This window comes from Pseudomonas sp. G3-19 (genome assembly GCF_054855875.1).
On sequence record NZ_JBMPIQ010000003.1, the window covers coordinates 6,062,739 to 6,118,903 of the forward strand.

Below are 56,165 nucleotides of genomic sequence, written 5' to 3' on the forward strand. Positions count from 1 at the left end.
ACCCTTTATTGCCAGCCATTCACGGCGGGGTGATCGCCGGGTTCATGGAGCTGGCGGCCGCGTTGCATCTGCTGATCTTCACCGGGGCGCCCGGGGTGCCGAAGATCATCGACTTCTCTCTGGATTACCTGCGCGCCGGGCAGTTTCGCGACACCTGGGCCAAGTGTCAGGTCTGTCGCCAGGGCCGGCGCGTGGCCAACGTCGCCATCACGGCCTGGCAAAGCACCGAGAGCGAACCGATTGCCACCGCCCGTGCACATTTCAAAATTGATGAGCCCTTGAAATCCTGAACGCTGCCCCCAACTCAGTGAACAACCCGCCGCCGACCCCTCTGGATCGCGGCCACTGCCATCTGATTGGAGTTTGATGACCATGAGTGTGGAAACTCAAAAGGAAACCCTGGGCTTCCAGACCGAGGTAAAGCAGCTGCTGCACCTCATGATCCATTCGCTGTATTCCAACAAGGAAATCTTCCTTCGCGAATTGATCTCGAACGCCTCTGACGCTGTCGACAAGCTGCGCTTCGAAGCCCTGGCCAAGCCTGAGTTGCTCGAAGGTGGCGCTGAACTGAAAATCCGTGTGAGCTTCGACAAGGACGCCAAGACCGTCACCCTCGAAGACAACGGTATCGGCATGAACCGTGACGATGTGATCACCCACCTGGGGACCATCGCCAAGTCGGGCACCGCCGATTTCATGAAGAATCTCTCGGGCGATCAGAAAAAAGATTCGCACCTGATCGGCCAGTTCGGTGTCGGCTTCTACTCGGCCTTCATCGTGGCTGACAAAGTCGACGTGTACAGCCGTCGCGCCGGCACTCCTGCCAGCGAAGGCGTGCACTGGTCGTCGAAAGGCGAGGGCGAGTTTGAAGTCGCCACCATCGACAAGCCAGAGCGCGGCACCCGCATCGTCCTGCACCTGAAGTCCGCTGAAGACGAGTTCGCCGACGGCTGGCGTCTGCGCAACATCATCAAGAAATACTCCGACCACATCGCGCTGCCGATCGAACTGCCGAAAGAAGTCACTGCCGCTGAAGGCGAAGAGAAGCCTGCCGTTGAATGGGAAACCGTCAACCGCGCCAGCGCCCTGTGGACCCGTCCGCGCACTGAAGTGAAGGACGAGGAATACCAGGAGTTCTACAAGCACATCGCTCACGACTTCGAAAATCCGCTGGCCTGGAGCCACAACAAAGTCGAAGGCAAGCTCGAGTACAGCTCGCTGCTGTACGTGCCGGCCCGTGCGCCGTTCGATCTGTACCAGCGTGAAGCGCCAAAAGGCCTGAAGCTGTACGTGCAGCGCGTGTTCGTGATGGATCAGGCCGAGTCGTTCCTGCCGCTGTACCTGCGCTTCATCAAGGGCGTGGTCGATTCCAACGACCTGTCGCTGAACGTGTCGCGGGAAATCCTGCAGAAAGATCCGATCATCGACTCGATGAAGTCGGCGCTGACCAAGCGCGTGCTGGACATGCTGGAAAAACTGGCGAAGAACGAGCCTGAGCAATACAAGGGCTTCTGGAAAAACTTCGGTCAGGTCATGAAAGAAGGCCCGGCAGAAGATTTCGCCAACAAGGAAAAAATTGCCGGTCTGCTGCGTTTCGCATCGACCCAAGGTGACGACGGCGAGCAAGTTGTCGGTCTGGCTGACTACCTGGCGCGCGCCAAGGAAGGTCAGGACAAGATCTACTACCTCACCGGCGAAACCTACGCGCAGGTCAAGAACAGCCCGCACCTGGAAGTCTTCCGCAAAAAAGGCATCGAAGTGCTGCTGCTGACCGACCGTATCGACGAGTGGCTGATGAGCTACCTCAGCGAATTCGACGGCAAGACCTTTGTCGACGTGGCACGCGGTGACCTTGATCTGGGCAACCTGGACTCGGAAGAGGACAAGAAAGCTGCAGAAGAAGTCGCCAAGTCCAAAGAAGGTCTGGTCGAGCGCCTGAAAACCGCGCTGGGCGATTCCGTGGCGGAAGTCCGGGTTTCCCATCGTCTGACCGATTCGCCAGCCATTCTGGCCATCGGCGAACAGGACCTGGGCCTGCAAATGCGCCAGATCCTCGAAGCCAGCGGACAGAAAGTGCCGGAGTCGAAGCCGATTTTCGAATTCAACCCGAGTCACCCGCTGATCGAGAAACTCGACGGCGAGCAGAACGAAGGGCGTTTTGGCGACCTGTCGCACATCCTCTTCGATCAGGCCGCCCTGGCGGCTGGCGAAAGCTTGAAAGACCCGGCCGCTTACGTGACCCGTCTGAACAAGCTGCTGGTTGAACTGTCAGCTTGATCACGTTGTAGAAAAACCCGCTTCGGCGGGTTTTTTCATTCTGGTGTTTAACTAATCAGGAGTCAGAAATGAGCCAAGTTACTGTACGTTCCGTGGTCTATCAGCTGGATGGCCAGCCCTATGAAGGTCGTCTGGCGTTCGACGCCGAGCACAAGGGCGCGCGCCCGGGCCTGCTGATGGCGCCGAACTGGATGGGTGTCAGCGCCGGTGCGGAGGAGATCGCCAAGTCGGTCGCGGCCAAGGGCTACGTGGTGTTGATTGCTGACGTGTATGGCCAGGCAGTACGTCCGCAGAACGCTGACGAGGCCGGCGCGGCGATGATGCCGCTGAAGAACGATCGTGCACTGCTGCGCAAGCGCATGCAGGCAGCGTTCGAGCAGTTGCAGAAGCAGGGCGAGGCAGCGGTCGATACCTCGAAGCTTGCGGTGTTCGGTTTCTGCTTTGGTGGTTGCTGTGCGCTGGATCTGGCCCGTACCGGTGCGCCGGTGAAGGCTGTGGTGTCGTTCCATGGCACGCTCGATTCGCCGAACCCGGCGGACGCAAAGAACATCAAGGGCTCGGTGCTGGTGCTGCACGGTGCCTCCGACCCGCTGGTGCCGAAGGAGCAATTGCCGGCGTTCGAAGATGAAATGAACGCGGCGAAGGTCGATTGGCAGTTGCTCAGCTATGGCGGTGCGGTGCACTCGTTCACCGATCCACATGCCAATGTGCCGGGCAAGATGATGTACGACGCGAAGACCGCCAAGCGTGCGTTCAAGTCGATGCATGATTTGCTGGATGAAGTGTTCAAAGCCTGAAGCCTGGAAAGCTAAAAGCCCCTCACCCTAACCCTCTCCCTAAGGGAGAGGGGACCGATCGGGGGATGCTCAAGGATTACGCCGACCTGAAAGTGCCTTAGTGAATCCATAATCGCCAGGATTTTTCAGGTCGATGTATGACGCCAGATACCTCGGTCGGCTCCCTCTCCCACCGGGAGAGGGCTGGGGTGAGGGTAAAGACTTAACGCGGCAATTCAATCCGCTCCACTTCCCCCGGCACCGTCGGCCAATCCCCGGCCGCCCACTTGTGCCGTGCCTCATCGATCGCCGCCGGATCGCTCGCGACAAAATTCCAGTTGATCCGCCGAGGCCCGTCCAGCGGCGCGCCGCCAAACACCACCGCGTGTACATCACCCTCGGCAAACAGGCTCATCTGTTCCCCGGCCGGCAACACCGCCAGCGCATGGGGTTCGAGGGGCTCGCCATTCAACTGCGCATCGCCACTCAGCACATAAATCGCGCGTTCTTCGTGCTCGGTCGGGATCAGCAAAGTGGTTGCGGTCTGCATCTTTACTTCGGCGTACAGCGTAGGAGAAAGCACCGGCACCGGCGATTCCAGGCAAAAGCCTGACCCGGCGATCATCCGGATCTGCACACCAAGGTTATCGCTGACCGGCAAGGTTGCCGCCGGGTGATGGCTGTAATGTCCCGGACCTTGCTCGTGATCCTTGGGCGAGGCCAGCCAGATCTGCAAGCCGTGCATGGTGAAGCTTTGCTCCCACAGCGGCTCGGGCGTGCGCTCGACGTGGGCAATCGCACTGCCCGCGGTCATCCAGCTGACATCGCCAGCACTGACCACCTGATCGGAGCCGAGGCTGTCCTTGTGCTGGATTTGCCCTTCGAACAGGTAGGTCAGGGTCGACAGACCAATGTGCGGATGCTGTCGGATGTTCATGCCTTTGCCCGTCGGATAAACCGTTTCGAGCATGTGGTCGAAAAACACGAAAGGCCCGATGCCGCGGCATTTGGCTGACGGCAGCGGGCGCAGGATCGGCTGGCCTTCGACGTCTTCGGCGCGCGGGCGGATGATCAGTGGTTGCGTATCCATGGTGCATTCCAGGCTGAGCGGGTGATGCCAGAAGCATAACCCGCCGCTGGCAAGAGGGTGATTACTGGCTGTCGAAGCCTTGTGGGGCGTGGGTTTCGATGCTGACGTCGGTGGTAGTCATCAGTTTGTGGATCGGGCAGCGATCAGCCACGCGCAGTAACTCTTCACGCTGGGCATCGTTGAGGACGCCCTTGAGGGTAAGCGTCACGTGCAGGGCGTATTTGCCTTTCTGCTCTTCGCTGTTGTCGCGTTTGACCTCGACACCCACGCCGGTCAGCGGGATGTCTTTCTTCTTTGCGTACATCTTCAGGGTCAGTGCCTTGCAGGCACCGAGCGCGGCGTCGAAGTAGTCGTGTGGCTCGGGGGCCGAGCCCTCGCCGCCAGCAGACTTCGGCACGTCGGCAAACAATTCGTGGTCATCGATCTGTACGGTGTGACGAAAACCTTCGGCGGAGACGGTATTGACGGTAACAGTCATGGCAACCTCACTGGCAGTAGGAAAAAGTCGTGCGATCAAAAAAGGACCTTGCAGTTATAGAGCATTCCTACAGAGCCGCGTTCCACTTTCCTGCAGGATGAACCCTTGTCATCGGCTCAGGGTCTAGGCTATGCCTACCTGCCGGAGATTACTTGTGTCCTTGTTTCGTTTGAGTCTTGCCTGCCTGCTGGCATTCGCCGGTAGCGCCAGCGCCCGCGATTACACCTACAGCGATGCGCACTTGCACTACGTGGACTTCTTCCAGGAAACCGCCGGCATGGCGAAATTGCTCACGGCCATGCAGGACAATTCCATCGACCATGTGATGATTTCCGGTATTCCCGTGGCGAAGAAATGGCACGAGGACGAACCCAAGCGTCCGCGCTATTACGCCGGCGATGATGCCGATGCCTACTGGTACAGCGCCACCGATGTGATCGTTGCCGATGCCGTGCAAAAGCTGACTCCGGAGCAGCGTCAGCACTTTCATCCGTTCCTTTCAGGCTTCAACCCCAACGACAAGAACTCCGCCGCACACATTCAGCGCATGCTCGATCTGTATCCGGGGCTGTGGCAGGGCATTGGTGAAGTGTTCACCCGCCATGATGACTTGACGGCGTTGACCGCCGGCGACACGCCACGGGCCAATAACGAGGCGATGAAGCGGATTTATCACCTGGCTGCCGAAAACGATCTGCCAGTGATGCTGCATTCCAACATCACCTCCAAGCGTGAGAAAAATCCGCTGTACTTGAAGGAAATCGAAGAACCCCTGCGTAATCACCCGCACACCCGGTTCATCTGGGCGCACGCCGGCACCAGCGCGGAAATTCATCGGCACCAGACGCAACTGAAATTCCTCCTACCGACGGTGAGTCGGATGCTTGAGGCTTATCCGAATCTGTACATCGATCTGTCGTGGAGCATGCTCACACCGTACCTGCTGGACGAGCAGGGCAAGCCGCGTGCGGAATGGCTGGCCTTGGTCGAGAAATACCCTGATCGATTCATGATCGGCTCGGATGTTGTAGGCCGTTTCACCAAGCTCGGTCAGGAAATGCGCAGCTTCACGCCGTTCCTTGATGCCTTGCCTGAAGAAATTGCGCGTAAGGTCGCCCGGGATAACTTCCTGGCGATATTGCCGCGAACAGCGGCAAAGTCCGGGAAACCGCGCTGAATCGTTAATGCCGAGGGTTCGAAGTATCGAGGCGTTTTGATATCACCTTTTGGTCTTACGCAAATTTTCGCCGGGCCGATACCTTCTAAAGCAACCAGCTGCAGGGTTGATGCAGCGCTTTTGGAAGGAACCAGAGTCATGAGCATCCGTAGTCTCAATATCGCGCCGCGAGCCGGCCTGGGTTTTGGTGTGTTGGCGCTGATGGTGTTTGCCCTCGGGGCGTTCGCCCTGCTGCAAATGGCGAACATGCGCGCCCAGTCTGATGAGGTCGACAACAACTGGCTGCCGAGCGTGATGGCGGTCGGCGAGATGAGTCAGGACATGTTGCGCCTGCGTGCGCTGACCATGCGCCTGCTGCTCAATCGTGACCCGCAGGCGCTGGCGCAGAATGTCGCCAAGCTCAATGACCTGCGCGGTGTCTTGAGCGAAGCCCAACAACGCTATGACGTGTTGATCGTGCTGCCCGAGGAGCGCAAGTTGTTCGACCGCTTCAAGGTTGCCGAGCACCAGTACCTGGAGTTTCAGGCGCAGGTCATGCAGTTGTCCGCACAGAATCGGGTGGAGGAGGCGGCGGCGATTCTCAACGGTGAAATGAGCCCGTTGGCCGACGACATGGCGGTCACCCTGAAGGAGCTGGTCGAGCTGAACAAGCACAACGCCAACCTTGCCACCGAAGCCGCGCGCCTGGTTTTCATCAATTCGCGGGTGTGGGTCGGGGTGATGATTGGCATTACCGCATTGATCACCATCGGTCTGGCGTTGTTGCTGACCCGCAGCATCGTCCTGCCGCTGGCGCAATCACTGGGCGTGGCGGAAGTGGTGGCCGGCGGTGATCTGACGGGCGATATCAACATCTCCGGCAAGGACGAACCGGCGCGGCTGCTGCAGGCGCTGAAAAGCATGCAGCACAACCTGCGCGACACCATTCGGCAGATTTCCGAATCGTCCAGCCAGTTGGCGTCGGCCTCGGAGGAACTGAGTTGCGTCACCGAGGACGCCACGCGCGGGCTGCACCAGCAAAGCCTGGAGATCGAGCAGGCCGCCACGGCGGTCAATCAGATGACCGCTGCCGTGGAAGAGGTCGCGAGCAACGCCGTGGCGACTTCCGAGGCGTCGCGCGAGTCTGACCGGATTGCCCAGCATGGGCGCGAGCAGGTCAACCAGACGGTGACTTCGATCCAGTCCCTGGCTGACGACGTCACGTCCAATGCAACGCAGGTCGAGGATCTGGCGCAGAAGGTTCACGGCATCAGCAAAGTGCTCGACGTGATCCGCTCGATTGCCGAGCAGACCAATCTGCTGGCACTGAACGCAGCGATTGAGGCGGCGCGGGCCGGGGATGCCGGGCGTGGCTTCGCGGTGGTGGCCGATGAGGTGCGGGCGCTGGCCCATCGCACCCAGCAATCGACCCAGGAAATCGAGCAGATGATCGGTGGCATCCAGCAGGGCACCGATTCGGCGGTCAGTTCGATGCAACAGAGCAGCGTCCGCGCCAATTCGACTCTGGAACTGGCCAAGGCTGCGGGTTTGGCGCTGGAGGAAATTGCCTCGGCGTTCACCTTGATCAACGAGCGCAACCTGGTGATCGCCAGCGCCTCGGAGGAGCAGGCAGCGGTGGCGCGGGAGGTGGACCGCAACCTGATGAACATCCGCGATCTGGCGATGCAGACGTCGGCGGGGGCAAATCAGACCAGTGCGGCAAGCCAGGAGTTGTCGCGGCTGGCGGTGGATTTGAACAATATGGTGGCCAGATTTTCGGTCTGAGCTGACCCTTGACGATTGCACTCACCCCCTGTGGGAGCGGGCTTGCTCGCGAAGGTGTTGTATCAGATACATCTTCGTTAGCTGGCAGGCCGCCTTCGCGAGCAAGCCCGCTCCCACAGTATTTGTGTGTCGCCTGGGAATCGCAGGCACAAAAAAGCCCCGCATCTGCGGGGCTTTCCGTTGTAGCGGCAGATCAGCTGCCTTTAACGGTTTTGCCGTTGACCGTGCCGTCCTGGAGCATGATGTTGTACTCCTTGCCGTCGGTTTCAACCTGTTGCAGGCGGACCAGCAGGTAATCCCAGTCCTTGGCGAACCACAGCACAGTGATGCGCTTGCTTTGTGTCGGGTCACGCACGCGCTCGACCTTGATTGCATCGATCTTGCCGGCCTTGGTGTCGACTTTCTCGGCACCCAATACACGGAAGTCATAGGTGTCGACTTCACCGTCGTCGACCACCTGATAGCTCATGGTCTTTTTGCCGGAGGCGACGTCGTGCTGCAGCGCCAGTTGATAGGTCGACTTGTCGACCATGCCACGGTTCAGCGGGATCTTCACCGCGTCGCCCCGGTCAGTGCCGGTGACCATCTTGCTGTTCCAGTCGAAGTCCAGATCAGCCTTTTTTGCTTTGCCCAGACCACCACGTTCGAAGTGGTAGGACTGTGGCAGCAGGGTGTCCTTGTCCAGGGTCAGCGTGCTTTCTTCGGTCAGGCTGGCGATCATCATCGACGCTTTGAAGCTGAGTTTCCAGACGCCGTTGGCTTCCTTGGTCAGGCTGCGTTCGGCGGTGCCGCTCATGGGCAACTGTTTCCAGTCGGCGGTGTAGCTGGCGGAGAACGGTTGAAGGTCTGCCGCCTGCGCGAAAGGCAGGGCGAGCAGAGCGCAAGCGAAGAGCAGGGCGCGACGCATAAAATCTCCTAGTGTCGAATCAAGTGGCCGCTGGCCGCGAGTAACTGGCCATCCAGTAAAGCACCTTGCTCACCGAGTGCCAGTCGGCCTTCGGCAAACCAGCGTACAGCCATCGGATAGATCAGGTGTTCCTGGACATGCACTCGCTGCGCAAGTGTCTGCGGCGTGTCGTGCAACTCTACCGGTATTACTGCCTGTACGACCAGTGGTCCACCATCGAGTTCCTCGGTGACGAAGTGCACGGAGCAGCCGTGCTCCGCATCGCCGGCCTCGAGCGCGCGCTGATGAGTGTGTAACCCTTTGTATTTGGGCAGCAGCGACGGGTGGATATTGAGCAGACGACCCTGATAGTGGCGCACGAAATCAGCGCTGAGAATACGCATGAAGCCGGCCAGTACCACGAGTTTTGGTTTGAATTCGTCGATCAGTTCGATCAGGGCAGCATCGAAGGCCTCGCGACCTTCGAAAGCCTTGTGATCCAGCGAGCGGGTGGCGATACCCGCGTCACTGGCGCGTTGCAGGCCATAGGCGTCGGCGCGGTTGGAAATCACCGCAGCGATGCGGACCGGGCTGTCGCCGGTCCGCGTGCTGTCGATCAGAGCCTGCAAGTTACTGCCGGTGCCGGACAACAGCACCACGACATCACAGGTTGCGGACATTAATGAGCCTTAAGGTTCTGCAGATCAACCTGGGCAGCGCCTTCGGCAGCGGCAGCGATCTGGCCGATGACCCAAGGCTGTTCGCCGGCGTCACGCAGGGTGTTCAGGGCCACTTCAACGTGCTCCTGAGCCACGCAGATCACCATGCCCACGCCGCAGTTCAGTACGCGGTGCATTTCGGTCTCGTCGACGTTGCCTTTCTCTTGCAGCCAGTCGAAGACCGCCGGGCGAGTCCAGCTGGCCACGTCAACCACGGCCTGAGCGCCTTTTGGCAGAACGCGCGGAATGTTGTCCAGCAGGCCGCCACCGGTGATGTGGGCCATGGCTTTGACCGCGCCGGTGTCTTTGATCAGCTTGAGCAGCGGCTTCACGTAGATGCGGGTCGGGGCCATCAGCAGTTCGGTCAGTGGCTTGCCGTCGAGCTGAACGGTTTCAATGTCGGCACCCGACACTTCGATGATCTTGCGGATCAGCGAGTAGCCGTTGGAGTGCGGGCCGGACGATGGCAGGGCGATCAGCGCATCACCGGTGGCGACTTTCGAGCCGTCGATGATTTCGGCTTTTTCCACGACGCCGACGCAGAAGCCGGCCAGATCGTAGTCTTCGCCTTCGTACATGCCAGGCATTTCAGCGGTTTCGCCGCCGACCAGGGAGCAGCCAGCCAGTTCGCAGCCTGCACCGATACCGGTGACCACGGTGGCAGCTACGTCGACGTTCAGCTTGCCCGTGGCGTAGTAGTCGAGGAAGAACAGCGGTTCTGCGCCGCACACCACCAGATCGTTGACGCACATGGCGACCAGGTCCTGGCCGATGCTGTCATGCTTGTTCAGGTTCAGCGCCAGGCGCAGCTTGGTGCCGACGCCATCAGTACCGGAAACCAGCACCGGCTGTTTGTAACCGGCCGGGATCTCGCAGAGGGCGCCGAAACCGCCCAGGCCGCCCATGACTTCCGGGCGCGCAGTGCGCTTGGCGACGCTCTTGATGCGTTCGACCAATGCTTCACCGGCGTCGATGTCTACACCGGCGTCCTTGTAGCTCAGGGAGGGTTGCTTGCTCATGATCCAGGCCTTTAGGGGAGGGGATTCAGGGGTAACGACCGAGTTCAGCGGGAACATCGAAATCGAGAGGGCGATGGCCTTACGCGAATTTCGGGGTGCCCGGCTGTTGCCGGTCTGCGAAGGCGCGCGATTTTATCAGGCTTGAGGGGCAGCGGCCATCCTCGCGCCGACGGGCAGGGGCATAATCGACTGAAATTTTTTGCAATTGTGCCGGGCGGCTGCCTGTATAAGGTGTGCCGATTAACCGTCTATCGTTATCACTGTGCAAAAACTTACCGCTAGCGTGTGAATGTTTTGCGATGGCAGATTGTCACAGCCTTGCTTAACCGGTTCACGCGGCCTGTTCCAGCCGCTCCTGTCGACGGGAATTTTCCATGCGTTTTTGTAAATTGTTGGTTGTGGGTTGTTTGTCGTTGGTCAGCCTGGCGAGTCATGCCGAAAACCTCAAGGGTCTCTATCAAGTGCGCCAGCCGGTCAGCAGCCAGGCGCCGGAAGAGCGTGATCGCGCCACTCAGGCGGCACTGGATACGCTGGTGTTGCGCCTGACCGGTGACCCCAAGGCTCCGCAGAATCCGGGGCTGGCAGCGATTCGCAAGGATCCGCAGCAGATCATCAGTCAGTTCGGTTTCGATGCCGGGCCGCCGGAGGTGCTCAAGGTCGATTTCGATCCGGCCACCACCGAGCAGGCGCTGCGTCGCGCCGGGCTGTCATTGTGGGGGGCGAGTCGGCCGTCGATTCTGAGCTGGTGGCTGAACGATTCGACTGAAGGTTCGAGCCTGGTCGGCGACGGTCAGGCAGCGGCTGCACCATTGCGTTCTGCGGCTCAGCATCGCGGCTTGCCGCTGCGTCTGCCGCTAGCGGATCTGAGTGAGCAACTGGTGGCTACCGCGCCAGTGCTGGATGGCACCGATCCCGCGCCATTGCGCGGCGCTTCGGAGCGTTACGGCGCGGATGCGTTGCTGGCGGTACATGCGCACGAAGAGGGCGGGCAGTGGCAGGCCAAGTGGCATCTGTGGCTGGGCGATCAGAAAGAGGCCGGCAGTGTGCAGGGCGCCGATCAGGCTGCCGTGGCCGATGCCGTGATGCTGGCGGTGGCCGAGCGTCTGGCGCCGCGCTTTGTCGCCAAGCCTGGCGCTTCGGGCCAACAGACTCTGGAAGTGCAGGGCATGAATCTTGAGCATTACGCCACGCTGCTGCGGTTACTCGAACCCTTCGGTGTGCGTCTGCAAAGTGTCGATGGTGATCGCATCGTGTATCGGGTCAACGGCAGTGCCGATCAGTTGCGCTCGCAATTGTCGTTGGCGAAGTTGCAGGAGTTGCCGGCCGAAGCACCGACGCCAGTGGCAGCGCCGCAGCCAGCGGTGGCAGGTGCAGCGCCTGTTGCGGCTCAGGCGCCTGCACCGGTAGCGCCTTCGTTGCGGTTTCGCTGGTAAGTCTTTCCTTATATAGAAGCAGGAGTGATACATGGCCGATACGCGGCGTTGGTTCTGGCTCGGTGGGGTAGTCCTGCTTTGCGCGTTTGTGTGGTTGCTGCATCCGATCCTCACGCCGTTTCTGGTGGCGTTGCTGCTGGCGTATCTGTTCGATCCGCTGGTGGATCGGTTGGAGAAACTCGGTTTGTCGCGAACCTGGGGTGTGATCGCGGTGTTCGCCTTGTTCACTCTGATCGTCACCACGTTGCTGTTGGTGCTGGTGCCGATGCTTGCCAAGCAGTTGGTGCGTTTGTATGAGTTGGCGCCGCAAATGCTTGACTGGCTGCAGCACACGGCGCTGCCGTGGGCGCAATCGAAGCTGGGCCTGTCTGACGGCTTCTGGAAGTTCGACAAGGTCAAGGCGGCGATCAGCGAACACATGGGGCAGACCACTGACATCGTCGGTGTGGTGCTGAGTCAGGCGACGGCCTCGAGTCTGGCGCTGATCGGCTGGCTGGCGAATCTGGTGCTGATTCCAGTGGTGAGTTTTTATCTGCTGCGCGACTGGGACGTGATGATGGCCAAGATCCGCAGCCTGTTGCCGCGTGATCGTGAAGAAACCATCGTCTCGCTCGCCGGTGAGTGCCACGAAGTGCTCGGCGCTTTCGTGCGCGGGCAACTGCTGGTGATGCTGGCGCTGGGCGTGATCTACGCAGCGGGCCTGATGATTATTGGTCTGGAACTGGGGCTGTTGATCGGCCTGATCGCAGGCCTCGCGGCAATCGTGCCGTACATGGGTTTTGTGATCGGTATTGGCGCGGCGCTGATTGCCGGGCTGTTCCAGTTCGGTGGCGACCTGTACCCGATGATCGGCATCGTTGCGGTGTTCATGGTCGGGCAGGCGCTGGAAGGCATGGTGCTGACGCCGCTGCTGGTCGGCGACCGGATCGGCCTGCATCCGGTGGCGGTGATCTTCGCGATCCTGGCCGGCGGCGAGCTGTTCGGCTTTACCGGTGTGCTGCTGGCATTGCCGGTGGCGGCGGTGATCATGGTGCTGGTGCGTCACGTGCACGATTTGTACAAGGACTCGGATATTTACAGCGGGGCAGATGATCCCGAGTTGTAATCCGATCACGGGCGGCCCGGCATTGTGCCGGGTTGGCCCGTGTTTTGCGGCGGGGTGTTTCGATACCGCGTCAGAGAAACTGTCATAAAACCAGCGTGTTAACGCAAACCTTTGATTTTGCTTGGGGTCTGTCGCATTGTGCGCTCAGCTTCACGGGTATAAACTTCGCAAACTTTACACAGAGGCCACTAACGGTTCCTTGAGAACTGTTCAGTCAGCATGAAACCGATTCAGCTGCCCCTAGGTGTGCGTCTGCGTGACGACGCCACCTTCATAAACTACTACCCAGGCGCCAATGCCGCTGCACTCGGCTATGTCGAGCGCCTATGCGAAGCCGACGCCGGCTGGACCGAAAGCCTCATCTACCTGTGGGGCAAGCATGGGGTAGGGCGTACGCATCTTTTGCAGGCGGCATGTCTGCGTTTCGAGCAGATGGGTGAACCGGCGGTGTATCTGCCGCTGGCCGAGCTGATGGATCGTGGTGTCGAAATCCTCGACAACCTTGAGCAGTACGAACTGGTCTGCCTGGATGACTTGCAGGTGATTGCCGGCAAGCCGGACTGGGAAGAGGCGATGTTTCATCTGTTCAACCGCCTGCGTGACAGCGGTCGACGTTTGCTGATTGCCGCTTCAACCTCGCCGCGCGAGCTGCCGGTGAAGCTGGCTGACCTCAAATCGCGCCTGACCCTGGCGCTGATCTTCCAGATGCGTCCGCTCTCCGATGAAGACAAATTGCGTGCCCTGCAATTGCGCGCGTCGCGTCGCGGTCTGCATCTGACCGATGAAGTCGGGCACTTTATTCTGACTCGCGGCACCCGCAGCATGAGTGCATTGTTCGACCTGCTCGAACAGCTGGATCAGGCCTCGTTGCAGGCGCAACGCAAGCTGACGATTCCGTTCCTGAAAGAAACCCTTGGCTGGTAGCCAGCCCTTGAAATACGCGGCTTTGACCGCGTTTCGACATATTTCAGGCGCCAGAAAATCCGCGTTTCCGCAACGTATGCAGACCGCGTATCGAGTCAAATGGGCTTAAGCGCTTAGATGTAAACGAGAAACCGGGAAGTCACAAAAAGATCGATTGAATTTGCAAATGAGGCCGATAGCGGGCATAGTCTCGGCTTCTTTACAACTTCAGCCACGGTCGTGCCCATGCTAAATCGCTTCGCACCCCTCGTGCCTCTCGCACTCGTCACCCTGTTGTTCGGTTGCGCTGCTCATTCTCCAGTTCAAGAGCAGCCTCAGCAGGTTAAAAATTCTGCCACTGCCCAGTCTTCCGTTATTTACCAGGAAGAGCTGGACACCGAAAAAGAACTCTCGGACTTCAACAAGAAGCCGTACGAGCTCCCGGTTCTGGCCGACAGCATCCTTGAACGCGGCATGTCCCTGATCGGTACCCGTTACCGTTTCGGCGGTACCTCTGAAGCCGGCTTCGACTGCAGCGGTTTCATCGGTTATCTGTTCCGCGAAGAAGCCGGCATGAATCTGCCGCGCTCCACCCGTGAAATGATCAACGTCGATGCGCCTCTGGTCTCGCGCGGCAACCTTGAGCCGGGCGATCTGCTGTTCTTCGCCACCAATGGTCGTCGCGGTCGTGTGAGCCACGCCGGGATCTACCTGGGTGACAATCAGTTCATCCACTCCAGCAGTCGTCGCAGCGGCGGTGTTCGCATCGACAGCCTGGGTGACAGCTACTGGAGCAAGACCTTCATCGAAGCCAAGCGCGCCCTCGCGATGGCTCCGACCGTGGTCACCGCTCGCAAGTAATTCCCCCGTTGTCGCCACGTCCGTGGCGACAAAAACGGTGCCCGGCAAGGGAGTAGACCTAGACTTTACAAGGTGAAGTTAAAGTCTTACTTGAAGTTTGCCGCGTAGCCGCTAGAATCCTGTATCTATATTGATGGCAAACCGCCTGCGTGCTCCGCAGGCGGTTTTGTTTCTGTCCATTCGGCAGAGAAAGCCGCAGCCAGATCAGGATGTTCTGCTTATGACGATGTCGGCCCGCCTCACAGTGATTTTCTTCGCAGCGCTGCTCAGCGCCTGCGCCAGCCGCACTCCGCCGCCTGCTCCCGTGGTACGCGCCCCGGTGGTGTTCGGGCCTTCCCAGGCTTTTTCGCCGGCTGCTGAAGACGTGCTGTTTCGCGCGCTGGGCCTGGTTGGCACACCTTATCGCTGGGGCGGCAACACACCGGATTCCGGGTTCGATTGCAGTGGCCTGATCGGTTTCGTCTACCGCGATGCTGCCGGTATCTCTTTGCCGCGTTCGACGCGCGAGATGATCGTGATGCAGGCGCCGAATGTCGGCAAAGAGGGTTTGCAGACCGGCGACCTGATCTTCTTCGCCACCAATGGCGGCTCGCAGGTCAGCCATGCGGGAATCTACGTCGGCGAAGGGCGCTTCGTGCACGCGCCGGCCACCGGCGGCACGGTGAAGCTGGACAGTCTGTCGAAGGCGTACTGGCAGAAGGCGTACCTGAGTGCCAAGCGGGTGTTGCAGCCGGAGCATCTGGCGCATAACCCGTAAACGCTGAAAATCTAAATGTGGGAGCGGGCTTGCTCGCGAATGCGGTGTGTCATTCACCCATGATGTTGAATGACCTGACGCTTTCGCGAGCAAGCCCGCTCCCACATTTGTTATGTGTCGGGCCCTGATTTATTTAGCGGACGACACCCGCCACACCTTGTTCCCCACATCATCCGCCACCAGCAAACCACCTTGCTGGTCGATCACCACGCCCACCGGGCGGCCAAGTGCGTTTTCGTCCTTGTCGAGGAAACCGGTCAGCACATCCACCGGTGCTCCGTTCGGCTTGCCGGCGGCGAACGGTACGAAAATCACCTTGTAGCCACTGTGCGGTTTGCGGTTCCACGAGCCGTGCTGGCCGATGAAGGCGCCCTCCTTGAATTGCGCCGGCAGGCTGTTGCCATCGGCGAACGTCAGGCCCAGCGAGGCGGTGTGCGGGCCAACGGCGTAGTCCGGGGCGATGGCTTTGGCCACCAGATCCAGATTTTGCGGCTTAACTCGCACATCCACGTGCTGACCGTAATAGCTGAAGGGCCAGCCATAGAAGCCACCGTCCTTGACCGAGGTGATGTAGTCCGGCACCAGGTCACTGCCGATTTCGTCACGCTCATTGACCGCTGTCCACAGCGCGCCTGTCGTGGGCTCCCACGCCAGGCCGTTGGGGTTGCGGATGCCCGAGGCGAAGATCCGGTGGTTGCCGGTGGCGCGATCGACTTCCCAGATCGCGGCGCGACCTTCTTCTTTATCCAGACCATTCTCGCCGACGTTGCTGTTCGAGCCGACAGTGACGTACAGCTTGCTGCCGTCCTTGCTGGCGATGACGTTTTTGGTCCAGTGATGGTTCAGCGTGCCGCCCGGCAGATCGGTGACTTTGATCGGCTGCGTCTTGATCTCGGTCGCGCCGGATTCGTAGTGGAAGCGCAGCAGGCGATCGGTGTCAGCGACGTACAAATCGTTACCGACCAGGGTCATGCCAAACGGCGAATTGAGGTTTTGCAGAAACACCGTGCGGGTCTCGGCCACGCCGTCGTGGTCGGCGTCGCGCAACAGGGTGATGCGGTTCGGGCTCGGCACACCAGCGCCGGCCTTGCCCATGACTTTCTTCATCACCCAGCCACGAATGCCGCTGCTGTCGTCAGGCTTGGGCGGAGCGTTGGTTTCCGCCACCAGCACGTCACCGTTGGGCAGCACGTAGAGCCAGCGCGGATGATCGAGGCCTTCGGCGAATGCTGCGACCTGCGTGCCGGCTGCGGCGGTCGGTTTGCCGCCGGCGGGCCAGCCGATCGCCGGGGCGATGTTCACCGTCGGGATCAGGGTTTTGTTCGGTTCGGGCAGTTTCGGTGACGGGCCGGTGCCGTCGGAAACTTGCAGGCTGGAGGATTCACCACAGGCGGCGAGCCCTCCGGCGAGGGCGATGACGAGAGCGAGTTGGGTTTTGCGCATTACTGATCTTCCCTATGAATGCATGCCTAATCATAGAGGAGTGTGCGCACCCGATGGTTCAACCGCTCAACCGCGGGCCTCTTTGAACAGCACGGCGATGCCCGGGTGATAGTTGCCCGCTTCGCTGCGCAACTTGCGGTAGGCGTAGGGGAAATACCAGGCCACTGCGCAGCAATGTTCCTTTTGCAGGTCGTCGACCATGTCCTGCAACTCTTCGGGGCTGGCGCTGTGTTGGGCTTTTTGCGGGGCGACGAACAGGCAACCGAGCTTGAGGTCGCTGGCAAAACTGATGCGTTTGGCGTCGCTGGTGATGTCCAGCAGGGCCTGGGTCAGATTAAGGTTGTTGACCCGTGGCCAGCGCTGGGTGGCCTGAAGGTAGGCGCGGTCTTCGGCGCCGGCGATGAACAGATCGGCGCGGGCATTGCGTTCGCCTTCCTCGTTCTGCTTTCGGGTCGAGGTATCACAAAGTGTCACCAGCTCGGCCATCCAGGCTGCCGCGGAGAGCAAGCCGAGATTGGCTTTCTCGTCATGCCAGTAAGGGGTGTCGTTGTCGCCGCGTACAGCGTTGTAGCGGTCGATACAGTCAAACCAGCGTTCAAGCATCGGGCGCAGGAATTCCAGGCGCGGGTTGCTGATGATCATGCCTTGCATCGTCATCATCCTTATTGTTGTGATGTGCTTTTTCAATCAAAAGCATGGCTCTTTGATATCACTTGTCTCAGTGTGGCACAAGATTGGCGTCAGATAATTGATCGACGGCAGTTATTCGCCCGACGGCCCCCTCTTTAATTGACGCTCCACCCCCAACCCTCTAACCTTCGCGGCTTGTTTCAGGTGCTCTGTGACGCGTGTCGACAGAGTGAAACAGGGAAGCCGGTGAGGGTTGTCTTCAGGCGAAGCACGATCACGATCCCGGCGCTGCCCCCGCAACGGTAAATGAGTGAAAACTGTGCATTGAGCCACTGTGTCGACGACGCGGGAAGGCGCGCAGTCAGGCGATTCGCCGCTCATGAGCCCGGAGACCGGCCTGATCCATCCAGCGGCATCACGGTGGGCGATGCCAGGCTTTTTGCCGTCTATTCTTGTGCCTGCCCGCCGTTATCCAGCCTCAACGGAGAGCTCCCCCATGACCGATTCCCCCGAGCGCGACGAACGCCATCTGGCGCGTATGCAGCGCAAAAAAGCCGTGATCGACGAACGCATCGCCAATTCGCCTGACGAATGCGGTCTGGTGCTGGTGCTCACCGGCAATGGCAAAGGCAAAAGCAGCTCGGCGTTCGGCATGCTCGCCCGCGCCATGGGCCACGGCATGCAGTGCGGCGTGGTGCAGTTCATCAAAGGCCGCAACAGCACGGGCGAAGAACTGTTCTTCCGCCGTTTCCCCGAGCAAGTGCGCTTTCACGTGATGGGCGAGGGCTTCACCTGGGAAACCCAGGATCGCCAGCGTGACATCGCCGCCGCCGAAGCCGCGTGGGAAGTGTCCCGCGAGCTGCTGCGTGATCCGTCGATCGGCCTGGTGGTGCTGGACGAACTGAACATCGCCCTCAAGCACGGCTACCTCGATCTGGATCGAGTGCTCAGCGACTTGCAGGCGCGTCCGCCGATGCAGCACGTAATCGTCACCGGTCGCGCGGCCAAGCCGGAAATGATCGAGATGGGCGATACCGTCACCGAAATGGGCATGCTCAAACACGCCTTCCAGGCCGGCATCAAAGCGCAGAAAGGCGTCGAACTTTGAATCAACCACGTCACTGCCCGGCGGTACTGATCGCCGCGCCGGCCTCCGGTCAGGGCAAGACCACCGTCACTGCCGCGCTCGCTCGCTTGCATCGCAACCAGGGGCGCAAGGTGCGCGTGTTCAAGTGCGGCCCGGACTTCCTCGACCCGATGATTCTCGAGCGCGCCAGCGGTGCGCCGGTGTATCAACTGGACATGTGGATGGTCGGCGAGCAGGAAAGCCGCCGTCTGTTATGGGAAGCCGCCGCCGAAGCCGATCTGATCCTGATCGAAGGCGTGATGGGCCTGTTCGACGGCACGCCGTCCAGCGCTGATCTGGCGCGGCATTTTGGTGTGCCGGTGCTCGGCGTGATCGACGGCACCGCCATGGCCCAGACCTTCGGCGCCTTGGCGCTGGGGCTGGCGCGTTATCAGCCGGACCTGCCGTTTGCCGGCGTGCTGGCCAACCGTGTCGGCACTTTGCGTCATGCGCAATTGCTCGAAGGCAGCCTCACCGAAGGTTTGCGCTGGTACGGCGCGCTGTCCCGCGAGACCGGGATCGAGTTGCCGAGCCGCCATCTCGGCCTGGTGCAGGCCAGTGAACTGAATGACCTCGACCTGCGTCTCGACGCCGCCGCCGAAGCGCTGGCCAGCAGTTGCGAGGTAGCGCTGCCACCGGCCGTGGAGTTCGCCGCGCCTGAAATGATCAACGCTGAACCGCTGCTCGACGGCGTGCGCATTGCTGTCGCTCGCGATGAGGCCTTTGCCTTCACCTACGGCGCCAGTCTCGACCTGCTACGGGCGATGGGCGCCGAGTTGAGTTTCTTCTCGCCGATCCGCGATACGCAATTGCCCGAGACCGACAGTCTGTATCTGCCCGGCGGTTATCCGGAATTGCACCATGTCGCGCTATCGCAAAACGTGGCAATGCTCGATGCAATCCGTGCGCACCACGCCGCTGGTAAACCGCTGCTCGCCGAATGCGGCGGCATGCTCTATCTGCTCGACGCGTTGACCGATGTCGACGGCAATCGCGCCGAACTGGTCGGCCTGCTGCGCGGTGAGGCGGTGATGCAAAAACGTCTGGCGGCACTGGCACTGCAAGCGGTGGATCTGCCGGAGGGCTCGCTGCGTGGGCACACCTATCACCATTCCCTGACCAGCACCGAGCTGACGCCGATTGCCCGGGGCCTGAGCCCGAACGGCGGGCGTGGGGCCGAGGCGGTTTATCGGGAAGGGCGGATGACGGCGTCGTACGTGCATTTCTACTTTCCGTCGAATCCGACGGCGATTGCTGCATTGTTTGCGCCAGACCTCAAGGCCGCCTTCGCGAGCAAGCTCGCTCCCACATTGGATCACCTAACCCCTGTGGGAGCGGGCTTGCTCGCGAAGAGGCCATGAGCGACAACGCATACACTGAGGCCGAGCGCACAGCGATCTATAAAGCCATCGCCGAACGCCGCGACATGCGCCACTTCACCGGCGGTACGGTCGAACCGGAGCTGCTGCGCCGTCTGCTCGAAGCCGCGCATCAGGCGCCCAGCGTCGGTCTGATGCAGCCATGGCGTTTCATCCGCATCAGCGACCGCGCCTTGCGTGGGCAGATCCAGAACCTCGTCGAAGAAGAGCGCATCCGCACCGCCGAAGCTCTCGGCGAGCGCAGCGATGAGTTCATGAAGCTCAAGGTTGAAGGCATAAACGACTGTGCCGAAGTGTTGGTCGCAGCTCTGATGGACGATCGCGAAAAACACATTTTCGGCCGTCGCACGCTGCCGGAAATGGACATGGCCTCGCTGTCCTGCGCGATTCAGAACCTGTGGCTGGCGTCCCGTGCCGAAGGACTGGGCATGGGCTGGGTGTCGCTGTTCGAACCGCAGGCACTAGCCGATCTGCTGCAGTTGCCGGCCGGGGCCAAGCCGCTGGCAGTGTTGTGCCTGGGGCCGGTCAAGGAATTCTATCCGGCGCCGATGCTGGTACTCGAAGGGTGGGCGCAGTCGCGCCTGCTCAATGAGTTGCTGTACGAAAATTATTGGGGAGTGAGTCAATGAGTGTGGCGTTGTTGAGTGTCGCCGCAGTCGCGCTGGATGCGCTGCTGGGTGAACCGAAACGCTGGCATCCGCTGGTGGCGTTCGGCAACTTTGCCGGGCGCATCGAGCGCCGTTTCAATGCGGGCGGGCGCGGCTGGCGCAGTCACGGGGTCACCGCGTGGGTGATCGCGGTGCTGCCGCTGACCTTGCTCGCCACCGCGTTTTCCTGGGCACCGTACGTGGGCTGGATCGTCGAGATTCTGGCGCTGTATTGCGCCCTCGGCATGCGCAGCCTCGGTGAGCATGTCGCGCCGGTAGCCGCCGCCTTGCGCGCCGATGATCTGGAAGAAGCGCGCAAGCGTGTCGGCTATCTGGTCAGCCGCCAGACCAGCGAACTGGACAGCACCGCGGTCGCCCGTGCCGCCACCGAATCGGTGCTGGAAAACGGCAGTGACGCGGTGTTCGCCGCGTTGTTCTGGTTTGTCGTGGCCGGTGCGCCGGGCGTGGTGCTCTATCGCCTGAGCAATACGCTCGACGCGATGTGGGGCTATCGCAACGAACGCTTCGAGCGCTTCGGCTGGTGCGCGGCAAAAATCGACGACGTGCTCAACTATATTCCGGCCCGGCTGGTGGCGCTGACCTACGCGCTGCTGGGCAACACTCGGCTCGCCTGGAAATGCTGGCGCAGCCAGGGCCCGCAATGGGACAGCCCGAATGCCGGTCCGGTGATGGCGGCCGGTGCCGGTGCGTTGGGTGTCGAACTGGGCGGGCCGGCGATCTATCACGGCGAACTGCATGAGCGTCCGCAACTGGGCGAAGGTGCGCCGGCGGATGCCGATTCGATTGATCGCGGCTGGCAATTGGTTCAGCGCGGGGTATGGTTATGGCTGCTGATTCTCTGCGTGGGGGCTGAATTCTATGCTTGAGCACGGTGGCCGGCTGCGCAAGGCTGCACTCGATTACGGGATTGCCGAGGCTGACTGGCTCGACTTGTCCAGCGGCCTCGCGCCGTGGCCGTTTGCGGTGCCGGAGATTCCGCTGCGCGCCTGGGCACGCTTGCCGGAAACCGACGACGGGCTGGAACAGGCCGCGTGTGATTACTACGGCGCTTCGCAGGTGCTGCCGGTGGCCGGTTCGCAGATGGCGATCCAATTGCTGCCGCGTTTGCGCCGCGCCGGCAAGGTCGGTGTTTTGTCGCCGTGTTATGCCGAGCACGCCGAAGCCTGGCGTCGCAGTGGTTACATCGTGCGCGAAGTGCTGGAGCAGGAAGTCGAGTTCTTTCTCGACAGCCTCGACGTGCTGGTGGTGGTCAATCCGAACAACCCCACGGGTCTGAGCCTGACCCCGGCGCGGCTGCTCGACTGGCACGCTCGGCTGGCCCAGCGTGGCGGCTGGCTGGTGGTCGATGAAGCGTTCATGGATAACACACCGCAGCTGAGTCTGGCGTCGCATACCCATCAAGTTGGCCTGATCGTGTTGCGCTCGTTCGGCAAGTTTTTCGGTCTGGCGGGGGTGCGTCTGGGCTTTGTGCTGGCCGAGCGCAAACTGCTCAGATTACTCGCGGAACAGGTCGGGCCCTGGGCGGTCAGCGGGCCGACGCGGGTGCTCGGTCAGGCTTGCCTGCAAGACACCGAAGCGCACACCCGGCAACGCATTCGCAGCGATGAAGCCAGTGAACGCCTGGCATTGTTGCTGGAGCGCTATGGCTTCAAACCTCAGGGCGGTTGCGCGTTGTTTCAGTGGCTGATCACCGAGCACGCGCCTGCGCTGCACGAGTTCATGGCTCGACGCGGCATCCTCCTGCGCATCTTCACCCACAACAGCAGCCTGCGTTTCGGCCTGCCTGCCAACGCCGCTGAAGAAGCGCGTCTCGAACAGGCGCTGCAAGCTTTTGCCAAGGAATCGAAATGACCACGCTGATGGTGCAAGGCACCACGTCCGACGCCGGTAAAAGCACGCTGGTGACGGCGCTGTGCCGCTGGGCCACCCGTCAGGGCGTGGCGGTGGTGCCGTTCAAACCGCAGAACATGGCGCTCAACAGCGCGGTGACCGCCGACGGCGGCGAGATCGGCCGGGCGCAAGCGGTGCAGGCGCAAGCGGCGCATCTCGAACCACACACCGACATGAACCCGGTGCTGCTCAAGCCCAACAGCGACACCGGCGCGCAGGTAATCATCCATGGCCGCGCGGTCACCAGCATGAACGCGGTGGCGTATCACGACTACAAAGCCATCGCCATGCAAGCGGTGCTCGCGTCGCACCAGCGGCTCAGCGCGGCGTATCCGCTGGTGATGGTCGAAGGCGCTGGCTCGCCGGCCGAGATCAATCTCCGTGCCGGGGACATTGCCAACATGGGCTTTGCCGAAGCGGTGGATTGCCCGGTGCTGCTGATCGCCGACATCAATCGCGGCGGCGTTTTTGCGCATCTGGTCGGCACGCTGGAGTTGCTTTCGCCGAGCGAACAGGCACGGGTCAAAGGTTTCATCATCAATCGTTTTCGCGGTGACATCGCCTTGCTGCAACCGGGCCTCGACTGGCTGGAACAGCGCACCGGCAAACCGGTGGTGGGCGTGCTGCCATACGTGATGGACCTGCATCTGGAGGCCGAGGACGGCATCGACCAGCGCCAGACCGACAAGGCCGAGCAAGTGCTGAAAGTGGTGGTGCCGGTGCTGCCGCGCATCAGCAATCACACTGACTTTGATCCGCTGCGTTTGCATCCGCAGGTCGATCTGCAATTCATCGGCTCGGGGCAGGCGATCCCTGCCGCCGACCTGATCATCCTGCCCGGCTCGAAAAGCGTGCGCAGCGACCTCGCGTATCTGCGTGCCAATGGCTGGGACACGGCGATCAATCGGCACCTGCGCTATGGCGGCAAATTGTTGGGGATCTGCGGCGGGCTGCAAATGCTCGGCGAGCAAGTGCACGATCCGCTGGGCCTCGAAGGCGCGCCGGGTTCCAGTGCCGGCCTCGGTTTGCTGGCGTTCGAAACCACGCTGGAAGCCGAGAAGCAGTTGCGCAATGTCCGTGGGCATCTGGCGCTGGAAAACGCCGAGGTCAGTGGCTATGAAATCCATGCAGGCGTGACGGTGGGGCCGGCGCTGGAGAATGCGGCGGTGCATCTGGATGACGGTCGTTGCGACGGCGCGCAGAGTCTGGACGGGCAGGTGTTCGGCAGTTATCTGCACGGCTTGTTCGAGTCGCCGCAAGCCAGTGCCGCGTTGCTGCGCTGGGCCGGGTTGAGCGATGTGCAGGAGGTGGATTACCACGGCTTGCGCGAGCGCGATATCGAGCGGTTGGCGGATCTGGTAGAGCAGCATCTGGATACCGGGCTGCTGCGTCAGCTCTGCGGGATTTAGGCTGGCTGTTACGGCCTCTTCGCGAGCAGGCTCGCTCCCACTTTGGAACGCATTCCCATGTGGGAGCGGGCTTGCTCGCGAAGGGGCCGGTGCCACAATACATAAATGACAGGACATCTCCATCCTCCACAGGGGAGTGAGGTGTTTCAGCCACTGCGGTCACTGTGGGAGCGGGCTTGCCCGCGAAGAGGGCGATTGCCTCAACACATAATTTTCAGGATGTCCCCATGCTCCAACTGATCCTCGGCGGCGCCCGCTCCGGCAAAAGTCGCCTGGCGGAAAAACTCGCCAGCGACAGCCATCTGGCGGTCACTTACATCGCCACCAGCCAGCCGCTGGACGGTGAGATGAACGAACGCGTCGCCCATCACCGCGCCCGGCGTCCGGCCGAATGGGCGCTGATCGAAGAGCCGCTGCAACTGGCCCGCGTCCTGCGTGAAAACGCCAGTGCCGAGCGTTGCCTGCTGGTGGATTGCCTGACCCTGTGGCTGACCAATCTGCTGATGCTCGATGACGCCGCGCGTCTCGCCGCCGAGCGTGAAGCCCTGCTGGACTGCCTGGCGTCATTGCCGGGGGAAATCATTTTTGTCAGCAACGAGACCGGAATGGGTGTCGTGCCGCTGGGCGAATTGACTCGCCGCTACGTCGATGAAGCCGGTTGGCTGCATCAAGCTCTGGCCGAGCGTTGTCAGCGAGTCGTCCTGACCGTCGCCGGCCTGCCCCTGACCCTGAAAGGACCTGCGTTATGACTCAAGCGTGGTGGTTGAACCCGTGCCAATCCGTGAATGCCGAGATCGTTGAACAGGCGGCGGCGCGCCAACTGCAACTGACCAAACCGGCCGGCTCCCTCGGTCGCCTCGAAAGCGTGGCGGTGCAACTGGCCGGATTGCAGGGACAGATCAAGCCGACCCTTAAGCAAGTCTGGATCGCGATTTTCGCTGGTGATCACGGGGTGGTCGCGGAAGGCGTTTCGGCATTCCCGCAGGAAGTCACTGGGCAGATGTTGCTCAACTTCGTCAGCGGCGGCGCGGCGATCAGCGTGCTGGCGCGGCAGCTCGATGCACAGCTGGAAGTGGTCGATCTGGGCACCGTGACACCGACGTTGAATCTGCCGGGCGTGCGTCATCTGAACATCGGCCCTGGCACGGCGAATTTCGCCAAGGGCGCGGCGATGACCCAGGCACAGGGCGAACTTGCCTTGCAGGCCGGTCGTGACAGCGTGCTGCGCGCCAAAGCCGTTGGTACAGAGTTGTTCATCGGTGGCGAAATGGGCATCGGCAACACCACTGCCGCCAGTGCGCTGGCGTGTGCCTTGCTCGATTGCCCGGTGGTGCACCTGACCGGTCCCGGTACCGGGTTGAATGCCGAGGGCGTCAGCCATAAAGCGCAAGTGATCGAGCGCGCACTGGCGCTGCACGCAGCACAGCGCGGCGATGCGCTGCAAACCCTGTTCAACCTCGGCGGGTTTGAAATCGCCGCACTGGTCGGCGCGTACCTGGCCTGTGCGCAGGAAGGCGTCGCGGTGCTGGTCGACGGCTTTATCTGCACGGTCGCCGCGTTGGTCGCGGTGCGGCTGAATCCGGCCTGCCGCGAGTGGCTGCTGTTCGGTCATCGTGGGGCCGAGCCGGGCCATCGCCATGTGCTGGAAACACTTAACGCCGAACCGTTGCTGGAGCTCGGCCTGCGTCTGGGCGAGGGCAGCGGCGCGGCATTGGCCGTGCCGCTGTTGCGTCTGGCCTGTGACCTTCACGGGCAGATGGCGACGTTCGCCGAAGCCGCGGTGGCGGATCGTCCGGCATGACCTTGCGTCTGGACCTGCTGCGCCACGGTGAGACTGAGCTGGGCGGCGGTTTGCGCGGCAGTCTCGATGATGCGCTCACCGAAAAGGGCTGGGCACAGATGCGTGCCGCGGTGCTGGTGGGCGGGCCGTGGGACCGGCTGATCAGTTCGCCGCTGCAGCGTTGCGCGCGGTTCGCTGCAGAGCTGGGCGAACAACTGAATCTGCCGGTGCAGTTGGACAAGGATCTGCAGGAACTGCACTTCGGTGCCTGGGAAGGCCAGAGCGCAGCGGCGTTGATGGAGACTGATGCCGAAGCGCTGGGGCTGTTCTGGGCTGATCCCTATGCCTTCACCCCGCCGCAGGGTGAGCCGGTCAGCGATTTTGCGGCTCGCGTGCTGGGCGCGGTTGCGCGGTTGCATCAGGCCAATGCCGGTGAACGCGTTTTGTTGATCAGTCATGGCGGCGTGATGCGTCTGTTGCTGGCGCAGGCGCGAGGTTTGCCGCGTGAGCAGTTGCTCAATGTCGAAGTCGCGCATGCTTCATTGTTTTCCCTGACCGTTGAAGCCGATGGTTCGCTCAAGGAAGGTCACTGAGATGCTGCCACTGTGGATCGCCCTGCAATTTCTCAGTAGTTTGCCGATTCGTCTGCCGGGGATGCCGGAGCCGCAACAGCTCGGGCGTTCGCTGTTGTTTTATCCGCTGGTGGGGTTGCTGTTCGGAGGGATCCTCTGGGCATTCAACCTGGCGTTGGCCGGCGCACCGTTGTTGCTGCATGCGGCGCTGTTGCTGACGGTGTGGGTGCTGCTCAGCGGCGCGCTGCACCTCGACGGACTGGCCGACAGCGCCGATGCCTGGCTTGGCGGTTTCGGTGATCGCGAGCGCACGCTGACGATCATGAAGGATCCGCGCAGCGGGCCGATTGCCGTGGTGACGCTGGTGTTGGTGTTGCTGCTGAAGTTCTGCGCGTTGCTGGCGCTGGTCGAGCAGGGGGATGCGGTGATGTTGATCATCGTGCCGTTGCTGGGGCGGGCGGCGCTGCTGGGGCTGTTTCTGACCACGCCGTATGTGCGCGCGGGTGGGTTGGGGCAGGCGTTGGCTGATCATTTGCCGCGTAGAGCTGGTTGGTGGGTGCTCGGGGCGAGTGTGCTGGCGTGTTTGCTGATTGCCGGGGTGAAAGCGATTGTTGCGCTGGTTGTCGCGTTCGTCGGGTTTGTCTGGCTGCGGCGGGTGATGGTGCGGCGGTTGGGCGGGACTACGGGCGATACGGCGGGGGCGTTGCTGGAATTGCTGGAGATGGTGGTGTTGGTTGGGGTGGTGTTGGTCTGAGCCATATATGTAACCGTGCTGGCCCCTTCGCCGAGCAAGCTCGCTCCCACATTTGGAATGCATTCCCCTGTGGGAGCGGGCTTGCTCGCGAAGGCGACCCGTCAGGCGCCGGAAATGTTCTTGAATCACTACATGTAACTTGATTTAACACAGTCGCGGGTATATACACGCATCATGCTTCCTTCTCAGTGTTTGTGCACCAACCTGCGTCGCGCCGCTCGTGGCGTCAGCAGGCATTACGACGGCGCTCTCGACGGCTTCGGGATCAACGTTGCCCAGTATTCTTTGCTGTGCAATCTGCAGCGTCTGGATCAACCGAGCATCTCGGAACTGGCCGAGGCCATGGGCCTGGATCGCAGCACCCTGGGGCGCAACCTGCGGGTGCTGGAAGGCGAGGGGCTGGTAGCGCTGGCCGAGGGCGAGGACATGCGCAACCGCATCGTTCGGCTCACCGAGGTCGGCGCGCAGCGTCTGGCGGCGGCTTTACCGGCCTGGGAAGCGGCGCAAAAGCGATTGATCGATCGTCTGGGCGCCGAGAAACGTGAAACCTTGCTGCGACTGTTGGACGAACTGGCCTGAAGGCCGGTTTTTCCGGTTTTAAGCGGGTATATACCCGCGAACGGAGAATAACAATGACATCGATGTGGCGTACGTGCGGTTGGGTGTTGCTGGGAAGTGCGCTGATTCTGGCGTTGTCGTTGGGCGTGCGGCACGGCTTCGGTCTGTTCCTGTCGCCGATGAGTGCGCAGTTCGGCTGGGGGCGCGAAGTGTTTGCCTTCGCCATCGCCTTGCAGAACCTGATCTGGGGTCTGGCGCAGCCGTTCACTGGCGCCCTGGCTGACCGTTTCGGTGCGGCGAAAGTGGTGCTGGTCGGCGGCGTGCTGTATGCCGGGGGCCTGGTGTGCATGGGGCTGTCCGATTCGGCGCTGACCCTGTCGCTGAGTGCCGGTCTGTTGATCGGTATCGGTCTGTCCGGTACGTCGTTCTCGGTGATTCTCGGCGTGGTCGGTCGTGCGGTGCCGCCGGAAAAACGTAGCATGGGCATGGGCATCGCCAGTGCTGCCGGTTCGTTCGGCCAGTTTGCGATGTTGCCGGGCACGCTGGGTTTGATCGGCTGGCTCGGCTGGTCGGCGGCGCTGTTGGTACTCGGTTTGCTGGTGGCGCTGATCGTGCCGTTGGTGAGCATGCTCAAGGACAAGCCGCTGCCGGTGTTCGGTCATGAGCAGACCCTGTCTGAAGCGCTGCGCGAAGCCTGCTCGCATTCCGGGTTCTGGTTACTGGCGTTCGGATTTTTCGTCTGCGGCTTCCAAGTGGTGTTCATTGGCGTGCATCTGCCGGCCTATCTGGTTGATCAGCATCTGCCGGCAACCGTCGGCACCACAGTGCTGGCGCTGATCGGGCTGTTCAATATCTTCGGCACTTATACTGCCGGCTGGCTCGGTGGGCGCATGTCCAAGCCGCGTCTGCTGACCGCGTTGTATCTGCTGCGTGCGGTGGTGATCGTGCTGTTTCTGTGGCTGCCGGTGACGACGACCTCGGCGTACCTGTTCGGCATGGCCATGGGCTTCCTCTGGCTGTCGACGGTGCCGTTGACCAACGGCACGGTGGCGACCTTGTTTGGCGTGCGTAACCTGTCCATGCTCGGCGGTATCGTGTTCCTCTTTCATCAACTCGGCTCGTTCCTCGGCGGCTGGCTGGGTGGGGTGGTGTATGACCGTACCGGGAGTTATGACTTGATCTGGCAAGTGGCGATTCTCTTGAGCCTGCTGGCGGCTGCGCTGAACTGGCCGGTGCGCGAGCGTCCGGTGGCGCGTCTGCAACCGGCTGTCGGCGCCGTATGAAGCGTTCCTGGCCGCGAATCGCCTTCATCGCACTCGGCGCGCTGTTGCTGGCGCTGGTGTGGTGGGGCTGGCATCAGGGCGGGCTGGCGTTGATGCAGTTGGGCATGGGTGCTTGCTTGTAGGCTTGGAGGGCGAGTAACGTCGATGTCTGATAACCGCATCAAGGATGCCGACATGTTCATGCGCTGGTGTGCTGTACCCGCGTTGTTGATGGCGTTGACCGGACTGGCCCAGGCCGCTGACTGTCCGGAGGCGCTGCAAGGTTCGTTGCCCAAGTTGCGCGCCAAGGAATCCGTCGATCTGTGCCAGCGCTACGCCGGCAAGCCGCTGGTGGTGGTCAATACCGCCAGTTTCTGTGGCTTCGCCCCACAGTTCGAGGGCCTCGAAGCGCTCAATCAGCACTACAAGGCGCAAGGCCTGGAAATGCTCGGCGTACCGTCCAATGACTTCAAGCAGGAGTCCAAGGACAGCGCCGAAACCGCCAAGGTCTGCTACGCCAATTACGGCGTGACCTTCACCATGACCGAGCCGCAGAAAGTCCGTGGCGACGATGCTACTCACCTGTTCAAGGTGCTGGCCGAGCAGAGCAGCGCGCCGAAGTGGAATTTCTACAAGTACGTGATTGATCGTCAGGGCAAGGTGATCGCGAATTTCTCCAGTCTGACCAAACCGGATGATCCGGAGTTTATTGCGGCGGTTGAAAAGGCCATCGCCTCAAAACCGCTCAACTGATAACACACGCTTTTTGTGGGAGCGGGCTTGCTCGCGAAGGCTGCGGATCATTCAGCACTTGTTCTGGATGTCAGACCGCATTCGCGAGCCAGCCCGCTCCCACATTTGATCTGTGGTATTTGAATAGGCACAAAAAAGCCCCGCTTTCTGTAAAGAGAGCGGGGCTTTTCTGTGGGCGAGGGTTTAGCCTCGCCGTGCAGCATCAGAAGCGGTAAGTAGCGCCAACACCGAAACCGTTTGCCGAGTTTTCATACTTGGCATCGTAGGTCTGGCCACGATCGTTCTGGTTGTGGATCTTGACCGACTCTTCCTTCAGGTACGAGTAAGCCACGTCGATGGTCAGGTCTTCGGTCGGGCTCCAGCCGGCACCGATGCTGAAGATCGTGCGGTCGCCAGTAGGAATGCGTGGCGAACGGTCGACGTTGTTGGTCGGCGACTGATCGAAGGTCAGACCGGTACGCAGTACCCATTCCTTGTTCAGTTGGTACGAAGTACCCACGGCGTAAGCCCAGGAGTCGTGCCAGTTCTGGTCTTCGGTGATCTCGCCAAACTGACCGGCCAGCAGCGGCTGTACGCCCGAGTTTTCAACGGTGATCTTCTTCAACTGGCTCCAGCGGGTCCAGGTCGAACCGGCATAGACGTTCCAGCGGTCGTTGATCGCTTGAGTAACCGAGAAGTCCACGGATTCAGGTGTGGTGATCTTCAGCGAAGCGTCGTACTTCTGGCTGGCGCCCAGACCGACTGCAGCCAGTGCGCCGTAGTTGACCTTGGTGTTGCCTTCGAGCTTGTAGTCGACTTTCGAGTGGTAGGTCAGACCCAGGCGAGTGGTGTCGGTGGCCTGTACCAGTACGCCGATGTTGTAGCCCAGCGCGGTGTCGTCACCCTTGATCTTGACCTTGCCGTCCGGCGCCAGCTGAGTCACCGAGAGGTTGGACTCGAGGGTGCCGTCGATGCGGTTGATGGTCGGGCCGAAACCGATCGACACCACGTCGTTGAACTTGTAGCTGACGGTCGGCTGGAAGGTGATGACCTGGACTTCGGACTTGCTGCCGAAGTAACGGCCGGCAAAGCCTTTTTCGTAATCGGTAATCAGGCCGAACGGCACGTACACGCCGAGGCCGAATGCCCAATGCTCGTCGATCGGTTTGACGTAGAAGCCCATAGGTACGGAGGTGAAGGGCACCATGTCGCCTTTGTTGCTGCCGCCGTTAGGGCTGGAGCTGGCGTCGCTGATATCGGTCTTGGCATCGAGGAATGCAACACCGCCGGTGACTTGTTCGCGCGTGATGCGCGACATGCCGGCAGGGTTGCCATAAACAGTGCTTGCGTCGTCGGCAGAAGAGGATCGCCCAGCGTAACCAGTGCCCATCCCGCTGATGCTGTGTTCGTTGATGGCAAAGCCAGCTGCGAAGATCTGGGTGGATGCCATGGTAACGGCGAGGCTAAGGGTGGTTTTGAGCATGACTTTTTTCATTATTAGAACTCCTGGTGATCACCGGGGCGAAAATTACCAACATTTTCGTCCCAGCGCTATAGTCCGTATGGCTTGAGTTAGAGCGGTTTTGTAGGACAATCCGACCAGATTCGCGACCTGTTGAGCGATCTTCTGAAACTCGCCAGTCAACACGCGACCTGATTCACCGGTGAAACACAGGTTTGCCAGGCGTAGGTGAAGTCGCGCAGACGACCTTGCGGCTGGAAGGTCTGACGCCAGATTCGCGCCATGCCCAGCAGATCGTCCGGGGCGGGGAGGGTGGTGTGTTGTTCTTCTACCAGCAGCCAGGCGATGGCGGTGGCGTAACGCAGGTTGACGGTCAATTCCAGGTGCGGGCCGCTCAAAAAAGCATGTTGGCTGGCGAGGCCGCGAACCAGGCTCGCACGCTCCGGATCGAGTGCCAGATAGTGATCCCAAAGGGCCTGGTGGCGGTGCTCGGCAATCCGGTAAAGGCCGTGGCCACGGCGGTCATGCAGGGCGGAGCCGAGGGCGGACTGGCTGGCGGCAATGCCCAGCAGCAGGGATTCGGCAGTTGCGCAGTGGCGTCCCAGATAAATCAGTGTGGGACGGATCACATAGCGGCACAGTTCGCTGGCAGCGATACCCATAAAACCCTCGGATCTTGTAATTGGGCGGCGATACCTGAAGGGGCCTTGGCAGCGGTGGATCGAATCAGGCTCGCCGAAAGCGGATCAAGCCGCTTGAGTTGAAGTGTAGTGTCATATTCGCGACGTAAAGGCCTGTTTTTAAAATATTTCCGGCAGCGAGCCACAGGCGTTATATCCGAAGGTGCTTAGGCCTGAAGGGCTAAAAGCGAAATATCGGGCAATAAAAAACCCCGCATTTTGTGCGGGGCTTTTGCTTTTGCAGCCTTTTCGGCTCTCAGGCAATCAATGCCTGACGCGTACGATCAATAATGGCCTGCAGCGGTTCGGCGCTGGAGTATTGATCGGGGTACAGACGCTCGCTGTGGCGAGCGATCCCGTGTTCATTGACCACGGTGAAGCTGAAGCAGCCTTTGCGAGCGGCCATGATCAGGCAGTTCATTGGGGCAAAAGCGTTGGTTAGGGTGCGAATGGCATCCTGAGTCTGGATTTGAGTAGACATAGTTATTAGGTGTTCCTACAAATGACACGGATAAGAACCGTGCAACGTTAAAACGTTCCAGTAATGTCGACCACCATTGGTCGAACAAAGAACCCGACTGGAACAAAGCAGCCAGTTTGAAGCGCTTATAAGTTGGCGCGCTTGGGCTGGCAGGTAGGTACTTAGGAGGACAGGCAACACATCGAGGGCAAAGGTTCTGGGCCCGGGGTGAAGATCCTGATCAATTTGCAGGCTGGTTCGGTCAGAGTAAGTGGTCTTCGCAACACCCTTTGCATTCATTCAAAGGCAGTGTCGGCGCAAGATTTACCTGGAAACCATCGAGGGGTCGTTCCCGCTTTTTTCGGTGAAGGGCTTCTGGGAAGAAGATTGACCGTGGGGATGTGTTCGACCGGAATTGACTTTCAGCTTGGTACTAACGCCGCGGATAGTAACGGAACGTCCTGGGCAATGCAACCCGGCGGCAAAAAAAGATTTCGGTCGGTGGCGCGGATCACGGGGGACAGGGCTGGCCCCTTCGCGAGCAGGCTCGCTCCCACGGGAGAACGGGGCCGATTGTAGGAGCGAGCCTGCTCGCGAAGAAACCATCCGTCGCCACAAAAGCGTGCAGCCATGCCCAGCGCCAACCCGCTAATCCCCAGTCCGAGGCGCAAAACGGGCCAAAAAAGCGCATCGATATAACCGGGTAACAGGTACTTGTGCACATTAGTTGCGCAGACGGTAACCTTGCTGTCATATCAATCCTGACCCCGATGGCTGCCTGTATCAAAAGTTTAAGTCAATGAAAAATATCGTCTTTTTTTGTTGGTGAAAAAATCGTCAGTTTGACTGCGAGCCCCATTCCACAAGGCTTTGCGGAGGTTCGGGAGCGGTTGTCCACTGAGTTATCCACAGCTTCTGTGGATTGTCCCTAGCGCTTGCTCTAGGACGGGCGTGCCGGGTTTTTTTCGACTTTACCTGTACGAAAAAGAGAGTAGAGTGGCGCGCCTTCCGATCTGTCCCACAGTGTTTTATGAAGTTTCGCTCAGTATCAGACTCTGTTACCTCCGAACACCCTCGTGTTACCCCTCCCAAGCGATTTTCCGTGCGTGTGGCCGAATGGCTGCTCGACAGCCCGCGCCTGGGCGATAGCCGTAATGCCAAGCATCTGGCGGGACGTCTGCTCAAGCAACCGGCGCGCGAAGGCGTGGTCGCCGCGCAAAGTCGTCTCGGCCAATTGATGTGCCGCGAGTGCGGCAATGCCCGTGATCGGCGCATCGGGCAGGATCTGCTGCGCCAGGCCGCCCGCGCCGGCGACCGTCGTGCACAACGGGAACTCGGTCTGCTCGAAGACTGAGCTGTCCAACGCCCCACGCCTTGGTTAACCTTCAGGCTTTATCGAATCGGCAGGAGTGGCTATGGCTATGGACTTGACCAGCGTGTTGCTGGGTCTGGCGGGCGCGGGATTGCCGCTGCTGGCGCTGGCCTGGCAACTGCAACGGCGGGCCAGTGATCGGCAAGCCGAGGTCGCCTTGCTCGAAGAGCGTCTGGCCATGGCGCAACTGGCGCAGGACGGGCTCAACGCCCAACTTGAGGCCAGCCGCGATGAAATCGTCGACCTCGGCCAGGCCAATGCCGCCAAGCAGGCGGAGCTGGCGGCCCTGCGCCGCGAAGTCGAGCTGCTGCAGATCGAGCGCGATGATGCCCGTGACGCTTCCCACGCCTGGAACATCGAGCGTGCCAACAAAGAGGCCGAATTGCGGCGTCTCGACGCACAGGCCGCGTCGCTCAACGCCGAACTGCGCGAGCAACAGGAAAGCCATCAACAACGCCTCAACGACCTGCAAGGCTCGCGCGATGAGCTGCGCGCGCAGTTCGCCGAGCTGGCGGGGAAGATCTTCGATGAGCGTGAACAGCGCTTTGCCGAAACCAGTCAACAGCGCCTCGGGCAGTTGCTCGATCCGCTGAAAGAACGCATCCAATCCTTCGAAAAACGCGTGGAAGAAAGCTATCAGGCCGAAGCCCGCGAACGCTTCTCGCTGGCCAAGGAGCTGGAGCGTCTGCAAGCGCTGAATCTGCGCCTGAGCGACGAAGCGACCAACCTGACCCGCGCCCTCAAAGGCCAGAAGACCCAAGGCAACTGGGGTGAGCTGATTCTTGAGCGGGTGCTGGAGCACGCGGGTCTGGAGAAGGGCCGCGAGTACCAGACTCAGGTCAACCTCAAGGGGCCGGACGGCGAGCGCTTCCAGCCGGATGTGATCATTTACCTGCCGGGCGACAAGCAGGTGGTGGTCGACTCCAAGGTCAGCCTCACTGCCTATCAGCAGTACGTTGCCGCCGAAGATGACACCCTCGGCCAGGTCGCGATCAAGCAGCACGTGCTGTCCCTGCGCAGCCACGTCAAAGGCCTCGCCGGCAAGGATTACAAGCGTCTGGAAGGCCTGCACAGCCTCGATTTCGTCTTGCTGTTCGTGCCGATCGAAGCGGCGTTTTCGGCCGCATTGCAGGCCGAGCCGGCGTTGTTCCAGGAAGCGTTCGACCGCAACATCGTGATCGTCAGTCCGACCACGTTGTTGGCGACGTTACGGGTGATCGACAGCCTGTGGAAGCAGGAGCGGCAAAGCCAGAACGCGCGGGAAATCGCCGAGCGTGCCGGCTGGCTGTACGACAAATTCGTGCTGTTCATTCAGGATCTGGACGAAGTCGGCAATCGCCTGCAACAGCTGGACAAGGCCTACAGCTCGGCGCGCAACAAACTCACGGAAGGGCGCGGCAACCTGGTCAGCCGCAGTGAGCAGCTCAAATTGCTCGGCGCGCGGGCCAGCAAGAGTTTGCCGGCGGATCTGCTGGAGCGGGCGATGACCGATGTCGATGGGCTGGTCGAAATCCCGGAATAACCCGAAGAGCTTCGCGAGCAGGCTCGCTCCCACAGTGAAATGCATTCCAAAGGTGGGAGCGGGCTTGCTCGCGAAGGCGTCAGCGGTAGCGCTGCAACACTCAAGTCAAACGGTTACAGCGGCACATACCGACTCAGCAACGCCCGCAACGCCGCCGGTTTCACCGGTTTGGCCAGATAATCCAGCCCTGCCGCATGCACCTGCGCCACCGTCTCCGGGCGGCCATCGGCGCTGATCACCACCCCCGGCACCGGCTCGCCTAACGTGGTGCGCAGCCACGCCATCAGCTCGGTTCCGGTATCGCCGTGGTCGAGGTGATAGTCGACCAGTGCCAGTTGCGGTCGTACGCCATCGTTGAGCAGCGCCGCGCATTCCTCGCGATTGCGCGCCGTCCACACCTGACAGCCCCAACGGCTCAGCAGGCTGTTCATGCCAATCAGAATGCTGTCTTCATTGTCGATGCACAGCACCTGCGCGCCGCTGAGCAACTTGCCGTTCAACTCCACCGCGGCGTTCTGCGGCAGTGATTGCGCCCGGGCCAGCGGTACGCTGACACTGAACACGCTGCCGCGCCCCGGCCACGAACGTACGCGCAGGGTGTGGCCGAGCACGCGACATAAACCGTCGGCAATCGCCAGGCCCAGCCCAAGGCCTTTTTCGGCGCGGGTCTGATGGCTGTCGAGGCGCTTGAACTCCTCGAAAATCACTTGTTGTTTGTCTTCCGGAATCCCCGGCCCGCGATCCCACACTTCCAGACACAGTTCACTGCCGCGACGGCGCACGCCTAGCAACACCGGCCCTTTGGCGTAGCGGAAAGCGTTGGTCAGGAAGTTCTGCAGAATCCGCCGCAGCAATTTGATGTCGCTGTCGATGCGCAACTGGCTGCCGCGCACACGGAACTTCAGGCCTTGTTCCTGGGCCAGCGCCTTGAATTCGGCGCCGAGCGTGTCGAACAGCTCATTGAGCGCGAACGACTTGCGATCCGGGTTGATCTTGCCGTTTTCCAGGCGGGAAATATCCAGCAGGTCGCTGATCAGGTCTTCCGCCGAACGCAGCGAACTGTCGAGGTGTTGCACCAGTTTCTGCGCCTCGCTGCTCAAACCGTCGTCCTGATGGGAGAGAGCGGCAGAGAACAACCGGGCGGCGTTCAGCGGCTGCATCAGGTCGTGGCTGACGGCGGCGAGGAAGCGGGTTTTCGACTGGTTCGCCGCCTCGGCATGGCCCTTGGCTTCGGTCAGCGCGACGTTGAGCTGTGACAACTCCTGCGTGCGCTCGCTGACCCGTTGCTCCAGACCTTCGTTGGCCTCAGTCAGCGCCTGCTCGGCTTCGCGGAACGCGGTGATGTCGGTGAAACTCATGACGAAACCGCCGCCGGGCATCGGGTTGCCGATCAGCTCGATCACCCGGCCATTGGGGAACAGGCGTTCGGACGTGTGCGCACGGCCCTGACGCATCCAGTGCAGGCGCCGGGCGACGTGGACTTCCGCTTCGCCGGGGCCGCACAGGCCACGTTCGGCGTTGTAGCGAATGATGTCGGCAATCGGTCGGCCGACGCTGATCAAACCGTCCGGGTAGTTGAACAACTCCAGATAGCGGCGGTTCCAGGCCACCAGCTTCAGCGACTGGTCGACCACGCTGATGCCCTGGGTAATGTTTTCGATCGCGCCTTGCAGCAACGCGCGGTTGAACTGCAGGACTTCCGAGGCTTCGTCGGCGATGCGCACCACGTCCTCGAGCTGCATTTCCCGCCCCTCAATCGCCGCTTTTACCACCGCCCGTGTTGAAGAAGCGCCGAGCACGCCGGCCAGCAAGCGTTCGGTGTGGGCGATCCATTCGCCGTCGGCGTTCTGGTTCGGGTTGAAGCCCTTGCCCTGCCGGTAGGCGAAACGAATGAAGCTCTGCCGCGCACGTTCTTCACCGACAAAGCGCGCCGCCAGCTGCAGCAAATCGTCGATCTGCACCGCGAGCATCGAGCGTGCACTCGGCCGGGCGCTGATTTCCTGACCGATGAAGCGCCCGGCCTGCCAGTGTTCCGAGACCCGTGTGCGCGACAGCACCGAGACCCAGGCGAACAGGGTGAAGTTGCCCGCCAGCGACAGCACTACGCCTTGGGTCAGCGGGGTGATCGGCAGGTTCAGCGGGTTGCTGTGCAGCCACGCCAGCCCGGGGAAAGTGCTCAGCGACCAGCCGAGACTGTGGGCGGCAATCGGCAGGATCAGCGTGTAGAACCAGAGGAACGTGCCGGCGGCCAGACCGGCGAACACCCCACGGCGGTTAGCCTGTTTCCAGTACAGCGCGCCGAGCATCGCCGGGGCCAATTGGGTGACGGCAGCGAAGGCGATCTGGCCGATGGTCGCCAGACTCGCGGTGGAGCCGAGCAAACGGTAGCTGACGTAGGCCAGCAACAGAATCAGCACGATGCTCACGCGGCGCACCGAGAGCATCCACTGACGGAACACTTCGAACGGGCGCTCGGCGTTGTTACGGCGCAGCAACCACGGCAAGAGCATGTCGTTGGAAACCATGGTCGACAGTGCCACGCTGGCCACAATCACCATGCCGGTGGCCGCCGACGCGCCGCCGATGAACGCCAGCAACGCCAGGGCCGGATGGGCCTGGGCCAGCGGCAGGCTGATCACGAACGAGTCGGGCAACACGTGACTCGGCAGCATCATCTGCCCGGCGAGGGCGATCGGCACCACGAACAGCGCGGCCAGCGCCAGATAAGCCGGGAACACCCACTTGGCCAGACGCAGGTCCTGCGGGTCGATGTTCTCCACCACCGTGACGTGAAACTGCCGTGGCAGGCAGATGATCGCCATCATCGCCACCCCGGTCTGCACCACCATCGACGGCCAGTTAATCGTTTCCTTCCAGTATTCCTCGAGGCGCGGCGCGAGCATCGCCTGATTGAACAGGTCGTCAAACCCGTCGTACAGCCCATAGGTCACGAACGCGCCAACGGCGAGAAAGGCGAACAGCTTGACCAGCGATTCAAACGCAATCGCCAGCACCATGCCGCGGTGGTGCTCGGTGGCATCGAGGTTGCGCGTACCGAAGACGATGGTGAACAGCGCCAGTACCAGCGAGACGATCAGCGCGGTGTCCTGGGCGCGGGTGCCCATGGCGTCGGCCCCGGCGCCGATCAGCAGGTTCACGCCGAGGACGATGCCTTTGAGTTGCAGAGCGATATAGGGCAGGACGCCAACCAGGCAGATCAGCGCCACCACCACCGCCAGCGATTGCGATTTGCCGTAGCGCGCGGCGATGAAGTCGGCAATCGAGGTGATGTTCTCCTGCTTGCTGATCATCACCATTTTCTGCAGGACCCACGGCGCGCCCAGCAGCAACAGGATCGGCCCGAGGTAGATCGGCAGGAATGACCACAGCTGTTCGGCGGCTTGGCCGACGGCGCCGAAGAACGTCCAACTGGTGCAATAAACCGCCAGTGACAGGCTGTACACCCACGCGCGCATCCGCGGCGGCAACGGTGTGCTGCGACGGTCGCCGTAGAAGGCGATGGCGAACATGATGGCCATATAGGCCAGGGCGACGGCGGCGATCAGCCCGGTGGACAGCGACATGCAACACTCCCGACAAAAGACTCCCCGGCAGTCCTGCCCGGGCGGACAGTCTCGCATGAGTATGGCGGTTAGTCAGTGTCGACCAAGGTCGTGGCGTGGCGGGGTGTCGCAGGTTTGAGACCGGGTGGTTCTGAGGTGACTGGTCGGGCCTCTTCGCGAGCAGGCTCACTCCTACAGGTGGAACGCATTCCAATTGTAGGAGTGAGCCTGCTCGCGAAGGCGTCAGTCCTGTTTCAGCGCGATATCGATCAACCGATGCAGCTCATCCACCTCCAGCGCCGCCGCCGAAAACAGGATCCGGAACACCACCGGCGCCACCACCAGATTGATCAGATGATCAACGCTCGGCGCCGGCTCGTCAGGGTGACGCTCGATGATGGTCTGCAACTGCGCGCCAAGAATCGTCACGCAGTACCCCGGCGTGGCGCTGGCCTGCACGTCGCGCATCATGTTGCGCCCCGGCTCCGAACTCATTTCGTCCAGATATTGCTCGGCCCAGGCGCGGATATCACCGCGCAGGTCACCGGTCACCGCCGGTTCGCTGTCAGGGCGCATGCGGGCGAGGGCGACGTCGGCGAGCAACGCCGCCAGATCACCCCAGCGCCGATAGATTGTCGACGGCGTGACCCCGGCGCGCGCCGCAATTTGCGGGACAGTCACGGTGCTGCGCTCCTGTTCTTGCAGAAGCGCGCGGACTGCCGAATGAATCGACTCTTGCACCCGGGCACTGCGCCCGCCCGGGCGTAAACCTTCTTTAATAGCCATGCGCCAGACCTTAACACAAAGAATTTGCTTTAAGCCAAAGCCGAGAGCACACTCCGCAAAAGCAAAAAATTAGCTTTTGCGGAGTGTGCCCATGACCAGCCTTGCTTCCAATCGTGGCAGCCTGATTTTTCTGGCGATCACCTTACTGAGTTTTCTCGCCGCTTCCACGGCGCCGACGCCGTTGTATCACCTGTATCAGGATCAACTGCACTTCTCGGCAGCAGTGCTGACCCTTATTTTCGGCGTGTATGCGCTGAGTCTGCTGGCGGCGCTGCTGACGGTCGGATCGCTGTCCGATCACCTGGGACGTAAACCGGTGATCTTCACTGCCGTGCTGCTCAATGCGCTAGCGATGTTGCTGTTTATCAGCGCCGACAGTGTTGCCTGGCTGATCAGCGCCCGCGTATTGCAGGGTTTTGCCACCGGCATGGCCACCGCTGTTTTGAGCGCGACGCTGCTCGACACCGACCGTCAGCAAGGGCCGTTGATCAACAGCGTCGCACCGTTGCTCGGTATGGCGCTGGGCAGCATGGGCTGTGGTTTGCTGGCCGAGTTCGCCCCGGCGCCGTTGCAATTGACCTACTGGCTGCTGCTGGCGCTGTTTGTGTTGCAGGCGGTGTACGTCTGGCGTCTGCCGGAAAGCGTCACTCCACAAGCAGGGGCCTGGGCTTCGCTGCGGCCAACCCTGCATGTGCCGGTTCAGGCGCGTTCGACCTTATGGCGTGTGCTACCGCTGAACACCGCAACCTGGGCCCTCGGCGGCTTTTTTGCCTCGCTGGCGCCGTCGCTGGTGCGCACCGCCACGGGCTCGACGTCGAACCTGATCGGCGGCGCGACTGTCTCGGCGTTGACCGTGACCGGGGCGCTGATGATTTTCACTTTGCGCAATCGTCCCGCCGGCAAAGCCCTGCAAATCGGCGCCAGTCTGCTGCCTATCGGCGTGCTGCTGATTTTGCTCGGCGTGCACAGCGCCAGTCTGGCGCTGTTTTTCCTCGGCACACTGGTTGCCGGTTGCGGCTTTGGCTCGGGTTTCCTCGGCGCGGTGCGCAGCCTGGTGCCGTTGGCCCTGCCGCATGAACGGGCCGGTTTGATGTCGGCGTACTACGCGCTGAGTTATCTGGCGTTCTGTTTGCCGGCGTTGCTGGCTGGGCATTTGACTATCAGCTTTGGTTTGCTGGCGACTACTGACTGTTACGGCTTGGCATTGGTGGTTCTCTCAGTAAGCGGTCTGATTCTGATCTCGCGTCAACCTCTGGTCTCGCGCATTAACCTCAATCCTTCCGCGGGTGAATAATTGTTTGATGGCAAAACGCCTGTTCACTACCATGCGAACCATTATTCGCAGTGAAATGATTTGAGTGAACGAGAATGGATGAAATCGGCGAATTGCTGGGACGCTTGCAGAATGGCAAGGGTGGATTACGTCCTGCTGAGAAGCGCTTGCTGGATTGCTTCAAGCGGGGAGTGATTGCCACCATCACTGACGAGCTCCCCGTCTCGTCGACTGCGGAGAATGTTGTACGAGCAACTTTCCTGCGCGCTCTGATCCTGACGTATTCCAAAGGAGCATTTCTTGGGGAGAATCTTTACCTGCAAGGTGCCTTTATCGAAGGGCCACTTTTTTTAGCGGGCATTTGCGTGACCACCCCGGTCACTTTTAAGAATTGTTTGTTTGAACGGGACCTCAATGTCCGAGGCGCCAGCTTTGAACGTATGCTCAAATTTGAAGGTTGCTCGCTCAAATCTTTTTTAGGTGAACGAATTGTTGTCAATGACAGCCTGGTCTTTTCATCAACTTCTACCAATGGTCTCGTCGAACTCGGCTCGGCCCGAATTGCCGCCAGGCTGGTTTGTTTAGGTTCACAATTTGATGGTGGGGGGGAGTCGTGCCTGGATGCCTCTTTTGCCGAAATACGTACGGGTGTTTATCTTAATGGCGGCTTTTCTGCAAAGGGCTTGGTACGTTTCAGGTCTGCCGTAATTGGCGGGCAATTCAATTGCGTAAATGCAAGTTTTACTGTTGATGACGAACAGTCTCTCGACTTGGATTTTGCTTGTATCAATGGTCCTGTCTTTCTCCGGGACGGCTTTACTTCGAAAGGCACTGTTAATTTGCTGGGTGCAAGGATCTCGGGCCAGTTGAGCTGTAGGCGTTCGAAATTTTTTGCGATTGGAAATGCACATGCGATGACCGCTGAGCGCGCTTTTATCAGAGGTAACGCGCTTTTCAGTCAAGACTGTGAAATCCAGGGGCGACTGCAACTAGCTGGTTTGGAGGTCGAAGGAAATGTTGAGTTTGATGGCGCTGCCATACAGGAGCTACGAGCAAATGAGATGAGAGTGAAAGGGAGGCTCGATTTGCGCGACCTCAAGTCCGCTCCCAAGCAAATCTCGTTTTTAGGAACCAGCGTCGCGACCATCAATGACGATCTTGCTTCATGGGGAGAGCGCCCGATTCTCAATGGTTTTATCTACGACTCTGTGGATGTGCATAAACCGATGCCAGTCAGTGAGCGCATGACATGGTTGAAAAAGCAGAAAGCCTGTCTGGAAAAAGACGAGACGTCACCGATGACATTCAAAGAGCATTTTCGTCCTCAGCCCTGGCGCCAATTGCAGCAAGTACTTGAATCTACTGGCCATACCGAAGAAGCCAAAGAGGTGGGTATTGAGTATGAGCAGTGCTTGCGTGAATCTGGTCGCATTGGTCAGTCACCGAGTACCTGGTCCCCGTCTTTTCGAAAGCTTTACGCCGCCTCCGCGAAGTTCTTGCACTTTCTTTATGGTTATCTGACTGGCTTCGGCTACCGTCCGATGCTACTGCTGCCATGGTTCGCACTGGTTTGGGGATTTTGCACATTGGTCTACTGGAGTGCCGCCAGTTTCGGAGTATTTGCTCCCAGTAATCCCCTGATTTTTCAAAACCAAGCTTATGACACCTGTCGTCCGGACCGGGAGCAGGTGTGGCTCAAAAAGAGTAGTTATCGCACGCCGGCAGAGCTGCCAGATGCGTTCAAGGGATCGGGTAATTGGTATTTATGTGAGAAGCTGCGTGAAGAATATACCGGGTTCAGTCCGATCGCATTCTCACTAGATCTACTACTGCCTCTGGTTGACCTGCACCAGGAAAATGACTGGGCTCCACTGATTGAAACACCAAAAGCCAATCCGGTTTTTGAGTTTTTTAGCTTCTTTATCAGTGGCAAGCGTTGGGTCCGATTTGTGATGTGGTGCGAGATTCTTGCTGGATGGGGCTTCAGCCTGCTGTTTGTCGCTGTGGTTTCTGGTTTGGCACGTCGCAAGGAATAGGACATCGATGAAGATTATCCGCAGCAAGTCGTTCACCGCCGAGCGTGCCTGGGGTGCGCTGGACATTGCCAACATGAACGGCATCACCACGCGCCTGCACTGGACTGATCAGCCTTACAAATGGCACGTCAACGATGGTGAGGAAGTGTTTGTGGTGCTCGATGGTCAGGTGCAGATGCGTTATCGCGAACAGGGTGAAGAAAAGCAGGCGCTGCTTGAGGTCGGGGACATCTTCTACGCCTCAGTCGGTACCGAGCACGTGGCGCATCCGCAGGGCGCGGCGCGGATTCTGGTGATCGAAAGCGAAGGCAGTGTTTGACTGCTTATCTGTAAAGTAGATAACAGATAGAGAAATTACCCGTTATATAGATATTCGATTCGGTTCTACCATGGGCTCAACCTCACCTGAGGACAGGAGTTCATGATGACTTGCCCCAACACCGCCAAACCCGGCATCAAGCCGTTCAGCCAGCTTCAGCATCCACGTGAAGTGATCCGTCAATTCACCCCGAACTGGTTCGCCGCGACCATGGGCACCGGCGTGCTGGCCCTGGCGCTGGCGCAATTACCGGTGGCGATTCCCGGGCTGCACGCGGTGGCCGAGGGTTTGTGGCTGTTCAACATTCTGTTGTTCACCTTGTTTACCTTCGCCTATGCCGCGCGCTGGATTTTATTCTTCGATGAAGCGCGGCGGATCTTCGGTCACTCCACTGTTTCGATGTTCTTCGGCACCATTCCCATGGGTTTGGCGACCATCATCAACGGCTTTCTGCTGTTCGGTCTGCCACGCTGGGGCGAGGGCGTAATTCATCTTGCCGAAGTGCTGTGGTGGCTCGACGTGGCGATGTCGCTGGCCTGCGGTGTGTTGATCCCTTACATGATGTTTACCCGCCAGGAACACAGCATCGACCAGATGACCGCGGTCTGGCTGTTGCCGGTGGTGGCGGCGGAAGTGGCGGCGGCCAGCGGCGGCTTGCTCGCTCCGCATCTGGCTGATGCCCACGCGCAACTGGTGGTGCTGACCACCAGCTACGTGCTCTGGGCATTTTCCCTGCCGGTGGCGTTCAGCATTCTGACTATCCTGTTGCTGCGCATGGCGCTGCATAAACTGCCTCACGAAAACATGGCCGCCTCAAGCTGGCTGGCCCTCGGCCCGATCGGTACTGGTGCGTTGGGCATGTTGCTGCTGGGCGCTGATGCACCGGCGATCTTCGCCGCCAACGGCCTGCCGGGCATCGGTGAAATCGCTGCTGGCGTGGGGCTGGTCGCCGGTATCACCCTGTGGGGCTTCGGCTTGTGGTGGATGTTGATGGCGCTGCTGATCACCGCGCGTTACCTGCGTGACGGCATCCCGTTCAACCTCGGCTGGTGGGGTTTTACCTTCCCGCTGGGCGTGTATTCGCTGGCGACCCTCAAGCTCGCCAGCACGCTGAACCTGGGTTTTTTCAGCGTGGTCGGCTGCATGCTGGTGAGCCTGCTGGCGATGATGTGGCTGATCGTCGGTAAACGCACCGTGCAAGGCGCGTGGCGCGGTGAGCTGTTTGTCTCACCTTGTATTGCAGGGTTGAAGAAATATTCTGAAAAGTTTAGGTAAGGTGTGGCCTGGATCGCCGATCGAGATTCCAATAAGCAGATCCAGGCCATTCTCTACCGACCTCAGGGAAACACGGAAGATGAGTCACCCCTCACAGTTCAACCTGCTTCGCACTCGGCGCTTTCTGCCGTTTTTCATCACGCAGTCGCTGGGCGCGTTCAACGACAACGTGTTCAAGCAATCGCTGATCCTCGCCATTCTGTATCGGCTGACCATCGAAGGTGACCGTTCGATCTGGGTCAACCTGTGCGCGCTGCTGTTTATCCTGCCGTTCTTTCTGTTTTCGGCGTTGGCCGGGCAGTTCGGGGAAAAATTCGCCAAGGACGCGTTGATCCGTCTGATCAAACTCGCGGAAATCGCGATCATGGCCGTAGGATCGATCGGTTTCCTGTTCGATCACCTGTCGCTGATGCTGGTGGCGCTGTTTGCCATGGGCACGCATTCGGCGCTGTTCGGGCCGGTGAAGTATTCGATCCTGCCGCAGGCGTTGCGCGAGGATGAACTGGTCGGCGGCAACGGGCTGGTGGAGATGGGCACGTTCCTGGCGATCCTTGCCGGGACCATCGGCGCCGGCATCATCATGTCCTCGACGCACTACGCGCCGCTGGTTTCGACCGCGATTGTCGGGATTGCAGTGCTGGGATATCTCGCCAGTCGCAGCATTCCGCGCGCGGCGGCGGCATCGCCGGAAATGCGCCTGAACTGGAACATCTTCAGCCAGTCCTGGGCCACGCTGAAACTCGGTCTGGGCCAGACGCCTGCGGTGTCGCGTTCGATTGTCGGCAACTCGTGGTTCTGGTTTGTCGGGGCGATTTACCTGACGCAGATCCCGGCCTACGCCAAGGAATGGATGCACGGCGACGAAACCGTGGTGACGCTGATTCTCACGGTGTTTTCAGTAGGCATTGCGCTGGGTTCGATGCTTTGCGAGAAACTCTCCGGGCGCAAGGTCGAGATCGGTCTGGTGCCGTTCGGTTCGTTCGGCCTGACCGTGTTTGGCCTGCTGCTGTGGTGGCATTCCGGTGGAATCCCGGAAAGCGTCAACGGCCACAGCTGGACCGAAGTGCTGGGCTTTGCGCATACCTGGGCGGTGCTGGTCGACATTCTCGGCCTCGGCATTTTTGGCGGTTTCTATATCGTGCCGCTGTACGCGTTGATCCAGTCGCGCACCGCCGAGAACGAGCGGGCGCGGGTGATTGCCGCCAACAACATTCTCAACGCTCTGTTCATGGTGGTGTCGGCGATCGTTTCGATCGTGTTGCTGAGTGTGGTCAAACTGTCGATTCCGCAATTGTTCCTGGTGGTGTCGCTGCTGAACATCGGCGTCAACGCCTACATCTTCAAGATCGTCCCCGAGTTCAGCATGCGTTTCATGATCTGGCTGCTCAGCCATTCCATGTACCGCGTCGAGCACCGCAACCTCGAGGCGATCCCGGACGAGGGCGCGGCGCTGTTGGTGTGCAACCACGTGTCGTTCGTCGATGCGCTACTGATTGGCGGTGCGGTGCGTCGGCCGATTCGCTTTGTCATGTACTACAAAATCTACAACCTGCCGGTGCTGAACTTTATCTTCCGCACGGCGGGGACGATTCCGATTGCCGGACGCAACGAAGACATCCAGATCTACGAAAAAGCCTTCACCCGGATTGCCCAGTATCTGAAGGACGGTGAGCTGGTGTGCATCTTCCCGGAAGGCAAGTTGACCACTGACGGCGAGATCAATGAGTTCAAGGGCGGGCTGACGCGGATTCTCGAAGAAACGCCGGTGCCGGTGATTCCGCTGGCGTTGCAAGGGTTGTGGGGGAGTTTCTTCAGCCGCGATCCGAACAAGGGGCTGTTCAAGCGGTTGTGGTCGCGGGTGACGTTGGTGGCGGGTTCGGCGGTGGCGGTGGAAACTGCGGAACCGGCGAAATTGCAGGGGTTGGTGGGGGCGTTGCGCGGGACTGTCAGGTAGTTGTCACCTGATATGGCCCTATCGCGAGCAGGCTCACTCCTACATTTGAAGCGCGTACCCCTTGTAGGAGTGAGCCTGCTCGCGATAGAGGCCAGTGGCCTAAGCGCTGACCTTGAGGCCAATCAACCCGGTAATGATCAACGCCACACTGGCCAGCCGAATCAATGCCATCGACTCGCCAAACAGAATGATCCCCGCAATCACCGTGCCCACGGCACCGACGCCGGTCCAGATCGCATAAGCCGTACCCAGCGGTAATTCCTTCATTGCAAGACCCAGCAGGCCAAGGCTGATGGCCATGGCCGCAACGGTCAGTACGGTGGGGAGCGGGCGGGTGAAGCCGTCGGTGTATTTCAGGCCGACGGCCCAGCCGACTTCGAACAGGCCGGCGAAAAACAGAATGATCCAGGACATGAGAGACCTCCATCGATTGACGGGGCCGTCCCCAGATTGATAACTCGATCGAGCCGCAGGGTCGTCCCCGCGTAGCGCAACAGTCTGCCGAGCATTAATCCGGGGATCAAGTTTGCCGGTCAGTCGGCCGGCTGCTGCGCTAGCGCCTCACGGTCTTCTTTCTCGCTCATGCGCCGGAAGTACGTCGAGAGCAACGCCCCGGAAATGTTGTGCCAGACGCTGAACAACGCGCTCGGCACCGCCGCCAGCGGCGAAAAGTGCGCGCTGGCCAAGGCCGCGCCCAACCCCGAATTCTGCATGCCGACTTCCAGCGCCAGCGACTTGCGCTGCGCCAGTGGCAACTTGAACAGGCGCCCGGTGAAGTAACCCAGCAAGTAGCCGAAGCTGTTGTGCAGCATCACCACGGCCATGATCAGCAGCCCGGATTCGGCAATCTTCGCCTGACTGGCAGCTACTACGGCGGTGACGATGATCACGATGCTGACCACCGACACCAGTGGCAACACGTCCACCGCGTGGCGCACCTTGTCGCCGAGCACGCGTTGCGCGACCACGCCGAGCACGATCGGCAGCAGCACCACTTGCAGAATCGACCAGAACAATTCCATGAACGAAACCGGCAACCACGCCGAAGCCAGCAGCCAGATCAGCGCCGGGGTCAGCAACGGGGCGAGGAGGGTGGTGACGGCGGCAATCGCCACCGACAGTGCCAGATCGCCGCGGGCCAGCCAGGTCATGACGTTGGAAGAGGTGCCGCTTGGGCAGCAGCCGACCAGAATCACCCCGACCGCGATTTCCGGCGGCAGGTGGAAGATCTGGCAGAGCAACCACGCCACACCTGGCATGATCACGAAATGTGCGACCACGCCCAAAGCCACGCGCCACGGATGGCGGGCGACGGCAGCGAAGTCATCGAGTTTGAGGGTCAGGCCCATGCCGAACATCACCAGCCCCAGCAGCGGCACGATCGCACCCTTGAGACCGAGAAACCACGCCGGTTGCAGGAACGCGATCACGGCGAAAATCAGAACCCAGTAAGCGAAAGTGTTGCCGACAAAGCGGCTCAGTGCAGCCAGTGCGCGCATGGCCTGTTCCTTATTATTAGTTACACCACAAAACCAATTGTGGGAGCGGGCTTGCTCGCGAAAGCGGCGGGTCAGCCAAGTTAATGTTGAATGACACACCGCTTTCGCGAGCAAGCCCGCTCCCACATTGGGATTTCACAAGGGTTTTAGATCCCCTGCGGAGTCTCTTCACCGCCCAACGCTTCCACCAGCGCCGGCAGGAAGTCGCCGAAGGTCAGCATCATCAGGGTGAAGCTGGCGTCCAGTTGGCCTAGGGCCTCGTCGCCACCGTCCTGTTCCGCCTGATCCTGCAGCAGGTCTTCGAACTTCAGGCGTTTGACGGTCATCTTGTCATCGAGCATGAACGACAGTTTGTCCTGCCAGGCCAGCGACAACTGAGTCACGACTTTACCGGTGCTCAGGTGCAGCTGGATTTCTTCGCTGGTCAGGTCCTGACGCTTGCAACGCACGATGCCGCCGTCTTCGTGGGTATCGCGCAGCTCGCATTCGTCCAGTACGAAGAAGTCCGGTGCTGCTTGCTGGGTGGTGACCCACTCGGTCATCACGGCCGTCGGTGCGGTTTTCACGGTCAGCGGACGCACGGGCAGGGTGCCGAGCACTTCACGCATTGTGGAAAGCAGGTCTTCGGCACGTTTCGGGCTGGCCGAGTTGACCAGGATCAGGCCCTGTTTCGGCGCGATGGCGGCGAAGGTCGACGAGCGACGGATAAAGGCGCGCGGCAGGAACGCCTGGATGATTTCATCCTTGATCTGATCGCGTTCCTTCTTATAGACCTTGCGCATCTGCTCGGCTTCGATCTCTTCGACCTTCTCCTTGACCGCATCGCGCACGACGCTGCCCGGCAGAATGCGTTCTTCTTTACGCGCAGCGATCAGCAGGAAGTCACCGCTGACGTGCACCAGTGGCGCATCTTCGCCTTTGCCGAACGGCGCGACGAAACCGTAGGTGGTCAACTCCTGGCTTGCACATGGACGCGCCAGTTTGGTGGCCAGTGCAGTTTCCAGCGCCTCGGCATCGACAGGCAGGTCTTGGGTCAGGCGATAGATAAGCAGGTTTTTGAACCACATGGGGTGAGTCTCTCCTTTATACAAAGGGGGGCATTATTGTCTTCGCCGGGTCATAGGCCAACCCTTCTCTAAGCCTTTGGAAGGCCTGAGAAAATTAATTAAAAAAGTGCTTGCCAGAGGTTGGGTCGCTCCGTAGAATGCGCGCCACACCGAAGCGAAGGGTGATTAGCTCAGCTGGGAGAGCGTCTGCCTTACAAGCAGAATGTCGGCGGTTCGATCCCGTCATCACCCACCATTCGTTTCAAGTGTTTAGCGCAGCGGTAGTTCAGTCGGTTAGAATACCGGCCTGTCACGCCGGGGGTCGCGGGTTCGAGTCCCGTCCGCTGCGCCATATTCGGTAACCTGGACCACTGAACGCCAGGTCACCACGGAAAAACCCGCTGAAGCGGGTTTTTTTCTGTCTCAAGTTTGTACCTTGTTCCATCGGGTTTGTGTCGTTTCACCGGTTTTCAGATTTTTTTGAAAAAAAACTTCAATTAAATCAACACATTACGAAAACTTGTGGCATAATGCTCCCCGTAACGAAGCGAAGGGTGATTAGCTCAGCTGGGAGAGCGTCTGCCTTACAAGCAGAATGTCGGCGGTTCGATCCCGTCATCACCCACCATTCGTTTCAAGCGTTTCGCGCAGCGGTAGTTCAGTCGGTTAGAATACCGGCCTGTCACGCCGGGGGTCGCGGGTTCGAGTCCCGTCCGCTGCGCCATATTCGGTCACCTGGACCCACTGAACGCCAGGTCACCACAGAAAGCCCGCCTAGTGCGGGCTTTTTGCTGTCTGCGATTTGCGAATTTCTGCAATGCCTGTGTGGCGAGGGGATTTATCCCCGATGGCCTGCGCAGCAGGCCGAAAGTCTTCAAGCTGGGGCTGCTTCGCATCCCATCGGGGATAAATCCCCTCACCACAAATCATCTCCTCGTCTTCTCACTGTTCGGCATTGCGACTGTGCCGATAATCGCTCACCGCCTCATACACCGCTTTGCGCAAGCGGTTGATCCCGCCAATCGGTCGGTGCGCCTCGATACCAAACCACGGATTGAACGACAGGTTGTCGCACGCCAGATTCAATGCCGGCGTGTCAAAGTCCTGCGCAGGCAGGGTGATTCGCGCCACACTTTCGAACGGTGAATCCTGCTCGCGCCACTCGATGCTGGTGTCCTCGATTGGCATGTACTTGTTCGCGTCCTGGCGCTGAATCTGCAGCACAAAACACGCTGGCACCCGATCCGTCGACAGTTGCTGGTTCAAGGCGCTGCGCAGGAAATTCGGCAGGTCGTGGTTTTGTGGGGGCAGGGCATACGCCGGGCAATTGTCCGGATCCGGCGCGACTCGAAACTTCACATTTGCCTCCCCGAATTTGTAGGGCGATACCGAAAAGTACGTGGTCGCCGTCGGGCTGTTCGGTGGCGGCGCCAGGGTCGCCAAGGCGATGAACGGTGGCGGATCTGCCAGTTGCGCGGATCCCAGCCAGGAAAGAACGCCATCATCTTTTTGCCGTCAGCCTGAGCCGTCACATTCTGACGATACTCGGCGACATCGCTGACAAAGAAATTCGGGTGGCTGAACATCACGAAGTTTTGCTCGCGGCGTTGCTGACGGTCGCCGAGCAATGGTTTGCCGGGCACATCGAGCAGTTTGATTGCCATGCCCCGGGCATCGCGGATGCTGTCGAACTGCGGGTAGGCGTTGCCATTGGACAGGCGAATCATCGCCTGCCAGGTTTTGCCTGGTTCGGTGAAAACACCTTGGCGCAGCGCTGGTGTCAGTTCCGGCAGCACCGTCACTTCGGCTTTCACGCAACCATGGGCCTTGGCATGCGCGTCGCGCAGATAACGGGTGCCTTCACGGTGTTGATCGACGATGCGTACGGCGGTCTGGATCACGTCCTGGGTCATCGCCGCTTCACCGGCGGGAACCTGTTCCTGCGCTGACACCGGGCCTCTGTGTTGCCAGACGAACCATGCGCTCGCGATGGCCCAGCCCAGCAGGCCGATAATCAGCAATGTCAGTAGGGCTTTGCCCAGCAGGCGCCCCAGCCACATCCAGACGCGGGCGAACATCGACGGTCTTTTATACGGGTCGATCCTCATGGCAATTGCGGCTCCAGTGGTCCGCCCAGTACTTTCAGGTATTCCAGCAAGGCCCAGCGCTCCTCTGGTTGCAGCAGTCGGCCGATGACCCCACTGCCGCGCTCGCCGGCGCGGAATTCATGACCGCTGTTGTGGTTGCCGCTAATCCGCGTGTCGAACAGGAAACCATTGGTAAAGGCTTCGGTGCGATACCCCAGATGGCGCGGGTCGTATTCGAACGAACCTTTATAGAACGTCGTGGCGCGCTCATCCTGCGGTGACAGCAGTTGATAAAGGCTCGGTACTGAACCGTTGTGCAGAAACGGCGCGGTGGCCCAGATACCGGCCAACGGCCTGGCCTTGTAGGCGACCTTTTCGCGTACGCCGATCGGCAGTCCGAAGCCGTCGAGTTGGGGTTTTTCCTGCGGGGTGACGCCGGCCTCGCGATAGGCGCGGTTCTCGACGAACGCGGTGACGTAGGCCAGGCCCTTGGCCACCGAGAGCTGGCTCAAATCCAGTGGTTCGGTGGGCGTCGGATGCAACTTCACATCCATCTGCTCCAACTCCTTCAGGTCCCATTGCAGCGGCGTCAGGTCGAAACGGTGGTTGGCTATGTTGGTCGCCGCATTCGGATCGGTACCGATTACCTCCACCGGCAGCAGGTGCAAATGCTGCACCCAGCGTTCGCCCTCCTGGGTCTTGCGCGGCACGTGGCAACCGGCGCAGTTCTCGGCAAACAGCGCGCGGCCCTTGGCAGCCAGTGGTTTGTCCACCGCACCCAAGACATCTTCCGGCCAGGCGGGTGGTTGCAGGTGTTGCAGGGTTTCTTCGATTTTGTGCAGATCACGCACGCGGACACTGGAGGCGTAACGGGCATCGCCCTGCAGCGGCTGGCCATTGCTGTCGAAGAAATTCAACGTGGCGCCGACACCCAGTGCCTCCCCGATGTTGCGCGCCATCGGTTGCTGCGCCGAACCGTTCCACTGCACCCAGTCGAACGTCCACATGTCCCACAGTTGCGGGTAGTCCACCGGTGCGTTGGCCACGCGGTAGTTAGCGGGGGAGATCGCGTCGCCGAAGGTGGCGTTGGCGATGCGGCCGAATGCGTCGGTGCGGCCCGGGCCTTCTTCGGTAGGGTAGAGGCCGCGATGCGTGTCGTTCCAGGCGACTTTGAGGAAGATGTTCAGCGATTGCTTGAAGTCTTTGCGCAGTTGCTCGTGGCGTGTCTCGTAGTCATCGCCCAGAACATTTTTGGCGAAACGCTCGAATTTCCACGGGTTGTAGTAAGTCGCGGCCAGACTCGCGACCAAGGCTTGTCCGAAACTGCCACCGCGCAATGTAGGAACGCTGGAAGGCAAGACATGCTGCGCCGAACCACCGTCAATTCGCACGGCCTGGCCCTTGAAGCGCAATTCGCCAGTGTGGCAGGCGGCGCAGGTGATATCGAGATAATGCTCGGTGCCACCGGGATTCGCGTGGCGGGCGAAGCCGACCGGCAGATTGCCGGGGTTGTTCGACGTGGCTTTCTGCTGTGGATCAACCAGAAAACCGAAGCGTGCGAGGTATTCCGGGGACGCGAAACGCTGCTGAGAGAAGGGCAGTTCCAGCGCCTCGAACCATTCATAGCGCAGGCCTTTGACCTGTGTGCCTTGCGGCGTGAAGTAGTAGGTCTGGCGTTCCTCCTCGCTCCACTGCTGCAGGTAATGCACCTGTTGGGCCGGGATATAGAAGGGCAGTTTCGGGTTGGCGACGTAGTACAGAATCACTGCCAGAGCCAGTCCCAGCAGCACAATGATCAGTGCCAGCACACGGTATAAGAGGCGCAAGATAAACATCCTTGTCGAGTTGTTGCCTTGTTATGCCTCAGCTGTTGCAGGTGCGGCAAGTGGCCATTACGCCAACTGTCGTAGGAAGTCTCATCAGCCCTTGTCAGCTTCAGATGACAGAAGCTTCATCGTCCCTTGGCCCGAATGCGTTTTAATCCCTGAACTTATCGGACATTTCCTGCTCTCATGCCGGTAGCCATTGGTCGTGGCGGCCTGATAAGCTCGCGGCTTTACTCGATTGCCCTTTCGGCGCATGAACAAGGAAATAGCATGAAACAGCATCGGTTGGCGGCGGCGGTAGCCCTGGTTAGCCTGGTCCTCGCGGGTTGTGATTCGCAGACCAGCGTAGAGCTGAAAACCCCGGCGCAAAAAGCTTCCTACGGTATCGGCCTGAACATGGGCAAGAGCCTTGCTCAGGAAGGCATGGATGATCTGGACTCCAAAGCGGTAGCCCAGGGCATCGAAGATGCCGTCGGCAAGAAAGAACAGAAGCTGAAAGACGAAGAACTGGTCGAAGCCTTCGCCGCGCTGCAAAAGCGTGCTGAAGAGCGCATGGCCAAGATGAGCGAAGAGTCGGCAGCCGCCGGCAAGAAATTCCTCGAAGAAAACGGCAAGAAGCCTGGTGTCACCACCACCGCTTCCGGTCTGCAGTACGAAGTGGTCAAGAAAGCCGACGGCCCACAGCCCAAGCCTACCGACGTCGTGACCGTTCACTACACCGGCAAGCTGACCAACGGCACCGTGTTCGACAGCTCTGTTGAACGTGGCAGCCCGATCGATCTGCCGGTCAGCGGTGTGATCCCGGGTTGGGTTGAAGGTCTGCAACTGATGCACGTTGGCGAGAAGTACAAACTGTACATCCCTAGCGATCTGGCTTACGGCGCGCAATCGCCAAGCCCGGCAATCCCGGCCAACTCGGTTCTGGTCTTCGACCTGGAACTGCTGGCCATCAAGGATCCAGCCAAAGAAGACGCCGCCGCCAAGTAATCGGCTGTAGCTTCGAAGACAACGCCTCGCTTATGCGGGGCGTTGTTGCATCTGGACGATGCTGGCGGTAAACAGAGCGAACGGATGGCGCTTACAGCAGTCCTAGAGATTGAGGCTGCCAGCGCTAGACGCCCTGAGCCGCCAAGTCAATGAAATATTGGGGTTTTTTATGTGAGTAAAAAACGCCCGATCTGAGCGCGGCCCTTATAAAACGGGGCTTTCAGCGCTGAAATGCAGCTCTGTTCACAAGGTTATCCACAATTTGTGTGGATAACATTTCAACGGGAGAAATAGATGAAAGCGCCGTGGAATTTCGCCCGATTTCTGCCCCTCGCCGGTCGATTGCTGGCGCGTGGGCGTCTGCCGACCCTGTTGTTCGCGGTGGCGAGCAAAGGAGCGGCGCAAGGCAATCGCCTTGGCAAACTCAAGGAAGATCTGCGTTTGCTCCAGGCACTGTGTCTTGCATACTGGCGTGGCGAATACCGAGCGATCAGCCCGAAAGCCATCGTCTCGGTGGTGGCGGGCCTGATGTACTTCCTCAGCCCGGTGGATGCGATTCCGGATTTCATCCCGGTGTTCGGCATGCTCGATGACATCGCCGTTCTGGCTTGGCTGATGAAAACCCTCGACGATGAGCTCAATGCTTTTCGGCTCTGGCGCAACCGCCAGCAGCCGGAAAAACTCGCGGTGGTCGAGCGCCTGCCTGATACTCCCGAGCAACTTCAGCTTCAGGGCCCGAAAAAGCCCTGATTCACTTCGCCTGCAGACAGATAGATACCCCCCGCGACCTTGGCCGCTGTTAGGATTACACTTCTAGGGAAAAGTGCCGACTCGCTAAGTGTTGTTGTCCTACGGGGTAGTCATGGATATTCAGATAATTGCACGCGATGGCGAACCCGAGTATGCGGTTCTGCCATGGGTCCAGTATCAGGCTCTACTGAAAGCAGCAGGCATCAACGAAACACCGCCGCAGCACGCGCCAGCGCCGGCCGCCGCAACGCCGGACCCGATTCTTCCAGGTCTGGATCAACTACGCAGTTTGCGCGAAGGGAAGGGCATCGCCATTGAGGCGCTGGCCCGCACGGTAGGCATCAGCCCGTCTTATCTGGCCATGATCGAAAGCGGCGAGCGTCAACCTGACGCCGCGATTCGTCGCAGCCTGGCCTGGGAACTGACGGTGCCGGGTTGGAGGGATGAATCGTGAGCGTACGCATCAGTCGTCAACATTGGGACGGATTGCTCGGGGAGCTGGATCAGGCGCGCAGGCAGCGCCATCTGTTGACCTATCGAGCCTTGCTCGAACGTTTGCAACTGCCGACGCCGGCGATGCAGACGCTGACCGCGGCACTTGAGCATCTGGCCGCGCTGGACGCCAAGGCTGAACAGCCGTTGCGCAGTTCGCTGGTGATCAGCCAGGGTGCCAGCCGTTTGCCACGTACCGGTTTCTTTGAGTGTGTCGAGCGTCTTGGACGCTTTTCCGGGCCGTCCGATGGCGTCGCGGCTGCTTCCTGGCATGCGTCGGAAGTGGTCAGGGTGTTCGAATACGAGTACCCGGAATCGGCGGAGGCCTGAGTGTTCTTACGACTCAAGGCGTCAGCCAGTTACTGGTTGGCCCGCAGGCTGTTTCACTGGTCATGGTTTGTCCGCCAGCCCAGAGGCTGGCGCTGGCTCGAAGGGCAGTTTGCGCGCATGGCCAATCTTGGCGATGTCGGCGCGCAGAGCTTTTATGGGCACATTCTGACGTTTCGCGGGGTTGGCCTGGGTGCCCGCGAAGAGGGTGTGCGGCTGTTGCGTCTGGCGGCGCTCGCCGGCGACGGCAAAGCGGCCTATCAGGTCGGCGTGATCAGCTTGGCCGGTACGCCGAGCAAAGCGCCGGATCCGGCCGAAGCGGCGCGCTGGTGGACGTTGGCCGCCAAGGCCGGTCACCCGTTGGCCGAGCTCAAACTCAAAGAATTGAGCGCTCGGGATTAAACCCGGTAAATCATTTTGTATCGCTCGATAAACGTGGCGTGAGGGAAACCTCACGCCACGTTTGCGTTTATCGCTATACGTTTTGTAGTAATCAGCCTTTTGCGGATTAGTCCTACAGCAAACACCTACTCGCCTGACTTCTTTCCTGATTGATCCCCCGCAAAGTCCCCGCGCCTAATTTTTGCGCGAGGGAACGCTCATGTTTGACCCGGTTTTTCATTCCACCCCGCATCGTCGCGTGCGCTGATGGAAGCCGTCAGCCGTATCGAGCAGGAACTCGACAGCTTCCCCGACTCCCTCAGCCTCTATCGCCAACAACTTGAGCATTGGTTGAATCGCGCGGCCGACCAGGTCAGCCACGCGGCGGACCTGCCGTCGCTGATGGGCATGGAGCGGGTTATCCGCTTTGGTGATCGCGTCACCGCGGTCAGCACGGGCGACAGTGAGTTTGCCACCGGCGTCGTGCAGTGCCCGAAAAGCGGGGTGCTGGCGATCGAGAGCAAATTCGAGTCGGTGTACGACATTCCGCTGGGCGACATCGTGGTGGATGTGGTGGCGGTGGGTGATGGCCAAACTTTCCCCGTCGCACTTGATGCGCA

General features: G+C 60.4%; 52 protein-coding genes, 4 tRNA genes, 2 pseudogenes and 1 riboswitch (2 of these 59 cut by a window edge). Of the genes and pseudogenes, 41 read left to right on the plus strand and 17 right to left on the minus strand.

Annotated elements, in window-relative coordinates; genetic code table 11:
- From ACOYXI_RS27645 to ACOYXI_RS27655, 3 genes are all read left to right on the plus strand, one after another.
- A protein-coding gene (locus tag ACOYXI_RS27645) for a PaaI family thioesterase (protein ID WP_064586638.1) crosses the window boundary here: on the plus strand, positions 1–290 show its 3' portion. 163 nt of this gene lie to the left of the window's left edge; the window shows 290 of its 453 coding nt (coding positions 164–453); its start codon lies off the left edge, out of view; it ends in the stop codon at positions 288–290.
- A gap of 82 nt (positions 291–372) precedes the next feature.
- A complete protein-coding gene (gene htpG, locus ACOYXI_RS27650; protein ID WP_047600274.1) occupies positions 373–2,277 on the plus strand; it encodes a molecular chaperone HtpG in 1,905 nt (634 codons plus the stop codon).
- 68 nt (positions 2,278–2,345) lie between these two features.
- Positions 2,346–3,074, plus strand: a complete 729-nt coding sequence (locus tag ACOYXI_RS27655; RefSeq protein ID WP_098967877.1) for a dienelactone hydrolase family protein — start codon at positions 2,346–2,348, stop codon at positions 3,072–3,074.
- A gap of 202 nt (positions 3,075–3,276) precedes the next feature.
- On the opposite strand, the gene ACOYXI_RS27660 is transcribed toward ACOYXI_RS27655, so the two are convergent.
- On the minus strand, positions 3,277–4,143 hold the full coding sequence (locus ACOYXI_RS27660; protein WP_210559139.1) for a pirin family protein: 867 nt from the start codon (positions 4,141–4,143) through the stop codon (positions 3,277–3,279).
- Positions 4,144–4,204: 61 nt separating this feature from the next.
- Positions 4,205–4,621, minus strand: coding sequence for an OsmC family protein (locus ACOYXI_RS27665; RefSeq protein WP_098968490.1), 417 nt, complete (start codon positions 4,619–4,621; stop codon positions 4,205–4,207).
- Between the two features lie 130 nt (positions 4,622–4,751).
- On the opposite strand from ACOYXI_RS27665, the gene ACOYXI_RS27670 reads away from it, so the two are divergent.
- Both ACOYXI_RS27670 and ACOYXI_RS27675 read left to right on the plus strand, forming a co-directional pair.
- Positions 4,752–5,798, plus strand: a complete 1,047-nt coding sequence (locus ACOYXI_RS27670) for an amidohydrolase family protein (RefSeq protein ID WP_461675522.1) — start codon at positions 4,752–4,754, stop codon at positions 5,796–5,798.
- 138 nt (positions 5,799–5,936) lie between these two features.
- The gene (locus ACOYXI_RS27675; RefSeq protein WP_461675523.1) at positions 5,937–7,562 is read left to right on the plus strand and encodes a methyl-accepting chemotaxis protein; all 1,626 of its coding nucleotides are present in this window, start codon (positions 5,937–5,939) and stop codon (positions 7,560–7,562) included.
- Between the two features lie 193 nt (positions 7,563–7,755).
- Here ACOYXI_RS27675 and ACOYXI_RS27680 read toward each other — a convergent pair whose 3' ends face one another.
- The 3 genes from ACOYXI_RS27680 to purM are packed head-to-tail and all read right to left on the minus strand — an operon-like array spanning position 7,756 to position 10,186.
- Positions 7,756–8,469 carry a DUF3108 domain-containing protein gene (locus ACOYXI_RS27680; protein WP_027614049.1) on the minus strand — a complete coding sequence of 238 codons (714 nt, stop codon included), beginning with the start codon at positions 8,467–8,469 and terminating at the stop codon, positions 7,756–7,758.
- Positions 8,470–8,477: 8 nt separating this feature from the next.
- A complete protein-coding gene (purN, locus tag ACOYXI_RS27685; RefSeq protein ID WP_047600250.1) occupies positions 8,478–9,128 on the minus strand; it encodes a phosphoribosylglycinamide formyltransferase in 651 nt (216 codons plus the stop codon).
- Positions 9,128–10,186, minus strand: a complete 1,059-nt coding sequence (purM, locus tag ACOYXI_RS27690; protein WP_027614051.1) for a phosphoribosylformylglycinamidine cyclo-ligase — start codon at positions 10,184–10,186, stop codon at positions 9,128–9,130. Before purM ends, purN begins: the two co-directional genes overlap by 1 nt.
- 374 nt (positions 10,187–10,560) lie before the next feature.
- Here purM and ACOYXI_RS27695 point away from each other — a divergent pair, with 374 nt between their 5' ends.
- The 5 genes from ACOYXI_RS27695 to ACOYXI_RS27715 all read left to right on the plus strand — a co-directional run bounded on the left by ACOYXI_RS27695 (position 10,561) and on the right by ACOYXI_RS27715 (position 15,245).
- On the plus strand, positions 10,561–11,619 hold the full coding sequence (locus ACOYXI_RS27695; protein ID WP_461675524.1) for a DUF2066 domain-containing protein: 1,059 nt from the start codon (positions 10,561–10,563) through the stop codon (positions 11,617–11,619).
- A 31-nt stretch (positions 11,620–11,650) separates the two neighbouring features.
- Positions 11,651–12,724: an AI-2E family transporter gene (locus ACOYXI_RS27700; protein WP_461675525.1), complete on the plus strand. Its 1,074-nt coding sequence runs from the start codon at positions 11,651–11,653 to the stop codon at positions 12,722–12,724.
- 219 nt (positions 12,725–12,943) lie between these two features.
- Positions 12,944–13,648, plus strand: a complete 705-nt coding sequence (hda, locus tag ACOYXI_RS27705; RefSeq protein ID WP_221732191.1) for a DnaA regulatory inactivator Hda — start codon at positions 12,944–12,946, stop codon at positions 13,646–13,648.
- Positions 13,649–13,873: 225 nt separating this feature from the next.
- Positions 13,874–14,488, plus strand: coding sequence for a C40 family peptidase (locus ACOYXI_RS27710; RefSeq protein ID WP_007962885.1), 615 nt, complete (start codon positions 13,874–13,876; stop codon positions 14,486–14,488).
- A 220-nt stretch (positions 14,489–14,708) separates the two neighbouring features.
- Entirely contained in the window at positions 14,709–15,245 is a 537-nt protein-coding gene (locus tag ACOYXI_RS27715; RefSeq protein WP_027614054.1) for a C40 family peptidase, read from the plus strand.
- 129 nt (positions 15,246–15,374) lie between these two features.
- Here ACOYXI_RS27715 and ACOYXI_RS27720 read toward each other — a convergent pair whose 3' ends face one another.
- Entirely contained in the window at positions 15,375–16,688 is a 1,314-nt protein-coding gene (locus tag ACOYXI_RS27720; RefSeq protein ID WP_461675526.1) for a PQQ-dependent sugar dehydrogenase, read from the minus strand.
- Between the two features lie 66 nt (positions 16,689–16,754).
- Positions 16,755–17,339 (minus strand): hypothetical protein, encoded by a 585-nt coding sequence (locus tag ACOYXI_RS27725; RefSeq protein WP_096797405.1) that lies wholly within the window; start codon positions 17,337–17,339, stop codon positions 16,755–16,757.
- A gap of 164 nt (positions 17,340–17,503) precedes the next feature.
- A riboswitch (cobalamin riboswitch) is annotated at positions 17,504–17,733 on the plus strand.
- Between the two features lie 81 nt (positions 17,734–17,814).
- Between ACOYXI_RS27725 and cobO the strand changes: the two genes are divergently transcribed.
- From cobO to ACOYXI_RS27795, 14 genes are all read left to right on the plus strand, one after another.
- Positions 17,815–18,426: a cob(I)yrinic acid a,c-diamide adenosyltransferase gene (gene cobO / locus ACOYXI_RS27730; RefSeq protein ID WP_027614057.1), complete on the plus strand. Its 612-nt coding sequence runs from the start codon at positions 17,815–17,817 to the stop codon at positions 18,424–18,426.
- A complete protein-coding gene (locus ACOYXI_RS27735) occupies positions 18,423–19,805 on the plus strand; it encodes a cobyrinate a,c-diamide synthase (RefSeq protein WP_461675527.1) in 1,383 nt (460 codons plus the stop codon). Before cobO ends, ACOYXI_RS27735 begins: the two co-directional genes overlap by 4 nt.
- On the plus strand, positions 19,802–20,452 hold the full coding sequence (gene bluB, locus ACOYXI_RS27740) for a 5,6-dimethylbenzimidazole synthase (RefSeq protein WP_134785788.1): 651 nt from the start codon (positions 19,802–19,804) through the stop codon (positions 20,450–20,452). The genes ACOYXI_RS27735 and bluB overlap by 4 nt, the downstream gene beginning before the upstream one ends.
- Entirely contained in the window at positions 20,449–21,357 is a 909-nt protein-coding gene (gene cbiB, locus ACOYXI_RS27745) for an adenosylcobinamide-phosphate synthase CbiB (protein ID WP_461675528.1), read from the plus strand. Before bluB ends, cbiB begins: the two co-directional genes overlap by 4 nt.
- Positions 21,350–22,342, plus strand: coding sequence for a threonine-phosphate decarboxylase CobD (gene cobD, locus ACOYXI_RS27750; protein WP_098967885.1), 993 nt, complete (start codon positions 21,350–21,352; stop codon positions 22,340–22,342). Before cbiB ends, cobD begins: the two co-directional genes overlap by 8 nt.
- On the plus strand, positions 22,339–23,790 hold the full coding sequence (locus tag ACOYXI_RS27755) for a cobyric acid synthase (protein WP_461675529.1): 1,452 nt from the start codon (positions 22,339–22,341) through the stop codon (positions 23,788–23,790). Before cobD ends, ACOYXI_RS27755 begins: the two co-directional genes overlap by 4 nt.
- A 227-nt stretch (positions 23,791–24,017) precedes the next feature.
- Positions 24,018–24,539: a bifunctional adenosylcobinamide kinase/adenosylcobinamide-phosphate guanylyltransferase gene (gene cobU, locus ACOYXI_RS27760; RefSeq protein WP_098967887.1), complete on the plus strand. Its 522-nt coding sequence runs from the start codon at positions 24,018–24,020 to the stop codon at positions 24,537–24,539.
- Entirely contained in the window at positions 24,536–25,591 is a 1,056-nt protein-coding gene (gene cobT, locus ACOYXI_RS27765) for a nicotinate-nucleotide--dimethylbenzimidazole phosphoribosyltransferase (protein ID WP_282412768.1), read from the plus strand. Before cobU ends, cobT begins: the two co-directional genes overlap by 4 nt.
- Positions 25,588–26,163, plus strand: coding sequence for an alpha-ribazole phosphatase family protein (gene cobC / locus ACOYXI_RS27770; RefSeq protein WP_098967889.1), 576 nt, complete (start codon positions 25,588–25,590; stop codon positions 26,161–26,163). The genes cobT and cobC overlap by 4 nt, the downstream gene beginning before the upstream one ends.
- A 1-nt stretch (position 26,164) precedes the next feature.
- Positions 26,165–26,896: an adenosylcobinamide-GDP ribazoletransferase gene (locus ACOYXI_RS27775; RefSeq protein WP_098967890.1), complete on the plus strand. Its 732-nt coding sequence runs from the start codon at positions 26,165–26,167 to the stop codon at positions 26,894–26,896.
- 174 nt (positions 26,897–27,070) lie between these two features.
- Positions 27,071–27,475 carry a MarR family winged helix-turn-helix transcriptional regulator gene (locus ACOYXI_RS27780; protein WP_461675530.1) on the plus strand — a complete coding sequence of 135 codons (405 nt, stop codon included), beginning with the start codon at positions 27,071–27,073 and terminating at the stop codon, positions 27,473–27,475.
- 53 nt (positions 27,476–27,528) lie between these two features.
- The gene (locus ACOYXI_RS27785) at positions 27,529–28,737 is read left to right on the plus strand and encodes an MFS transporter (protein WP_098967891.1); all 1,209 of its coding nucleotides are present in this window, start codon (positions 27,529–27,531) and stop codon (positions 28,735–28,737) included.
- Positions 28,734–28,859 (plus strand): hypothetical protein, encoded by a 126-nt coding sequence (locus ACOYXI_RS27790; protein WP_256616859.1) that lies wholly within the window; start codon positions 28,734–28,736, stop codon positions 28,857–28,859. The genes ACOYXI_RS27785 and ACOYXI_RS27790 overlap by 4 nt, the downstream gene beginning before the upstream one ends.
- Before the next feature lie 52 nt (positions 28,860–28,911).
- Positions 28,912–29,469 carry a glutathione peroxidase gene (locus ACOYXI_RS27795; protein ID WP_003223074.1) on the plus strand — a complete coding sequence of 186 codons (558 nt, stop codon included), beginning with the start codon at positions 28,912–28,914 and terminating at the stop codon, positions 29,467–29,469.
- A 202-nt stretch (positions 29,470–29,671) separates the two neighbouring features.
- Here the strand turns inward: ACOYXI_RS27795 and ACOYXI_RS27800 are convergent, their stop codons facing one another.
- The 3 genes from ACOYXI_RS27800 to ACOYXI_RS27810 all read right to left on the minus strand — a co-directional run bounded on the left by ACOYXI_RS27800 (position 29,672) and on the right by ACOYXI_RS27810 (position 32,071).
- Entirely contained in the window at positions 29,672–30,943 is a 1,272-nt protein-coding gene (locus ACOYXI_RS27800) for an OmpP1/FadL family transporter (protein ID WP_134785798.1), read from the minus strand.
- Positions 30,944–31,089: 146 nt separating this feature from the next.
- A complete protein-coding gene (locus ACOYXI_RS27805) occupies positions 31,090–31,572 on the minus strand; it encodes a hypothetical protein (RefSeq protein WP_096797718.1) in 483 nt (160 codons plus the stop codon).
- Between the two features lie 274 nt (positions 31,573–31,846).
- Entirely contained in the window at positions 31,847–32,071 is a 225-nt protein-coding gene (locus tag ACOYXI_RS27810) for a hypothetical protein (protein WP_007962908.1), read from the minus strand.
- Between the two features lie 1,009 nt (positions 32,072–33,080).
- Here ACOYXI_RS27810 and ACOYXI_RS27815 point away from each other — a divergent pair.
- Together ACOYXI_RS27815 and ACOYXI_RS27820 are read left to right on the plus strand one after the other, a co-directional pair.
- Entirely contained in the window at positions 33,081–33,404 is a 324-nt protein-coding gene (locus ACOYXI_RS27815) for an SEL1-like repeat protein (protein ID WP_081730279.1), read from the plus strand.
- A 175-nt stretch (positions 33,405–33,579) separates the two neighbouring features.
- Positions 33,580–34,944, plus strand: coding sequence for a DNA recombination protein RmuC (locus ACOYXI_RS27820; protein WP_167734194.1), 1,365 nt, complete (start codon positions 33,580–33,582; stop codon positions 34,942–34,944).
- Positions 34,945–35,057: 113 nt separating this feature from the next.
- Here ACOYXI_RS27820 and ACOYXI_RS27825 read toward each other — a convergent pair whose 3' ends face one another.
- Together ACOYXI_RS27825 and ACOYXI_RS27830 are read right to left on the minus strand one after the other, a co-directional pair.
- Positions 35,058–38,528 (minus strand): hybrid sensor histidine kinase/response regulator, encoded by a 3,471-nt coding sequence (locus tag ACOYXI_RS27825; protein ID WP_134785800.1) that lies wholly within the window; start codon positions 38,526–38,528, stop codon positions 35,058–35,060.
- A 222-nt stretch (positions 38,529–38,750) separates the two neighbouring features.
- Positions 38,751–39,293: a TetR/AcrR family transcriptional regulator gene (locus ACOYXI_RS27830; RefSeq protein ID WP_108182099.1), complete on the minus strand. Its 543-nt coding sequence runs from the start codon at positions 39,291–39,293 to the stop codon at positions 38,751–38,753.
- Positions 39,294–39,384: 91 nt separating this feature from the next.
- On the opposite strand from ACOYXI_RS27830, the gene ACOYXI_RS27835 reads away from it, so the two are divergent.
- From ACOYXI_RS27835 to ACOYXI_RS27855, 5 genes are all read left to right on the plus strand, one after another.
- Positions 39,385–40,587: an MFS transporter gene (locus ACOYXI_RS27835; RefSeq protein WP_282412770.1), complete on the plus strand. Its 1,203-nt coding sequence runs from the start codon at positions 39,385–39,387 to the stop codon at positions 40,585–40,587.
- Positions 40,588–40,661: 74 nt separating this feature from the next.
- Positions 40,662–42,602 carry a membrane-associated oxidoreductase gene (locus ACOYXI_RS27840; protein WP_461675531.1) on the plus strand — a complete coding sequence of 647 codons (1,941 nt, stop codon included), beginning with the start codon at positions 40,662–40,664 and terminating at the stop codon, positions 42,600–42,602.
- Positions 42,603–42,609: 7 nt separating this feature from the next.
- Positions 42,610–42,921 (plus strand): cupin domain-containing protein, encoded by a 312-nt coding sequence (locus ACOYXI_RS27845; RefSeq protein ID WP_097087529.1) that lies wholly within the window; start codon positions 42,610–42,612, stop codon positions 42,919–42,921.
- 105 nt (positions 42,922–43,026) lie between these two features.
- Complete coding sequence (locus ACOYXI_RS27850; protein WP_461675532.1) at positions 43,027–44,196, plus strand: TDT family transporter; 1,170 nt, start codon at positions 43,027–43,029, stop codon at positions 44,194–44,196.
- Between the two features lie 79 nt (positions 44,197–44,275).
- Complete coding sequence (locus ACOYXI_RS27855) at positions 44,276–46,150, plus strand: MFS transporter (protein WP_134785804.1); 1,875 nt, start codon at positions 44,276–44,278, stop codon at positions 46,148–46,150.
- Positions 46,151–46,249: 99 nt separating this feature from the next.
- Here the strand turns inward: ACOYXI_RS27855 and sugE are convergent, their stop codons facing one another.
- The 3 genes from sugE to rdgC form a co-directional block, all read right to left on the minus strand.
- The gene (sugE, locus tag ACOYXI_RS27860) at positions 46,250–46,564 is read right to left on the minus strand and encodes a quaternary ammonium compound efflux SMR transporter SugE (protein ID WP_003223093.1); all 315 of its coding nucleotides are present in this window, start codon (positions 46,562–46,564) and stop codon (positions 46,250–46,252) included.
- Between the two features lie 119 nt (positions 46,565–46,683).
- Positions 46,684–47,649: a bile acid:sodium symporter family protein gene (locus tag ACOYXI_RS27865; protein ID WP_096797726.1), complete on the minus strand. Its 966-nt coding sequence runs from the start codon at positions 47,647–47,649 to the stop codon at positions 46,684–46,686.
- Between the two features lie 146 nt (positions 47,650–47,795).
- Positions 47,796–48,716: a recombination-associated protein RdgC gene (gene rdgC, locus ACOYXI_RS27870; RefSeq protein WP_003223096.1), complete on the minus strand. Its 921-nt coding sequence runs from the start codon at positions 48,714–48,716 to the stop codon at positions 47,796–47,798.
- Between the two features lie 159 nt (positions 48,717–48,875).
- On the opposite strand from rdgC, the gene ACOYXI_RS27875 reads away from it, so the two are divergent.
- The 4 genes from ACOYXI_RS27875 to ACOYXI_RS27890 all read left to right on the plus strand — a co-directional run bounded on the left by ACOYXI_RS27875 (position 48,876) and on the right by ACOYXI_RS27890 (position 49,419).
- Positions 48,876–48,951 (plus strand) — tRNA-Val (locus tag ACOYXI_RS27875).
- 19 nt (positions 48,952–48,970) lie between these two features.
- A tRNA-Asp gene (locus tag ACOYXI_RS27880) sits at positions 48,971–49,047 on the plus strand.
- Positions 49,048–49,247: 200 nt separating this feature from the next.
- Positions 49,248–49,323, plus strand: a tRNA-Val gene (locus tag ACOYXI_RS27885).
- A gap of 19 nt (positions 49,324–49,342) precedes the next feature.
- Positions 49,343–49,419 (plus strand) — tRNA-Asp (locus ACOYXI_RS27890).
- Positions 49,420–49,637: 218 nt separating this feature from the next.
- Here the strand turns inward: ACOYXI_RS27890 and ACOYXI_RS27895 are convergent.
- Both ACOYXI_RS27895 and ACOYXI_RS27900 read right to left on the minus strand, forming a co-directional pair.
- Positions 49,638–50,803 (minus strand): annotated as a pseudogene (locus ACOYXI_RS27895) (catalase family protein).
- Positions 50,800–52,608, minus strand: a complete 1,809-nt coding sequence (locus tag ACOYXI_RS27900) for a di-heme-cytochrome C peroxidase (RefSeq protein WP_210559128.1) — start codon at positions 52,606–52,608, stop codon at positions 50,800–50,802. The pseudogene ACOYXI_RS27895 and the gene ACOYXI_RS27900 overlap by 4 nt, the downstream one beginning before the upstream one ends.
- Before the next feature lie 270 nt (positions 52,609–52,878).
- Here ACOYXI_RS27900 and ACOYXI_RS27905 point away from each other — a divergent pair, with 270 nt between their 5' ends.
- The 6 genes and pseudogenes from ACOYXI_RS27905 to ACOYXI_RS27930 form a co-directional block, all read left to right on the plus strand.
- The gene (locus tag ACOYXI_RS27905) at positions 52,879–53,595 is read left to right on the plus strand and encodes an FKBP-type peptidyl-prolyl cis-trans isomerase (protein ID WP_007966725.1); all 717 of its coding nucleotides are present in this window, start codon (positions 52,879–52,881) and stop codon (positions 53,593–53,595) included.
- A 294-nt stretch (positions 53,596–53,889) separates the two neighbouring features.
- On the plus strand, positions 53,890–54,345 hold the full coding sequence (locus tag ACOYXI_RS27910; protein WP_027613367.1) for a YkvA family protein: 456 nt from the start codon (positions 53,890–53,892) through the stop codon (positions 54,343–54,345).
- 112 nt (positions 54,346–54,457) lie between these two features.
- A complete protein-coding gene (locus ACOYXI_RS27915; protein ID WP_461675533.1) occupies positions 54,458–54,799 on the plus strand; it encodes a helix-turn-helix domain-containing protein in 342 nt (113 codons plus the stop codon).
- Positions 54,796–55,167 carry a hypothetical protein gene (locus ACOYXI_RS27920; RefSeq protein ID WP_003223109.1) on the plus strand — a complete coding sequence of 124 codons (372 nt, stop codon included), beginning with the start codon at positions 54,796–54,798 and terminating at the stop codon, positions 55,165–55,167. The genes ACOYXI_RS27915 and ACOYXI_RS27920 overlap by 4 nt, the downstream gene beginning before the upstream one ends.
- On the plus strand, positions 55,168–55,566 hold the full coding sequence (locus ACOYXI_RS27925; RefSeq protein WP_098967903.1) for an SEL1-like repeat protein: 399 nt from the start codon (positions 55,168–55,170) through the stop codon (positions 55,564–55,566).
- Between the two features lie 246 nt (positions 55,567–55,812).
- Positions 55,813–56,165: pseudogene (locus tag ACOYXI_RS27930) on the plus strand (type IV secretion protein Rhs); its annotated part runs 795 nt beyond the window's last position; the annotation flags it as partial.

Coding starts and splice junctions, on each gene's coding strand:
- ACOYXI_RS27715 (WP_027614054.1), top strand. CDS start 14,709: ATGACGATGTCGGCCCGCCTCACAGTGATTTTCTTCGCAGCGCTGCTC.
- ACOYXI_RS27695 (WP_461675524.1), top strand. CDS start 10,561: ATGCGTTTTTGTAAATTGTTGGTTGTGGGTTGTTTGTCGTTGGTCAGC.
- sugE (WP_003223093.1), bottom strand. CDS start 46,564: ATGTCCTGGATCATTCTGTTTTTCGCCGGCCTGTTCGAAGTCGGCTGG.
- bluB (WP_134785788.1), top strand. CDS start 19,802: ATGAGCGACAACGCATACACTGAGGCCGAGCGCACAGCGATCTATAAA.
- ACOYXI_RS27825 (WP_134785800.1), bottom strand. CDS start 38,528: ATGTCGCTGTCCACCGGGCTGATCGCCGCCGTCGCCCTGGCCTATATG.
- cobD (WP_098967885.1), top strand. CDS start 21,350: ATGCTTGAGCACGGTGGCCGGCTGCGCAAGGCTGCACTCGATTACGGG.
- ACOYXI_RS27785 (WP_098967891.1), top strand. CDS start 27,529: ATGACATCGATGTGGCGTACGTGCGGTTGGGTGTTGCTGGGAAGTGCG.
- ACOYXI_RS27700 (WP_461675525.1), top strand. CDS start 11,651: ATGGCCGATACGCGGCGTTGGTTCTGGCTCGGTGGGGTAGTCCTGCTT.
- ACOYXI_RS27850 (WP_461675532.1), top strand. CDS start 43,027: ATGACTTGCCCCAACACCGCCAAACCCGGCATCAAGCCGTTCAGCCAG.
- ACOYXI_RS27675 (WP_461675523.1), top strand. CDS start 5,937: ATGAGCATCCGTAGTCTCAATATCGCGCCGCGAGCCGGCCTGGGTTTT.
- ACOYXI_RS27775 (WP_098967890.1), top strand. CDS start 26,165: ATGCTGCCACTGTGGATCGCCCTGCAATTTCTCAGTAGTTTGCCGATT.
- ACOYXI_RS27660 (WP_210559139.1), bottom strand. CDS start 4,143: ATGGATACGCAACCACTGATCATCCGCCCGCGCGCCGAAGACGTCGAA.
- ACOYXI_RS27680 (WP_027614049.1), bottom strand. CDS start 8,469: ATGCGTCGCGCCCTGCTCTTCGCTTGCGCTCTGCTCGCCCTGCCTTTC.
- ACOYXI_RS27910 (WP_027613367.1), top strand. CDS start 53,890: ATGAAAGCGCCGTGGAATTTCGCCCGATTTCTGCCCCTCGCCGGTCGA.
- ACOYXI_RS27780 (WP_461675530.1), top strand. CDS start 27,071: ATGCTTCCTTCTCAGTGTTTGTGCACCAACCTGCGTCGCGCCGCTCGT.
- hda (WP_221732191.1), top strand. CDS start 12,944: ATGAAACCGATTCAGCTGCCCCTAGGTGTGCGTCTGCGTGACGACGCC.
- ACOYXI_RS27830 (WP_108182099.1), bottom strand. CDS start 39,293: ATGGCTATTAAAGAAGGTTTACGCCCGGGCGGGCGCAGTGCCCGGGTG.
- ACOYXI_RS27805 (WP_096797718.1), bottom strand. CDS start 31,572: ATGGGTATCGCTGCCAGCGAACTGTGCCGCTATGTGATCCGTCCCACA.
- ACOYXI_RS27815 (WP_081730279.1), top strand. CDS start 33,081: ATGAAGTTTCGCTCAGTATCAGACTCTGTTACCTCCGAACACCCTCGT.
- ACOYXI_RS27800 (WP_134785798.1), bottom strand. CDS start 30,943: ATGAAAAAAGTCATGCTCAAAACCACCCTTAGCCTCGCCGTTACCATG.
- ACOYXI_RS27810 (WP_007962908.1), bottom strand. CDS start 32,071: ATGTCTACTCAAATCCAGACTCAGGATGCCATTCGCACCCTAACCAAC.
- ACOYXI_RS27905 (WP_007966725.1), top strand. CDS start 52,879: ATGAAACAGCATCGGTTGGCGGCGGCGGTAGCCCTGGTTAGCCTGGTC.
- ACOYXI_RS27755 (WP_461675529.1), top strand. CDS start 22,339: ATGACCACGCTGATGGTGCAAGGCACCACGTCCGACGCCGGTAAAAGC.
- ACOYXI_RS27855 (WP_134785804.1), top strand. CDS start 44,276: ATGAGTCACCCCTCACAGTTCAACCTGCTTCGCACTCGGCGCTTTCTG.
- cobO (WP_027614057.1), top strand. CDS start 17,815: ATGACCGATTCCCCCGAGCGCGACGAACGCCATCTGGCGCGTATGCAG.
- ACOYXI_RS27865 (WP_096797726.1), bottom strand. CDS start 47,649: ATGCGCGCACTGGCTGCACTGAGCCGCTTTGTCGGCAACACTTTCGCT.
- cobU (WP_098967887.1), top strand. CDS start 24,018: ATGCTCCAACTGATCCTCGGCGGCGCCCGCTCCGGCAAAAGTCGCCTG.
- ACOYXI_RS27670 (WP_461675522.1), top strand. CDS start 4,752: ATGCCTACCTGCCGGAGATTACTTGTGTCCTTGTTTCGTTTGAGTCTT.
- ACOYXI_RS27790 (WP_256616859.1), top strand. CDS start 28,734: ATGAAGCGTTCCTGGCCGCGAATCGCCTTCATCGCACTCGGCGCGCTG.
- ACOYXI_RS27795 (WP_003223074.1), top strand. CDS start 28,912: ATGTTCATGCGCTGGTGTGCTGTACCCGCGTTGTTGATGGCGTTGACC.
- rdgC (WP_003223096.1), bottom strand. CDS start 48,716: ATGTGGTTCAAAAACCTGCTTATCTATCGCCTGACCCAAGACCTGCCT.
- ACOYXI_RS27710 (WP_007962885.1), top strand. CDS start 13,874: ATGCTAAATCGCTTCGCACCCCTCGTGCCTCTCGCACTCGTCACCCTG.
- cobT (WP_282412768.1), top strand. CDS start 24,536: ATGACTCAAGCGTGGTGGTTGAACCCGTGCCAATCCGTGAATGCCGAG.
- ACOYXI_RS27835 (WP_282412770.1), top strand. CDS start 39,385: ATGACCAGCCTTGCTTCCAATCGTGGCAGCCTGATTTTTCTGGCGATC.
- ACOYXI_RS27655 (WP_098967877.1), top strand. CDS start 2,346: ATGAGCCAAGTTACTGTACGTTCCGTGGTCTATCAGCTGGATGGCCAG.
- cobC (WP_098967889.1), top strand. CDS start 25,588: ATGACCTTGCGTCTGGACCTGCTGCGCCACGGTGAGACTGAGCTGGGC.
- ACOYXI_RS27725 (WP_096797405.1), bottom strand. CDS start 17,339: ATGCAAGGCATGATCATCAGCAACCCGCGCCTGGAATTCCTGCGCCCG.
- cbiB (WP_461675528.1), top strand. CDS start 20,449: ATGAGTGTGGCGTTGTTGAGTGTCGCCGCAGTCGCGCTGGATGCGCTG.
- ACOYXI_RS27845 (WP_097087529.1), top strand. CDS start 42,610: ATGAAGATTATCCGCAGCAAGTCGTTCACCGCCGAGCGTGCCTGGGGT.
- ACOYXI_RS27720 (WP_461675526.1), bottom strand. CDS start 16,688: ATGCGCAAAACCCAACTCGCTCTCGTCATCGCCCTCGCCGGAGGGCTC.
- ACOYXI_RS27915 (WP_461675533.1), top strand. CDS start 54,458: ATGGATATTCAGATAATTGCACGCGATGGCGAACCCGAGTATGCGGTT.
- ACOYXI_RS27840 (WP_461675531.1), top strand. CDS start 40,662: ATGGATGAAATCGGCGAATTGCTGGGACGCTTGCAGAATGGCAAGGGT.
- purM (WP_027614051.1), bottom strand. CDS start 10,186: ATGAGCAAGCAACCCTCCCTGAGCTACAAGGACGCCGGTGTAGACATC.
- purN (WP_047600250.1), bottom strand. CDS start 9,128: ATGTCCGCAACCTGTGATGTCGTGGTGCTGTTGTCCGGCACCGGCAGT.
- ACOYXI_RS27665 (WP_098968490.1), bottom strand. CDS start 4,621: ATGACTGTTACCGTCAATACCGTCTCCGCCGAAGGTTTTCGTCACACC.
- htpG (WP_047600274.1), top strand. CDS start 373: ATGAGTGTGGAAACTCAAAAGGAAACCCTGGGCTTCCAGACCGAGGTA.